Below are 57,671 nucleotides of genomic sequence, written 5' to 3'. Positions count from 1 at the left end.
GGATTGCTTACTATGATAAACAAAGGATCGTTGTTAAATTTTTTAATATTTTTTGCACACTCAAGCATAATTTTAGAATTAATAACAAAAAGCTCATCTCTACTCTGACCTTCTTTTCTAGCTACACCTGCACTAAAAATAACCACTTGAGAATCTTTTGAGTATGTATAATCATCCGTACAAGTTATTTTAATATCAAAATTAAAAGCGGCTATGCTTTGACTTAGTTCTAATTCTCTAGCAAAAAGCAAGTCTTTATTAATATCAATCAATATAATCTCATCTATTAATTCTCTTAAAATTAAAGCATAAGCAATGCTTGCACCGACATTTCCTGCTCCTATGATGGTAATTTTCATCTTAGCTCCTTTGTGGTATTATTTAACTAAATTTGTCGGTAATTCAAAAATATTTTTTATCAAATGATAAGGAAGTTGCAAACTTTGTGCGATAAGTTGAGTTTTAAACTCGGGATTATCAATTGTTCCACCTAGTTTAATTTGTGTGCTAATTTGCCTGTCTTTGCCTAATATAATTTGATTGATAATTGGAACTTTAGAAATAACCGAACTAGCTGATTTTAGCGTTCTAAGCTCTAATAAACCATCCACTTGACTACTTCTTAAATTGATTTTAGCTTGACCTAAAATATCTGCACTATCACCATTAAAATTTAGCGCATCTATTTCAAAAAGATCTTTTTTGCGATTAAAACTTATACCAGCATTTTCTACACTAAAACCTTTTTCATTAAAAGTTGGGGCTTTAAATAAAATCAAACTAGGTATTGTATCAATAAAACTTAAGAGTTGCTGATGAAATTTTAAATCTTTTAAATAAGTATCTTTAAATAAAAATTTGCCTTTAAAAAAATCAGTACTATTACCATCTACATAAAGATTAAACTCGCCTTTTTCAAAAACATTTTGACGCATAAAAGTATTCAGAAAATCATCATCCATTTTTAAAGCTCTAATTTGCATTTGATTTTCTTTAAGCAAAAGCTCAAATTTAGACTCATTTCTATTAGCCCAAGCTTTTATATAGTCTTTTTTGATTTTAGCATTAAATTGATCAAAATCTAAAGTTTTGTTAAAATCTTTTAAGATCAAATCTATATTTTTAGCACTGATATTGTAATTTGAATTTTCAAGATTATCTAGTGTATTTTCTGTATCTTGTTCTGAAAATAATAAATTAACATTATTTAAAGTAATGTTAATATCATCATTGTCTTTTTGTGCAAAAACACTACCACTTGCGCTAGTTAAATTAAAATCTTCTCCCTTTATTTTTATACTAAAACTATCATACTCATAAGGATTATTATCCTTATAGAGTAAAAATGATTCAAAAGTGGTATTATTTATATCTACATCAAAATCTTTAAAATTTAAAGTGTCTAATGACAACTCTCCATCATGCACATTATTTTTTTGCATTAATTTAGAATAAGTCTTATACTTTGCAAGCTTAGCAACATAAACAGACATACCTTGATCAAAATTTAGAGTCGTAGTAAGCTCTTTATTATATAAACTGATATTTTTATCATAGTTAAGATCTAAATCAAGAAATTTATTTTCCATTTTTAAGCTATCTTGTGGTAATTTTAAATTTGTTATAAAGGTCTTAAAATCACCTTTTTTTTGCTTTAAATCAATACTTGCATTAAAATCACCGCTGATTAATTCACTTTGTACGCTTGCATTTTTAATCTCTAATTTATCTTTTTGTAAATCAATATTTGCTTGTATGATTTTAAAGTCACTTATATTTATATTAGAATTTACAATATCAAAATTTCCTTTATATGAAATTCTTTCAGGATGTTCAAAAGGAATTTTCAAAACTAAATCAGTCTTTGTAATACCATTGTTTTGTAAAAATGGTAATTTTATATCATACAAACGCAAAATTTTATTCACTCTATAATCAGCTCTAGCATTGTCACTTTTTATGCGTATATAAATTCCTGCTTTTTCATTTAGCATATTGTCTATATAAATTTGACTTTGATTGAGATTGTAATTGTTAAAATATAATTTATCATAGATAAATTCTAGTTTTTGTTTATTAAATTCAAGCCTTACAAAAGGACTAATGATAGGATCTATACCTTTATCTAAAACCACCTTCAAGTTATTTACATAACCTTTAGCACTAATATCATTCAAATAATATCTATGTTTTCCAAAATCTGCAAAGCCATTTAATTTCTCTATAAAATAAAAATCAGCCTTTACCTTACCGCCCACCCAAAGAGCAAGATTAGAAGGCAAATGCACTCCATTTTCCACTAAAATATCAAAAATTTTTGAAATATTATTTGAGCTTGTATTTTCTAATTCATAAGCAATTTCTTCTCTTTTAAGTGAGAATTTGACATCACTTTTTAAAAAATCACTATCAATTTCTCCTTTAAAAGTATAAAATTTTGTCTTAGGATTGATAACTAAAGAGCCAACTACACTAAGGTTATGATCTTTTAAAAGAAAATTATCAATATTAGCTTGTATATTTTTATCACTAATTTTTAAATTGACTTTTACTAAAAGATTTTTACTGTTTACAAAAAATAGATTATTTTTATAAATTAATTCCACGGGATAGTTATTAACAAAAATTTCATCTATATTGATTTCTTGAAAAAACCAATAAATATATTTTACATCTTTGATAAGTTGTACAGCTTTACTCGCACTAGTTTCATTTTGAGTGTTTTGATTTTGAGAATTTACTATAACTTTTTTTGCATTTAAAATGAGTTTTTTATCTAATTTAATATATAATTTCTCCAAATTAATAGAAGAAATTTCTAATTTTTCTATGTAAATTCCATTTTTGAGGTAAACAAACAAAACAATGAAAAGTATCATAGGTAATGCTAAAAATTTAAGAATTTTTTTAATATGTTGTGATTTGATTTTAATTTTTCTTTTATCCATTTTTTATTATCTACTTTTACCTATAAAAACAAACTCTGTAGTTTTTATACCACAAGGTTCTGTTAGTAAGATTATAACGCAATTAGATAAAAATAACTATAAAATGAGCAATATTGACAAATATACTTTATATTTTTTAGGCCATCCACAATCTGGCTGGATAAATATAGGCACAAAAGAACTAAATAGAGCTGAATTTTTACATAAGCTTACCGTCGCTAAAGCAGCACTTGAAACTATTACTTTAATTCCTGGGGAAACGACTGAAATTTTCTTTGAAGAATTAGCACCAAAGTTAAATTTAAATGCCAAAACCTTAATGCAAGAATTTTACAAACAAAGCCCTTTTAAAGAAGGTATGCTTTTCCCCGAAACTTATAAAATTCCAAAAGGCATTACAGAAGAGCTTTTAGTAAAATATCTTTTGGCTTACTCTGCAAGTGAATTTAAAAAACTTTCTTATAAAATTTTTAGAGAATACAATGAAAAAAAATGGCATGAATATATCATCATTGCTTCTATTATACAAAAAGAAGCAGCGAGTAATGAAGAAATGCCTATAGTTTCATCTGTGATTAGAAATCGCTTAAGAAAAGGCATGAAGCTTCAAATGGATGGGACATTAAATTATGGAAAATACTCTCATGAAAAAATCACTCCACAAAGAATAAGATCAGATAATAGTTCTTACAATACTTATAAATTTAATGGCATACCAAAAGAAGCTGTGTGTAATGTTTCATTTGAAGCTATTAAGGCAGCTATTTTTCCTGCTAAAACAGAATATTTATACTTTGTAAGAGATAAAAAAACCAATAAGCATATTTTTACCTCTACTTTAAAAGATCATAATAAGGCAATAAGAAATTGATTATAAAATTTCTCTTTGACCTTTTGCATCAGGTTCGCTTAAAACACCTGTTTGTGAAAGTTGTTCTATGATATTTGCTGCGCGGTTGTAGCCTATTTTTAAGCGTCTTTGCAAATAAGAAATACTAGTTTTTCTATCTTCTAAGATTACAGCCTTTGCTTCTTCATAAAGTTCATCTAAATCTCCATCATCAAATTCACTTCTTTTATAGGCTCCATCTTGACTATCATCTTTTAAAAAGCTCTCATCATATTCTACTACTTGTTGAGCTTTTAAAAACTCTACAATATTTTCGATTTCATTTTCACTTGCAAAAGGTGCGTGCAAACGCACTAAACCACTCATACCAGGAGGGGTAAATAAACAATCTCCACGCCCTAACAAACTTTCAGCACCCATAGAATCTAAAATAACCTTAGAGTCTATCTTTTGCCCTACTTTATAAGAAATTCTACTTGGTAAATTTGCTTTTACAACACCGGTAACAACATCTACTGAAGGGCGTTGTGTGGCTACGATTAAGTGAATTCCGCTTGCTCTTGCCATTTGTGCTAAACGACCTATATAAAACTCTACATCCTTACCTGCTGTCATCATTAAATCAGCCAACTCATCGATAATCACTACAATAAATGGTAAAATTTCTCCACCTTGTTCTTTGATCTTTTCATTGTAATTTTCTATATTTTTAGTTTTTGCTTCAGCCATCAAGCGATATCTGCGTTCCATTTCAGCCACCATATTTGATAAAGCATTTACCGCCTTTTTAGGATCAGTAATTACCGGTGTAAGTAAATGTGGAATATCATTATAAATACTAAATTCAAGCATTTTAGGATCTATCATCATAAGTCTTAAGGTTTTTGGCGAATTTCTATAAAGCAAAGATAAAAGCATAGAATTTATACCCACACTTTTACCACTTCCTGTAGTTCCTGCTATTAAAAGATGAGGAAGCTTTTTAAGATCTGTGATGAAAGGATCGCCTACTATATCTTTACCTAAAGCTATAGTTAAAGGTGAGCTAGAATTTTTAAATACCTCACTTTCTAAAATTTCTCTTAAGTAAATCGTATCGATTTTTTCATTTGGAACTTCAATTCCCACTACATCTTTACCTGGGATTGGAGCTTGAATTCTTATAGTTTGAGCTTTTAAAGCCATAGCCAAATCATCTTGTAATGATAAAATTTTACTTACTTTAACATCTGCTGCTGGGCGAAATTCAAAAGTAGTTACAACAGGACCCGTGTAAGTTCTAACTACATCGCCACCTATTTTAAAGCGTCTTAATTTTTCCAATAAATCATAAATTTTTCTATCTATTTCTTCTTCATTTATCTCGCTTTTACCTTCTTTTGGCATAGTTAAAAAATCTAAGGGTGGTAAAGAAAAATCTTTTGGTTTTTCAAAATTTCCAAAATCAAGATCTTTCAACAAGGCTTTGTTTTCACTCACTTCATTAGTGATAGAATGGTGTGTTTTATTTTCTATTACTTCTATTATAGGCTCTTGGGTAATCTCAAATGGAATTTTTTCTTCTTTAACTTCATTTTGTGCTTCTTCTACTACAAAAGGATTTTCATAGTTTCTTTTACTTCTTAGCTCTTCTATACTAATAGGCTTGGCAAAATCATCTTCACTAAAATCAAGTTCTTTTACTTCATTTTGTGGAATAAAATCTTCATCTTTAAATTCTTTTACCCCTAAAAAGCTAGTTTTATCTTGAATTTTTTTAAACTCAGCTTCTTTTTGTGCTTCTATAGCATTTAATTCTTCAATTTTTTTAAAATCCTCATTAAGCTCTTCTAAGATTTTTTCTTTTTGTAAGGCTTTATATTCTTCTAGCAATTTAGCTTTTTGTAGCATTTGCTCACGCTCTTTAAGCTCTTTGGCAAACAAAGAATTTTCTTCTATCACCTCTTCTTTGTTTTCGTTTAAATCCATATTGCGTCTTTTATAGCTTGGTTCATCTAAATTTTTACTTTTTAAAGTTTGAGTATAAATATCTTCACTTTTATTTTTGTATTTTAATAAATACTCTTCAGGGGTCATTTCATCTTCCTTTATATTTATTTGACTAGCTTTTTGAGCAAAACTTGCAATAGGCTCTGAAAGCTCATGAATATAACTTGAACCTAGCTTTTTATCCTCTTCACTAATCACAACCTCTTCTAATTCTTGATTTTTTAAATCTTCAAGATTAAATTTTTTATTCTCTTGGATTTCTTTTTTTGGTAGCTCTTTTTCCTTGATAAGTTCTTCTGTTTTATCTTTAATTAAAAGCTCTTGTTTGAGCTTTTCTTGCTCTTCTTTAGTTTCATTTTCATACTTATCGCCACCAAAAAAGCCAAAAATTTTATTTTTAATTAAAGTTTCAAGTTTTAAATAAAAATCAAAATCAAGCTCTATTTTAAATACCTCTTTGATAATTTGCGGAAAAGAAATACTAAAAGCAAAAGCTAAAAGCAAAATCACCAAGATTAAACTTCCTATTTTTCCAAAAAGTCCATCTAAGATTACAAACATAGCAGAGGCTATATAGCCTTTATCTTGCAAGAACGCTGAAGCAAAAATAAGTGAGGCAAAAATACAAGCAAAAACAGCCACACTAAATCTACGCTCTATAAGTTCAAAATTATAGTTATTTTTATACAAAAGATAATTAAACCAAAAAAAGACAAAAGGGTAAAATTTAGTCAATGATCCAAATAAAAAATAACTAAGTTTTGCCAAGGAATACCCTATAATACTTACTAAAGCTTGATCGGGTATCAAAGCACTTAAGCAAAAATAAAAAATAAAAATATTAGAAATAACAAAAATAGCTTCTTTTTTTATAATATATCCTTTATAAAGAAAAAAGCTATTATATCAAAAAATTATAAGTAGTTTAATAAACTAATTTGAGAAATTTTAGAAGTAGCCGAAAGCATAGCTTGATAAGATACCATAGTTTGCATAAACTGCATATAAGTTTGCCCATAATCAGCATCAGTTACACCGCTTTTAATAGAAGCTACATTGATATTTAAAAAAGTCATTCTTTTATTTGTCTCTTCTATATTATTAGTGTAAGCTCCTATGGTTGTTTGCATTTTTCTAACATGATCTTGCAAATGATCTATTCTTTCTAAAGCCCCTTGTAAACCTGTATTTCTAGGATCACTTCCTTCTGAATCAGCCCTCATACTGCCATTTAAAACAGCATCTATCATCTCATCTAAGTCTTTAATCAAATCAACATTTGGATCATCAATAGTTAAAGAATTGTTTGCACTAAATACAAAACCTGATCCATTTACAGAAGTACCTGCTGGAGGAAAACCGCTATTTGAATTTGAATCTTTAATAGTAAGACCTATATTAGTGTTACTTGAAAATTTATCAGTAATACTTATACGACCTTTATAGTCCATACTAACTTCAACAAAACCTTTAGAATCAGCTATATCTTGTTGGATAGTTTGAAAATCATTATTATTAATAGTTCCGTTTGCATTTGGAGTAATAGTTGCTGTGGGAACATTATCACTTGCAAACATACCGATAATATCATTTAACTGGCCATAAGTAATATCTTCAGGTCTTGTTTGCATACCCACTGCATTACCTGTATTTTCATTATATTGAGAGTGAGTAATAGGAAAACTTATGGTTTGACCCGGATTATTTGGATCAGGATAACTTACAGTAGAATTTTCTAAATCAATAGTTACATTATATTTTTGACCACTTCTAGAAGTGATTTCCATTTGGAGTTGTTGACCTTGCATGCTTCCATTGGCATTTGCTACAACTTCACTTAACTTTGTACTATCAGTAGCATATTCACTTGTACCTTTAATCACTTGAGAAACATTGCCAAAAACAGTATTTCCATCTTTTTCAAAAGGCACATCATAACTAGCCCCATTAGTTTTATCACCATTGATGTTACTTTTAATAAAATCTGTTTTGTGCAAGTCTACAGTAAATTGTTTACCATCTAATTCAATCGTAACGGGACTTTTAGTATCATTCAGATTTCCACCATGCGCTGCTTGCATAATACGATTGGTTACTTCTGCCATAGAAATACCTTCAGCATCCGCAGCCTGTTTTAAATCTTTAATAAGTTGCTCATCTTGAAGCTGTGGAGTTAAAGCAACAGCATGAAAATCTAAAGAGCTACTTCCTTCTTTTAAGCTCTTTATTTCTATCTGCCCGCTATCATTTAATGCTACCTTAACAACCTCATTTCCCTCTGTATTTCCATATAATCTTCCAATATTTTTTAATACATCTTCAATTTTTGCATCAGGATCTATATCTAAAGTAGCTTTAAAACTTGTTCCATCAGGTCTAACACCTTGAATATACATAGCTGAATGCGGGAAAGGAAGTTTATCATCATAGCTATCTTGAAAATTTTTATCTGGATCAAGTTTTCCATTTTGAACATAGTTTTGGCCTATTAAATGTGAAAATTTAGATTCTCCGGTTAAAAATTCTTTTTTGTCCGGATAACGAGCATCAGTAAAAGAAACATTTGTTGAAATAATTTTATTGATATTTGAATCAGGCTTAAAAAATAAATCCCATCCAGGTATATTATAAGGAATTTGGGTGCCAGCGCCACTTACTACAAAAATATTATCTTTATTCCCAGTATAATTTCCATAATTATCAAAAGGTTTATTTGCACTATTTGATCCTGCAAAGAGATATTGCCCATTGATACTAGTATTAGCAATATTTACAATAGAATCTCTTACAAGTTTGAGTTCTTTTGCTATAGCCTCTCTTGATTCTTGAGAATTACCATCACTTGCAGCTTTTGTGAGTAATGTTTTAAATTTTTCTAAAAGTTCTGTGATATTTTTCAAGGCAGTATCTGTGTTTTTTGCTAGCTCCATAGCAGATTGAGTTCCTTGAACTATTTGACCTATGTTTGCCATCTCATATTCTAATCTTGAGCCATTAATATAAACATTTGCATTTTCCCAAGAATGCTGAATAAGCTGACCTGTTTGTAGCTGCAAATTATATTTATTAAGCAAAGACTGACCATCTGTGTAGTTTTGTATAGAAGTGTAGTAATTATACTGATTGCTAATTCTCATTATTTTGCTCCGCAAATAAATTTTTTAATTATTTACAAGCAAAAAAAGTTCCAAATTTTAATAATATTTAAATTTTTTTATATAAAATATTTTATATTGTTTTAATTTTTTTTTAGTATAATCCCATATTCTATTTAATTATTTTAAAACTTTCAAAAAGCCCGAGTGGTGAAACTGGTAGACGCGCTAGACTCAAAATCTGGTAAGGGCAACCTTGTGTCGGTTCGAGTCCGACCTCGGGCACCATTTGCTTTAGTTTTAAACTTATACTAGCTAAAATATACCATTTACAAAAAAACTTCTATAAAAGGTTTATGTTGAATTACACATTGACAAAAAAAGATAAAATATTTTATTATGAATTAAATTTGAAAAATCAAAACTTTTTTGATACTTTTTTAAAAATAATGGAAAATAGTATTTTTAAAGTAGAAAAAATTCAAGAAAATAATTTTATCGTAAGTGGAGGTAAATTTACTTGGATTTATGAAAATGGTAAAAATATCATAATAACAGAATCTGCCTTTGAGATAATTGCAAATTTTATTCTAGATGATTTTTTTAATCTTTACCGCCAAACTCAAACAGATAATGAAACAACAAATGAAACCAAAGACGTAACCGAAGAAAACTATACACCTAAAATGCAAGATTTCATGGATCAATTTAGTTGTTTTATATTCCTCAAACTTTAGATGCAAAATCTTTAAAAATCAATACACAAGATATGTTTGAATTTGCAAAACAAATGAATGCTATGAGAGATTATTATGAAGATGAATTTGAACAAAGTGGCAAAATGGATTCAGAGCAAAAAGCTTTAAAAAATTATCAAGAAAAAATTATACAAAAAGCCTTAAGAGATGTCTTAGATATCACTCAAGAAGAATTTGAAAAACTCTCTTTAAGTGATACAAAAAAAGCACAAGATTTTATCGATGATGCTTTGGAGATTGAACTTTTAAAATATACTGATATATTTATCAATCATAAATTAGATGATGATATTTTCACATGTATAATTAAACCTTTACTTGAAGAAGAAACAAAAAATCAAATAGGTTTTATACAATCTAAATCTTTTAATAACATCAATTCTAAAGAATATTTTTTCAATTTAATAAAAGCTGGTGCAAAAGTGACATTCAAGCAAGCTCAAAAAAGTATGATAATGCAAAATTTTTATTATTCTTTACAAGCACAGCTTTGCGAAATTTATAATCAAAATAATCAAAATTACAAATTAGAAGACGAAGAAATAAATAAATTTATAGAATCTTTACCTAACTATATAATTTTTAACAAAATAAACATAGCTTTGCAAATATCTCAAGTAACACAAGGAAAAGAGCGTATTAACCAACTTGATGATATTGAATGTTTATATGATGAGTGGCAAAAAGAAGAATGTATAGAACTTTTTATGTTAAATTATACCTATAGTCCTCCAAAACTTTTAGCTTATGAAAGAATTGATGCAAACTTAAATGATGAAGAGATAAAAAATAAAGAACAAGAACTCATAAGAGCGAAAAAATTTAATTTTAATGCCATAAAAGCTTACAAAATTAAAAAAAGAAATGATTTTTCTAAACAGATCTTAGAAGAGTTAGCTCCTTCACAAAAACACGAATATACTATAAATTTAAATTCTATTGAAGAAAAATACATAAAAGAAATTTTAAATTTAGATGAAAATGTAAATATTACAAATTTTCACATAAATACTATCAATTCTTTATTTAATAAAATTATCCGAAAACTTTGTGGTAATTTTTTAGCATTAGATGATGTTTTAGAACAAAGCAAAATACACGATTTAATTCACAATGATTTTATCGAAATTTTAATGCAAAAAAGTGTTAGTAAAAAAACTTTGAAAAATATAAATATTTGTGTTTTTGAACCTATTTTTAGTACTAAAGAATACGATTTTTATTGTAATTTAGAAGATGAACAAAAACAAAATTTTGCCTTAAAAATAGATCAAAATTTTTTCAAGACTTTATTAAAATGTGGAGTAAGTATCACTCAAAAACACCTAAAAAAACTACAAACCTTGAAAGAATTTTATACCTTAATGCATAAATTAAATCTTGAAAATTTTAATCAAAATTTAAATTATTACGAAAATCAAATATACTACACAAAAGACCATATCAAAATTCAATTAAAAAATTTAAATAAAATCACAAATTTTCAAGAATTTTTAAATAAAAATACAAATTTTATAGCTTTAAATCAAATTTTAGATATTTTAAGTCAAATAAAAGATTTATCTTCGTATGAAAAAGAAGAATTTTTACAAAATTATGATTTTAAAGATTGGCAGCATACTGATGGTGAAATTTTTGTATATGATAGACAATACATTAATGAAAACTCCATAGGTTTTTTAAAAGCAAATAAAGAATTTCAAGAACCAAAAATACGCTTACTAGGTTTTACACAAATTAAACCAAACAATAGCATAGAAAGTCAAGCAGAAGAAATATTTGATTATTTAATGCTAGGAGAATCTCTTTTTGATTTAGATAATATATTAAATTTCTTAAATATCATTAAACACAAAGAATATTGCTATGCCTTAAAAGCTAATATAACCTATGGATTAACATACAGACGAATGATAAATTTAAAAGAATTAGCAAATTATCTAAAAACAGAAGAAATTAAAAATATTATATTTATCCAAAATGACGATGAGTGCTTTAACTCCTTAAGTAAAGCTTTGAAAATATTAAATTTAAAAGCAAATTTTGATTTTAAATTAGATTTAGATAATAATTTGCAAATTTTCATACTAGAAAATGAAGAGAATAAAAATTTAAAATCAGCTATTATGTTTGGAGATACCACAGAGGAAGAATATATTTTAGATTTTATAGAAAAAGAGCAGTTTAACCAAAACTCTCTTCCTTTACTTTTTGATTTAAATTTTAGACAAAATGGCAATGGAGGAATAGCTTTAAATTCTATTTTTTATCAAGGTTGTTGCTATTTGGAAGACAACTATACTAAAGTTGATAAATACATAGGTAGTTTTGATTTTTTTCAATGTAATTGTTTTTTAAAATATTTTAAAAATGATTTAAAAAAGATCATTATATCCTATATAGATAGAAGCGAAGAAGAGGATTTTAACATTGACGAAAATATAGAATTTAAATCTAATTTTGATAAAAAATTCTTTGACTATGTTTATTCTTATAAAAATTCTTACAATAATCTTTTTATATGTGAAAAAAATAATATACTTTATATTATGTTTTGTATAGATATGTATCAATCAAATTTAGAAGATAATTTTACATGCATGAGCTCTTTTATAAATAAACATTTTCCACTAAGTGTAAAGGAAGTTAAATTTTACTCACGAAGTCCTTATGAAAAATTTGGACTAGAAACATTTTATATACAAGAACAAATACAACTAGAAAAATTACAAAACATTAAACAAACAAATGAAAATTTTATTTCATTGCAAAGCATCAAAATGGCTAAAGAATTTTATGATACATTAAAACCTTTTGATGGTTTAAATGCTCTAAAAATTTATAATGAATTTAAAAAAATTTGCCTAACACCAGTGAATTTTTTAGAAAATACAGATAAAGATTGTGTAGATTTTTTTATAGATATTGATATTTCACACAATAGACCATTTATAGATGAATATTATATTTGTTTCAAATTTGAGAAAGATTTTTACACTTTTTTTAAAGATGAAAATCTAAGTAGATGGGTTTTAACGATAACTTTTAGTCTATCATATGATGAGTATCTTGAGCAAAACAAATCTTACTCAAGCAATGATAACAATGGAGAATTTATTAAATATGCAAATTTGAAAGAAGTAGATGATATGGAAAATCTAGAAATCAACTATGAAGAGCAACAAATAAGATGTGAAAAAATCTTTGACTTTATAGAAACAAATCCACTCTTTAAGAAATTTTTCAATAAAAACAATCCTAGGAATTTTAAATTACGATTTGCTACTTATGCTGAACAAATTGATGAAATAGTTTGGATTAATAACACTTGGATTAAATAAAGAAAGGAAAAAATAAAAACACTAAAAAATTGAAAACCAACAACATAGGAAAAATTATGGATTTTAATACCGATATTTTAGAAAGCTTAGATGATTTCAAAGCATTTTTAGACACAAAACCTAGTAAAGAACTCCTAGAAGCAGTAAAAAATCATATAGATGATTTTATGGAAGGTGCATATAATAATTTAGATCCAGAAAACTACGAAGTTGCTTTTGAAGAAGATACTGGCATACCTTATGATGAAGTAAGTGAAGATGAATTTATGGATTGGTTTATTAAAAATGTACTTTATCATGATGATTTAAGTGAGATTTATAAAATACTAAAATCACTTGTTAAAGATTAAAACCCAATTTACAAAGAAAGGAAAAACAATGAAAACATTAGAAGAAATATTATCTTTAGAAGAAGATGTAGATAAATATGTAAAAAACTTATGTTTAGAATTTTATGATCTTGTAGAGGCTAACAAACTTGAAGAAGTTAAAGAATTTTTAAAAGATTATCCTGTGCCTGAAATATTTTTTGAAAAATGCTATACACCTTATTGGGATAGTGAAAACAAAAGAGCTATTATCGATCCTGTTATCGCTTTAGCTTGTGCAGGAATTGCTTATGATAAAAGTAAAAGTTTTGAAATGATGGAGTATTTTGAAAATTTAGGACTTAAAGCCAATGAAGTGTGCTTTGGATACAATGCACTTAGTAGGTATATTGATAGAGATGGAAAAAATAAAGAAGTAATAGAGTATTTTTTTAAAAAAGGATGCACATTTGAAACTTATAATGAAGAAAGTGGCAGCACTCCTTTACATGAATGGATATTATGCGGCGAAGAAGTGAAGTATTTAGAAGAAGCTTTAAAACTAGGAGCAAATCCTAATATGAGAGCTATTAAAACAGAAAGTGAATTTAGCTTTACTAATACAGGAGAAACCCTTTTGCATAGAGCTGCAGAATCTGATGAGAAACCTATAGGAGCTTGTGTGGAAGTGCTAATCAAATATGGAGCTGATGTAAATGCGGCTAATTGTTGTATAAGTGATATTGAAGATGGGAAAATTGAATATTATGATCCTGCTACTCCATTAGATAGAGCTAACACCTATGATATAAGCAAAAACATAAAAATCTTAAAAAAAGCAGGAGCTAAGACTTGGGAGGAATTGGTTGAAGAATACAATATCGATACAAGCTTAGAAGAACCAGAACAAATTAAAATGTATGAAGAAAGAAGAAAGGATAAAAAATAAGATTAATAAGGTAAAGAACAAAAAAGGATTTTTCATTGAAATTTAATGATGTGAAATTTAAAATCAAAGAATTTGAAAGTGTGGATATCATCAGTGGTTATTCTCTTGCCTTTTATTTGCCTAAAGAAGAGCATATGATAGGAGAAGAAAACAAGAATAAAAACCAAAAAACAAAAAAAGATGAATATCGCATCAATAAAAGTAATTCTTTAGAATATATACAAAAAATCAATGAAGAAAAAGAAATTGAAAAACTTAAACTTCAAAGCAATGAAAAAATCAATGAAGAATTTGATAAATTAAAAGATGATGCTTTACCTGCTAAAGAATATAAAAGAAAAAATTATGAATACGATGTATTTTATGATGTTTATACAAGTAAGGATAATATAAACAAGTGCATAAAAAAAATCCCGATAGAAAATGGTGTGGCAATAGTAACAAAAGATTTTTTAGAGGAATTTTATGAAAATTCTGTTAAGGGTCGGTATAATTGTAAATGGTGTCTTATACCCAGACTAATCCGCAATGAAGGAGAATCTAGTTTTGATCCTGTGCCTATTTTAAATAGTAGCTTTGTCATTTCAGAATTAAGCAATATCAAACAAAAAACCCTTACTTTTCAAAGAAAAATAGCCAATGTGGAACATCCAAGTCATTTTGCTTTACAAAGCCCTAAGGAATTTAAAAGTATGCTTGAAAATGAGCAAAGCTTTGCTTCTTATGGTGGTAAAGAAAAACAAATAGAAGAGCTTTTAAAAAGCGCACAACATAAGCTTGAAACCATTAAAAAAGCAGATGGAATTTCTAAAAAAACTAAGGAAGATTTAGAGAAAAAGCAAAGAAAAGAAGTTGAAAAATGCAAAAAATTAAAAAATAGCAAGAAAAAAATTTCACCCAAACTCATAGGAGATACGGGAGAATATGTCACTTCTTTACTTTTTGGGAAAAGATCCACACGCTATTTAAGCAATCAAAGAAAACTAGATACTAATTTTAATACTAAAGGTTTCAATCACACCATACCTGATTTTTTAGTAACGCTAAATGATTACCCTACTTTAGTAGAGGTTAAAAATGTTCAAGATCAAGCTTTAACAGAACAAATAAGCTTTGAGTTAAAACTTGCTAGAGAATATGAGCTTGATTATTTATTTTTATGCAATCATTACACAAAATTAATAGATAATATAACTAATCTAGAGATATTTAATAAAGACAATAAAAACCATAAAGGATCAAGAAGTGGTTTTATCTACCACAGACATGCTCACAGAAGCATAAAGACAATATTTAAAGAAATATATCTACACCATATCAAAGGAGTAGCACCTAATAAAATAGTAATAAAAAGATTAAATTTAAATGACCCTGTTCATATAGAAGAAGAATTAAACAAAAACAAACAAATACAAAAAAACTAAAGGAAAAACAATGAAAACATTAGAAGATATCATAGCTATGAGTTTTGAAGAAAAAATGCAAATTCAAAAACAGTTATTTGATTTTATTAGTAATAATGACTTGGAAAATGTTAAAAATCTTTTAAAAGATTATCCCATAAAAGAAAGCTTTTATGAGGCACATTTTACATACCATCATAATAATGAAGATTATGAGCTATCTTTATTTGATCCAGCAGCAAGCTTATTAAGGGCCGCATTTGCTTGTGAAGAAAATAATAATGATTTTTCTATTTTAGATTATTTATTTGATGAGTATGGTTTAAGTTTAAAAGATCCTAAATATAATTTTGCTTTTCCCGACATGAAACATATCAAAGAAGCTAATGAAAAATACATCTTAATGAAAGAAGTAGAAGGCGAGCCTAATATTTATAAAAACGCTCTAATCTACGCATATATACTAGGCACTAAAAACCCAAATTCTCAAATCATACAATATCTAGTCAATCGTGGAGCTAAATTTGAAGTGCATAATGAAGGATTTTCCGGTAGAACTCCTATGCATTTTTGGGTTATGCAAAATAATTATGAATTATTAGAACTAGCTATTAAAGGAGGGGCTAATGTAGATATGCAAACCCGACTTATTCAAGAGAGTGAATACAATGAAACTCTTTTATTTGAAGCTGTAAGCGAACCTGAAACTTATAAGGTTACAAAGCTTTTAATTGAACTAGGAGCTAATGTGAATTTTGTCACCCCAAGAACTCCTTTAGATAATGCAAGAGGATCTAGAAATAAAAAGCTTTTAAAAGATGCGGGAGCAATGACTTCAGAGCAAATTAGAAAAAAATATAATTTACCAGCATATGATTCTTCTCATTGTGAAATTAATGGAAAAACTGACTTTGATTTATTGGGTAAATATCGTGATGAATGCTCCAAACTTTTAAACGATGCCATAAAAAAAGCCAAGGAGAATGGAGAAAAAAAAGATGTAAATAAAGTTTCAACACAAGAAACTACAATAATTTTAGGAAAAACTCCTAAAGAGCTTATAGATGCTGTGCAAAATTTTAAAGTTTTAAAAGCTTTAAATTTATTACAAAATGACGCTATTAAAAGCATCAACAAAGACATTTTAAAAATATGTGATGATGCTATAAATGAGTTAATCGATAAAGTTGTAGTAGATTCTAACAAAGGTAAAAATATAGGAGATGGTATTTATATAGAATTTAGTGAATTTATTTGCATTGATTATAATGATGATGGTTATAAAGATTATAGCGGGTGTGTAAGGAAAGAACTCAAAAAAAGTAGTCTTTATGAGCTAAAAAAGATTTTAGAAGATATTATAAAGGGTAAAAGCATAGAATCTGCTTTGCACAGTTGTGCTTTTTATGATAAAAAAGGTAAATTTAAACCAAAACATCCAAATCTTTGCTATATTCCATTTAATCTTTTTGAATTAAAAATATTAGTAGAGATGGAATTTATATCTTTAGGGCAAATTGATTTAAGTTACATAAAAGACCTAAATCAACTTTTTGCTAGTTATTCTATGGAAATCATTCATTTGCATACAAATAGGAAAGATTTTAGCGGGATAGAGTCTTGGGATGTGAGCCAAATCAAATACATGAATGGACTTTTTAAAGGATTAAAAGATTTTAATGCAAACTTAAGCAAGTGGAAAGTTACAAATGTAAAAGATTTTGAAGATATGTTTTGTGATTGTGAGTCTTTTAAAAGTGATTTATCTAAATGGAAACCAAAAAAAGCTGAAAATATCAATTCTATGTTTCATGGAGCAAAATCTTTTGACTGCGATTTAAGCGAATGGAATCTACCAAGCGAATTAGTAGAACAATCAAACAATATATTTAGCGACTGCCCTTTGCAAAACAATCCACCTTCATGGTATAAAGCAGTATTTGATATGGATAATCCAAGCTATGAATTATTATGCAAACTTGTTAAGGCGCGTGATTATAAACAAGCTAAAATTATTTTAGAAAAGATACTTCCTTTACAAAATGAACAGTATCAACATATCACTCAGCTTTGTTTTTATGTACCGAAAGGGACAGTAAGCAATGCAATGCCAGATGAGGATTTTTTTAGTACTCTTGTAAAAAATGCAAAATCTCAAGGCTTTCATATTCCTATTAGTGATAAAGTGATGCATACTTGTTTGCGTTTTGATAAACTAGAATATGCTAAATTTCTTAGAACATTAGGCTATAAAGTAGTAATTACTGAAGAAAATAATTTTGGTTTATTTGTTGCATTAAAACATAAATTGAGCACAGAAAACAAAAATATTTTAGAATTTATCTTGGATAATCTTGATAGCAAAATCGATACTGCATTTTTTGAAAATATTAGACTTGACAAAACGCCTAATAGAAGATTTTGCGATGCAGATGATGAAACACTTGATTTTTTCTTTCAAGAATTAATAAAGCGTTACCCTAAAGAGATGCTTGATGAAAAACTACTAGTTATGTTTGTGCATAGCGATCTTATTTATTTACTTTTTAAACATGGATTAAAAATAGATTTAAAAAATATACCATATGATCTAAATATAGTAGGAAGGTATTACTTAGCGCCGATTCAGAAAATGCTCGCTTATGAAGCAAAGGGAAGAGTATCAAGATTTTTACAGCTTTTAAGACATAATTTATTGCGTGCAGATTCTATTATAGAATATCATACTGGAGTAAAAGCCCCTGCGTTGCTTATTTTTTTAGATAATTTTAAGGATAGATTAGACCTTGATGGTAAAGAATACCCAATAAAAGACATTTTAATAGAATTTGCAAGTCATAATGTAGATATACAAAAGCTTGGAACTTTTTATGATAAAGATTTTTATGAAATTTTAAAATTAAGCGAATATAAACAAGAAATATTGAAAATTTTTAAAAAATAAATATATATTATATTTGACAAACAAAAATGGTTTTTTATATATATTTTAGTTATCTTAAAAATTCTGTCTTACTAAAAAAATAATTAAATTTTTAACTAAAAAATATATAAAAACCTTTTTTGAGACATTTTATAGGATAACCTTGTGATTTTTTAAAATGGCATTGAATTTTATCAACTTAAATTTGCATATATAAAATCTCATATAAAATTCAAACCTATTTTTATTTAAATACTTAAGTTTTACATTTTTGAGCTATCACATCCATAGCTTCTTGCGAGAGAACAAAATTTGTATGATAAAGCAAGCAGCTACCCATATCAAGTACTTTTAACACAAGCTTTTTGTTATTAGCATCTTTTGGATTATGTCTTGTATTAGCTAGATCATAAATTTCATACACCATATCTTTACTAAGCTTATTAATGTCAAGTTCTATGATATTTTCTTCAAATTTCATAGGATCTTGTGTAAATTCTTCTTTGTTTTCTTTTTTTACAAAGCTTTTTTTCTTACTAAAAGATTTTAGCTCATTTTCTTTTGCTTCTTCTAGTGTATAAATTTCATTTAAACTAAAGCTTAAGTCATTGTCATTGTTTTTATATCTTAGCAAAAAGGCAAAGGCTTCATCTTTGCTTTCTTTAAAAAGTGTTTCAACTTTTTCTACTTGAGTTTCAAAAATAATCATATCAAAAGAAGAATAAAAGTCTAAAACCACAGCCTTAGCATATCTTTTACCACTTTTACTCATCATTGATTTAAAATCTTCAATCTTTCCTACAACCAAAAGTTCACCCTCGCCTTTGAGTGTTTCAAAATCCATACTTTTAAAATATTCTATACCTTCTATTTGACTTGCAAATTTATCTAAAGGATGACCTGATACATAAATTCCTAAGATTTCTTTTTCATAGCCTAGTTTTTCTATTAACTCAAATTCTACTTTGCTATCGTGAAGCCCTACTTTGATATCTGCTGCTATTTCTTCTTCTCCAAAAAGAGAAGCAGTAGAATTTCTTTTAACTTCAGCTATTTTTCTACTTGTTTCTGAAATAAGCTCAAGATTATCCACCAAGCATTTTCTAGTATAGCCAAACTCATCAAATGCACCTGATTTAGCTAAATTTTCTATAGTTTTTTTATTAATCTTAGTAGGATCAATAGAGCTTATAAAATCATCAAAATCACTAAAGCCCTCTTCCTTGCGAATAGTCATGATATTTTCTATCGCAGGAATTCCCACACTCTTAATCGCTCCAAGCCCATAAATAATAGCTTCAGAACCATCTTCAAGCTTAGTTGCACTAAATTCTCTTTGAGCTTTATTGATATTTGGCGGCAAAAGCTTGATATTCATTCTTTTCATCTCTTCAATGTATTTTGCGACCTTATCCACATTGCTTTCTTCACTTGTTAAAAGCGCAGCCATAAATTCACTTGGATAATAAGTTTTTAAATACGCTGTTTGAAAGGTTATAAGTGCATAGGCAGCCGAGTGAGATTTATTAAAACCATATTCAGCAAATTTCAAAATAAGCTCAAACAAATCATCAGCCTTTTTCTCATCATAGCCTTGTTTTTTAGCTCCTTCTAAATACTCTGCTTTAAGATTGTCCAAAATTTCTCTTTTTTTCTTACCCATAGCACGACGCACATTATCAGCTCCACCCAAAGAAAAACCACCAATTTTTTGCACTATTTGCATAACCTGCTCTTGATAAACTATAACCCCATAAGTATTTTCAAGTATAGGCTTTAAATCATCAAATGCATAAGTAGCAGCCTTTCTACCATGTTTAATATCGATAAAATCATCCACCATCCCACTATCAAGTGGTCCTGGTCTATATAAAGCTAAAACCGCGATTAAATCTTCAAATCTTTCAGGCTTTAACCTAGCATTCAAACTTTGCATACCGCCTGATTCTATTTGGAAAATACCCAAGGTATTACCACTTTGTATGGTTTTATAAACCTTAGGATCATTCATATCAATCTTTTCCCAAATTACATCTTTACCATAACGCTTTTTCACTAGCTTAATTGCATTATCAATTACTGTAAGGGTTTTTAAACCCAAAAAGTCAAATTTAATTAAATCCACATCTTCAAGATATTCTTTAGAATACTGGGTTACCAAATGGCGCTCATCGTTTTTGCTTTGTCTAAAAAGCGGAGCTTTATTCCACAAAGCTTCATTAGATATCACAACTCCGGCCGCGTGCATACCTGCATTTCTATTTAAACCCTCTAGTGCCTTAGCAAAATCCCAAACTTGGCGCCCCTTTGGATGAGAATTTACAAATTCAGCTATTTTTGGTTCTTGCTCATAGGCTTTTTCTAAAGTAATTTTTAGCTCTTCAGGAACTAATTTTGCCAAAGCATCTGCATCAGGTATGCTCATATCACAAACCCTAGCTACATCACGGATTACCCCCTTTGCTAAAAGCTTACCAAAGGTAATGACTTGTGCAACCTTTTCAGCTCCATATTTATCGATCACATAATCAATCACTTCCCCTCTTCTATCTTGACAAAAATCCACATCAATATCGGGCATTGATACACGCTCAGGATTTAAAAATCTCTCAAAAAGAAGATTATAAGGTATAGGATCTAAATCTGTAATTTTCAAACAATACGAAACTAAACTCCCCGCTGCACTCCCACGCCCTGGGCCAACTGGTATATCTTTTTCCTTAGCTGCGGCGATAAAATCATGAACGATTAACATATAACCTGAAAATTTCATATTTTTAATAATACTAATTTCTAAATCAAGCCTATCTTTATACTCTTGGTGCTTACTCTCATCGATAAATTGAAGTCTTTCTTCCAAGCCTTTTTTACAAAGATACTCAAAAACTATATCATCATTATCAAAGCTAAATTCTTGATCTTCTTGTGCTAGATTTAAACTATATTTTTTTGCATATTCACGGGTAAATTTAAAATTTGGTGGGGTTGGATCGCCTAGTTTTAATTCTAAATTGCATTTATTAGCTATTTCTTGAGTATTTTCAATGGCTTCAGGAATATCAGCAAAAAGCTCGCTCATTTGCTCTGGCGTTTTTACATAAAACTCATGCACCTCATGTCTTAAACGCCCTGGATCATCAAGCTTAACCCCCATGGCTATACACATAAATACTTCATGAGCAGCCGCTCTTTCTTTAAAAGTGTAATGCGTATCATTAGTTGCAATAATTTTTATATCAAGCTCTTTAGCAAGTTTGATGATAGAATCATCAATAAATTTTTGATCATCAATACCATGACGCATAATTTCAAGGTAAAAATCATCTCCAAAAACCTTTTTATACCATAAAGCTGCTTCTTTTGCACCCTCATAACCCTTTGCGCCAAATTTTATATTTCTTTCATTCTTGGTATTTAAATGCCAATTAACCTCACCTTGCAAACACGCAGAAGAGCAAATCAAACCCTCACTATGAGTCTCTAAAAGCTTTTTATTAATCCTTGGGTAATAATACAAGCCATGTATATAACTTTGCGAGCTCAAATACATCAAATTTTTATAACCAATTTCATTTTTAGCAAATAAACAAAGATGAAAACGCTGTCTTGAACTTTTATCACTTAAATCATCGTGATTATGTAAATATGCTTCAAGCCCTATAATAGGCTTAATTCCTTCAGCTCTCATTGTTTTATAAAAATCAATAGCACCAAACATATTTCCATGATCAGTCATAGCAACACTTGTTGCACCTTGTGCTTTTAGCGTTTTAGCTAGCTCTTTGAGTTTATTTGCTCCATCAAGTAAAGAATATTCTGTATGTAAATGCAAATGTGTAAATTGGCTCATATTTTTCCTTGTATTTTTTTATTATTATAAAAAAAAACCTTAAATTTAAAACTTACAAGCATAAAAAATGTATAATAGCTTACTTTCAAAAAAGGAGTAAAAAATGGAAGTAAAAATTTATTATTGTAATCTTTGAAATTACAAACCACAAGCTGCAAGGGTTGCAGAAGAAATACAAAATGAATTCAAAGATGCACAAATTTCTACCATAGAAAAAGGTGGCGGTCATTTTATAGTAGAAGTAGATGGTAAAATCATTTACTCTAAAAAAGACTTGTTTAATTGTGAAGTAGATAGATTTCCTCATGAGGGTGAAATTACCAAGCTTATGAAACAAATGTAAGCTAAACCCTCATCAGCGAGGGTTTATTTTGTTAAAGGAACAAGCATACCTTCATAAAGTTTTTGATAAATTTCTTCTGAGCATAAATGTTTAGCAAGCTCTAAACCAAATAAAATAGCCGTAGCAGGCCCAGCTGCTGTGATGACATTTTCATTTACTACAACTGCTTTATTTACTCTTATACCTTCAATACCCACTTCACAACCAGGATAGCAAGAAAACTCACCATTAATCACCCCTGCTTTTGCCAATACCATAGGTGAAGCACAAATAGCAGCTACGATTTTTTTCTTAGCATGTAAATCTTGTATGATTTTTATGATAAGTGAATTGTTTTTTAAATTCATCATACCTTCAAATCCACCTGCCAAAGCGATTGCATCTAAATTTTCTTGATCAACACTAGCCAAACTCACATCAGCCCTTATGCAAATTCCATTAGCTCCTTGTACTAAAAGCTCATCATCTAGTGAAGCAATAATAACTTCTAAATTTCCACTAGCCTCCCCTGCTCTTTTTAAAACATCAGCTATACCTATAAATTCAGCCTCTTCAAAACCTTTTGCCAAAGGCACTAAAACTTTTTTCATTTTTCCTCCTTTTAGTCGATAAATCTTTTATTTAATTCATGAAAATATTCTATGCGTCTATCGCGTAGAAATGGCCACCATCTACGCACATTTTCACATCTTTGCATATCAATTTCAACGATTTTACAAAGCTCTTGTTTATCATCAGCCCTAAAAAGCTCTTCACCTTGAGCCCCAAAAACAAAAGAATTCCCCCAAAATCTTATACCTTCTTCCACACCGCTTTCATCTTTTTCAAAACCCACTCTATTAATAGCTACTACAGGTAAGCCATTAGCTATAGCATGACCTCTTTGAACGCCTATCCAAGCTTCAAGCTGTCTTTGTTTTTCTTCTTTTTCATCCTTATCAAACCAACCTATAGCAGTAGGATAAATTAAAATTTGAGCTCCCTTTAAAGCCATTAACCTAGCAGCTTCAGGATACCATTGATCCCAGCATATTAAAACACCAAGCTTTCCAACACTTGTTTGTATAGGCTCAAAACCCAAATCACCTGGAGTAAAATAAAATTTTTCATAAAAACAAGGATCATCAGGAATATGCATTTTACGGTATTTGCCTGCTATGGAACCATCTTTTTCAAATACCACACTAGTATTATGATAAAGCCCTGCACTTCTTTTTTCAAATAAAGAAGTTACCAAAACAACTTTATTTTCCCTAGCTACATTAGACCAAAATTTAACATCCTCTTCATAGTCATTTGCCAAATCAAAAAAGTTTGTATTTTCACTTTGACAAAAATACTGCGTTTGATGAAGCTCTTGCAAACACACAAGCTCAGCCTTTTCTTTTGCTGCTTGTTTAATAAGTTCGCATGTTTTTTCTATAGTTTTTTCTTTATTTTGTTTAAATTCTTGCTGAATGAGCGCTAATTTCATTTTTACTCCTTTCTTCTTCTGAATCATCATAAGGATCTAAATGTATATGGATATTCCAAAAATCATCTTTAAAATGTTCTCTTATGCTATCTTCAATCTCATCACCAATCTCATGAGCTTTTAAAAGTGATATTGTAGGTTCAAAAACTAAATGCACACTAACATAAAGCATATCAGGACTTTTTCTAGTTTTTAAATGATGAAAACTTTTGACTTCTTTATTTGCACTTATGATTTGTTTAATCACTTCAACTTGTTCTTTATCAATAGCTACATCTAATAAAATTTTAGAACTTTCCTTAATGATTTTAAAAGCTGAAAAAATCGTATATAAACTTATAGCTATGCCAAATAATCCATCAATAAAATGATAATTTGTAAAAGCTATAATCACAAGTGCTAAAAGCGTTAAAGCATTAGTCAAAAAGTCTATTTTATAGTGTAAGCTATCAGCTTTTATAATCAAGCTTTTTGTTTTCTTAGCAACATAATTTAAAAAAACCACCAAACACAAAGTCACAGCCATAGCAAAAGCCATGACAAAAATTCCAAGATCAAGTTTTTCTACACTTTCTTGATTGTGAATTTTCAAAACACTCTCATAAAAAATATAAACCCCAATCCCACTAATAACAAGACCTTCAAAAAGCCCCATTAAAGCTTCAATTTTACTAAGGCCAAAATTATATTCCTTGCTAGAGCCTTGAGAGCTTTTTTTCAAAGCTAAAAAATTTAAACCCGAAATCACACAATCAAGCAAAGAATCAATCGCGCTAGAAAGTACTGCAACAGAACCTGAAGCTAATCCTACTGCAAATTTTATAATAGCTAAAAAAATAGCACATACACTTGCAATGATAGTTGCGCTTTTTTGTAAATTCATCTTTGACCTTCATAGCGGTTTTGACAAGAGCAATGCAAAGAACCATTTTGTCTTAAAAACACCCTTGCATCAACCCCTACTACTTTTCTATCTTTGCATGCTTTTTGTAAATTTTCTAATACCAAAGCATCATTTTCATCATTATAAGTTGGCACTATCAAACCACCATTAACAAAAACAAAATTTGCATAAGTAGCACCAAGCCTTTTACCTTCAAAATACAAAGGCTTAGGTAAAGGAAGCTCTAATAAATCAAATCCTGTTTTTTTCAGCTCATCTTCCATAGCCTTTAAAGGTGCGTAATGCTCATCATTTTCATCTTTACACACACAATAAGCAATGGTTTTTTCATTGATAAATCTTGCTAGAGTATCTATATGATGATCAGTATCATCGCCTTTTATATAACCATGATTTAACCATATAATTTGATTTAAGCCAAAAATTTCTTTTAACTTAGCTTCAATTTGCTCTTTATTTAAATGTGAATTTCTATTTTCATTTAACAAACAAGCACTCGTTGTAAGCATTACTCCTTGCCCGTTAAAATCAATACTCCCACCTTCTAAAATAAAATCAATTTTTTCTAATTTTCCAGATAATTTTTGTGCAAAAAGCTTTGAATTTACCGCATTATCTAAAGTGCTTTGAAATTTATCACCCCAAGCATTAAAAATAAAATCAAGCCCTATAATTTTATCATCTTCACGCACATCAATTGCACCAAAATCTCTAATCCAAGTATCATTAGTATCACATTTAAAAAAATCTACATTTTTTATATGTTTAAATCTTTGAAAATCTTTTTCACTTGGAACAATAAGTAAAACTTTTTGAAAATTTGCCACAGCTTTAATAAATTCCTCATAGCTTTGCATAATTTCTTCTAAATAAGGACTCCAATCGCTATTTTTATGGGGTAATGAAAGTAAAAGTAGTTCCTGTTTTTCCCATTCTGCTATGCTTTTTCTCATTGATAATTTCCTTTGATAAAATGTATAAAAAGGTAACATTAATTACATATTCTAAAAAATATTAATAATATCATTTTTATCTTTAAAAACGGCATAGTAGTATTTAAAGATACTTTTACATTAAAAATATTTAATATTTTTTTAAATTTCAAGTTATAAGATGAAAATAAGACAAGTTCAAGGAGGTAAAATGAAAAAAATTGTATATTCTGTCTTATCTTTATCTTTTTTAATGAGTTCTGCTTTTGCCATTGATCAAGCAAAACTTCAAGCGAAAAAGCAAACAGGTATCCATTTACAAAGTGCACAATGGAAAGTCCCAAATACTATAGAAAATGGTATTATCATTGAAGATAAGCTTCCAAATTCACCTTATACTCAAGCAGTCATTTTGGGTAATAAAATTTTAAATTACACCACAAGCTATATAGGACCTCAAGCAAAAAATCCTAAAAATCGTTATGCAGGTAACAATCTTTCTTGCTCAAGCTGTCATGCTAATGCTGGAACTATAAAAAATCAATCAGGTTTTGTAGGAATTTATGCACGCTTTCCACAATATAATGCAAGAGCGGATAAAATAATCACTCTAGAAGATAGAATTAATGGCTGTATGGAAAGATCCATGAATGGCAAAAGGCTTCCAAACAACTCTCCTCAAATGAAAGCCATACTTGCTTATATGCATTATATTTCTCAAGGTATAGAAGTAGGAGCAAAAACACAAGGACAAGGATTACCTAAAATATCCTTTTTAAAAAGAGCAGCAGATCCTAAAAAAGGTAAAGAAATTTATCAAAATAAGTGCGTAGCCTGCCATGGAGAAAATGGAGAGGGGATAAAAAGTAATGATCCTAGTATGAGTTATTACATATATCCTGCTTTATGGGGAAATGATAGTTACAACACAGGTGCTGGCATGTATAGACTTATCAAAGCTGCAAGTTATATCAAAGCAAATATGCCAAAAGATGATGCAACCTTAACTCTAGAACAAGCTTATGATGTGGCAGCTTATATTAATTCTCAACCAAGACCTATTAAAAAGAATAAAAATAAAGACTTTCCAGATCGTGATGTAAAACCTGCAGATATGGATGTAAAACCTTATGCTAAACATGATAAATTTAGTATAGAGCAACATCGTTATGGTCCTTTTGAACCTTTATATATTAATACAAAATAATTTTTAAGAATAGCTAATTCTAGCTATTCTTTTTTTAAAACCCAAGCAAAATACCATATCGCAAAAGATAAAAGCAAAATCATAAAAAGCTTTTTATCATACACTCCAAAACCAATATAAAGCACAGAATACATAAAACCAAAACTTCCTGCATAAATGCAAATTCTACTCATTAAACCATTTTCTACTGCTCTAAAACATGGACATTTGTGAAAAAATTTCTTTTTTGTTTCTTTGGGTTTAAAAAAACTCAAAATCGCACTTAAAATCAGTAAAAAACTTAAAAAATATAAAACCTTATCCATTAATGAAAATACCTTAACCAAGCAGGAATTGCACTTTGCTCTTCTCTTAAAGAACTTTCTTCTCCATGCCCTGGAAAAAGCTTAAAATCTTTTTCATAAGCTAAAATTTTAAGCAAACTCTCTTTCATCTTAGTTGCATCTGAGTAAGGAAAATCCCACCTACCAATACTACGATAAAATAAAAAATCCCCACTAAAAAGCACATCTTTGCCCACAAGTTCTATCATACAACACCCTGGAGTATGCCCTGGGAAATGATGAAATTTAAACTTAAACTCATCTATACTAAATTCATTTTCATTTTCTATCAATACATCAGCACTTGAATACTCAAAACCATAATTAAAAGGATCTTTTAGCATAAAAGCATCATCTTTATGGATAAAAATTGGAATTTCATAAGCCATTTTAACTTTAGCATTATCATAAACATGATCATAATGACCATGGGTATTTAAAATAGCTAAAGGTTTGCTTGTATTTTCTTTGATAAACTTATAAGCATTTTCTCCCGGATCGATGATAATTTGCTTGTTATTATGATCTATAATATAACAATTTGTTTCATACATTCCACATGGTTGTTTCAAAATACGCATATAAACTTCCTTTTAACTAAATCAAATATAATTTTAAAAAATTAATATTTAAAGATTTTTTATGAATTATACAAAATTACAAGAATTATTGATCAATTTTATAAAAGAACAAGCAAGAGATAAAAATCTCATCTTAGGTTTAAGCGGTGGGATAGATTCGGCTTTAGTAGCTCATCTTTGCAAAAAAGCAGTAGGTGAAAAACTTTTTGTGCTTTTAATGCCTACAAAACATTCTAAAAAAGAAAATTTAGATGATGCGTTAATGCTATGTGATCATTTGCAAATTCATCACAAGATCATTTATATTGATGAAGTACTTTGTGCTTATGAAAAAATTTGTCAAGACTTAAACCCTTTACGCTTTGGAAATTTAGCTGCAAGAGTGCGTATGAGCTTGCTTTATGATTATTCAGCCTTGCATAATGCTTTAGTGGTAGGCACTTCTAATAAAAGTGAACTTATGCTTGGTTATGGAACTATTTATGGGGATTTAGCTTGCGCTTTTAATCCTTTAGCTACACTTTATAAAAGTGAAGTTTTTGAGCTTGCTAAATTTATAGGTGTACATGAAAATTTCATACAAAAAGCCCCTAGTGCTGATCTTTGGCCAAATCAAAGCGATGAAAAAGATCTTGGCTATAAATATGAAGTTTTAGATGAAGTTTTAAAAGCTTTAGAAAATAATCAAAGTTTGGAAAATTTTGATGAAAATTTAAAAAATTTAATCTTAGAGCGTATGCAAAATAATGCCTTTAAAAGAAAACTTCCAACAACATTAAAGAATACATATGACTTGGCTTGATCGGTATTTTTTTAAACCTAATTTTTTGCAAAAAATTCTAGCCTTTTTGCTTTTACCTTTTAGCTTTTTATATATGATTATAGCTATTTTAAATACTAAATTTAAAAAAGAACTTGATTTTAATTTACCCATTATAAGCATAGGTAATCTAACCCTAGGAGGCAATGGAAAAACTCCCATTTGTAAAGCCATAGCTGCTGAATTTGAAAATTGTTTTATCATCTTAAGAGGCTATAAAAGACAAAGCAAAGGCTTAATCATCGTTAAACACAAAGATAAAATTTTATGCAGCATTAAAGAAAGTGGCGATGAAGCTATGGAGTATGCACTTACAAAGCACATTAGTGGAGTGATAGTAAGTGAAGATAGAGTTAAAGGCATACAAAAAGCTATCGAGCTTGGAGCAAAAATCATACTTTTAGATGATGCTTTTTCTAAATTTCATATTAAAAAACTTAGTATTTTATTACAAAGCAAAGATGAGCCTTTTTTTGATTTTACCCTACCTAGCGGGGCTTATCGTTTGCCAAAATCTTTTGCTAAAAGGGCTGATTTTATAGCTAAAGAAAATGAAGATTTTGTGCGTTATTCTCATGTAAAAGAAAATCAAAAAGCTATTTTAATAAGCTCTATTGCAAAGCCTTTTAGATTATATGAGCATTTTATCAAAGCTAGGGCTTGTTATTTTTTTGCTGATCATTACACTTTTCAAAAAGAAGAATTAGAAAAACTTTTAAAAAAACACAATTGTGATACCTTAATGCTAACCTTTAAAGACTATGTGAAAGTAAAAGATTTTGGCTTTAAAACAGAATTAATTCATCTTGATATTGTTTTAAAAGACGGCTTTAAGCAAATTTTGCAAGATTATATTGATAAATTTAACAATAAGGAAAAAAATGTTACTACACTCAACCCAAGATAAAAATCACCAAGTAAGCTTTTCAAAGGCCTTACTTAGCCCTAGTGCACCTAATAATGCTTTATATGCACCACTTAATCTACCAAAGCTTGATAATGAAGCTTTAAAAAATTTAAACTACAAAGAATTAGCCTTAAAAATCATCGCAGCTTTTGATTTTGATTTAGAGCCTGAAGTTTTTGAAAAAGCTTTGAAAACTTATGAGAGTTTTGATGATAAAACCTGCCCTATTAATTTAAGAAAAATTAATGATAAGCTTTATATTAATGAATTATTTCATGGGCCAACAAGAGCTTTTAAAGACATGGCATTGCAGCCTTTTGGCGTGCTTTTAGAATACTTAAAAAAAGATGATGATTTTTTAATCATGTGTGCTACAAGTGGCGATACAGGGCCTGCTACGCTAAAAAGCTTTGAAAATAAAAAAGGCATAAAAGTAGTTTGCATTTACCCAAATGAAGGCACAAGCAAAACTCAAGCTTTACAAATGACACACTCAAATGCAAGCAATTTAAAATCCATAGCCATTGAAGGTAATTTTGATGATGCGCAAAATGCTCTAAAAACACTTTTAAATGATGAAGATTTTAAAAATACTTTAAAAGAAGAAAAGTTAAGTCTAAGTGCTGCAAATTCAGTTAATTTTGGAAGAATACTTTTTCAAATCATCTATCATTATTATGCTAGTTTGAAAATTGATAAAACAATTGATATCATCATTCCAAGTGGAAATTTTGGCGATGCTTTGGGAGCTTATTATGCTAAAAAAATGGGAGCAAATATAGGTAAAATTAAAATTGCTTCCAATTCAAACAATATCTTAAGTGAGTTTTTTAATACAGGCAAATATGATTTAAGAAATAAAAGCTTACAAAAGACTATTTCTCCTGCTATGGATATACTCATATCATCAAATATAGAAAGATTGCTTTTTGATAAATTTAAAGATGAACGCACCAAAGAACTTATGCAAGCTTTAAAGAATGAAAAATATTATGAGCTTAGCCAAAAAGAACTAAAGCTTTTACAAGAAGACTTTGAAGCTGATTTTTGCAATGATGATGAGTGTATGCAATATATCAAACAATACAGCCACTTAGGACTTTTAGATCCTCACACTTGCACTTGCTTTAAAATGCTTGATTCTAACACCACGACACTCATCACTTCCACAGCACAATGGAGTAAATTTACCCCAAGTATGTATCAAGCAATTTATAACAAAGAATGTCAAGATGAACAAGCTTGTATGCAAGAACTTGCAAAAGAATTTAAGCAAGAAATTCATCCAAATATTGCAAGCTTATTTACAAGCACTCAAAAACAAAATCAAGTTTACAAACTCAAAAATCTAAAACAAACTATTATAGAATGGATAAAACAATGATAATCATACCAGCAAGATTAAAATCAAGTCGTTTTAAAAATAAAATTTTATGTGAGATTGATAATTTACCTATGTTTATTTATACAGCTAAAAAAATGCAAGAAGTTGATGAAGTGTATGTGGCACTTGATGATGAAGAGGTTTTAAAAATAGCACAAAAACACAATATAAAAGCAGTTTTAACAAGCAAAAATCATGAAAGTGGCACTGATAGGATCAACGAAGCTTGTCAAATTTTAAAACTAAATGAAAATGAGCTAATTATTAATGTCCAAGCTGATGAGCCTTTTATAGAAACACAAAATATTAAAGATTTTAAAGAATTTAGCCAAAAAGCTTTTGAAGATGAGCTTTGTTTTATGAGTAGTTGCTACAAAGAAGTAGATGCGAAAGCTTGTGATGATCCAAATTTGGTTAAAGTAGTTACTGATAGTAATGATTATGCTTTATATTTTTCAAGATCTAAAATTCCTTATGAAAGGGCAAATTATAAACAAAATTTTAAAGCCCACCTTGGAATTTATGCATATAGGGTTAAAAATTTACAAGAATTTTGTACTTTGAAAAACTCAGCTTTGGAAGAATGTGAAAAATTAGAACAATTAAGAGCCTTAGAAAATGGCAAAAAAATCAAAATGTTAAAAATACAAAGTCAAAGCATAGGTATAGATACAAAAGAAGATTATGAGAAAGCTTTGGCTAAATTTGGAGTTAAAAAATGAAAAAAATACTTTTTTTACTAAGCTTGTTTTTTACACTTCATGCAAAAGAATTAATCGTAGGTATGGAACTGGCCTACCCTCCTTTTGAAATGAGTGATACTAAAGGCAATCCAAGTGGTATTAGTGTAGAGTTTTTACAAGCCTTTGCCAAAGAAAAAAACTATGATTTAAAAATTCAAAACATAGCTTGGGATGGACTTATACCTGCTTTAAGAACTCAAAAAATAGATCTAATCATGTCTTCTATGAGTATAAGCGAGCAAAGAAAAAAAGTAATAGATTTTACCTTGCCTTATGCTAAGGCAAATTTAGCGATATTAAGCGCTAAAAAATCAAATATTAATTCCATAGAAGATTTAAATCAAAAAGGAAAAATCCTTGCTTTAAAAAGAGGTTCAAGTGCGCATTTATATGCTCAAAAAAATCTTAAAAATGCAAAAATCCTAGTATTTGATAAAGAAAATGCAGCTATTTTAGAAGTCATTCAAGCAAAAGCTGATGCTTTTATTTATGATCAAATGAGTATTTATAAAGCATGGAAAAAACATCCTGAGCAAACAAAAGCTATTTTTACCCCTTTTGAAAAAACACCTGAGCAATGGGCCATAGCTTTAAATAAAAACAATACCAAATTAAAAGAAGAGCTCAATGAGTTTATTTTAAAATCTAAAAAAAATGGTCTTTTTGATAAACTAAGTCAAAAATATCTCAAAGATATGCAAGAAGTTTTCAAAGAACAAAAGCTTGAGTTTTTCTTTTAAGAAAAACTCTTTTCAAGCTTTCTTGAAAACATAGAAATAGGTAAAGTTAAAACCAAATAACAAAGCGCTAAGGGAATATAAATTTCTAAAGTAGAAAAGGTAAAAGCATTAATTTCTTGAGCATTTTGAGTTAATTCTGAAATAGCTATAACGCTTAAAAGAGAGCTATCTTTGATCAAATTACTAAGTTGTCCACTTAGTGGTGCTAAGATATTTTTTAAAGCTTGAGGAAAAATCACACTTTTATAAATTTCAAACTCACTCAAACCCAAAGCCTTAGCACTTTCATATTGCATTTTATCAACACTTAAAATCCCTGCTCTAAATATTTCACAAATATAAGCACTAGCAAATAAAGCTAAAATCAAAACTCCACAAACATAGCGATTATCAAGCCCCAAGTTATCTGCAAAAATATAATAAATCAATAAAATTTGCACTAGCAAAGGTGTGCCTCTAATAAGCTCTATAAAAACTCTTGCAAACATATTAAAAAGCACGATTTTACAAAGAATCATATAACACAAAATCAAAGCAAAAATCACACCTACAATCAAAGACAAAACACTAATAAAAAAACTCGTAAAAAAACCTTGTATCATTTTGTTTTTATACTCATAAATTGCCATAAAATCAAAATTATAACTAGCACTTAAAAAAGATAAATAAAAAAATAAAAACAATAAAAATGCTAGCAAAAAGGCATTAATAGCAAACACCTTTGGACTGATTTTTTTATGCTCATTAAATTTATTACGCACTATAAAAAGATGATTCAATTCTAGCCTTTATTTTTTATCAAATTTTTTAAGTTTTTCATCATTTAAACTAAGTTCCATCTTACGAATTTCTTCCTCACCGCTACGGACTAATTTTTTATCATATTTAAAATACTTATTTTTAATTTTATTTGGATATTCTAAAGAATTAAGTAGATATTTAAATAAATTTATCCTTGCTTTCTTTTTACTATCTGAATTAATGATCACCCAAGGACATTTTGGTGTATTAGAAGCTAAAAGCATAGAATATTTTGCTAGAGTGTATTTATCCCATAATTCTTGTGATTTTTCATCAACAACAGAAAGTTTGTATTGTTTTAGCGGATCTGTTCTCCTTTGCTCAAAACGCCTTTTTTGCTCTTGTTTGGAAACTGAAAAATAAAATTTAAAAAACAAAATTCCACTATCAAGTAGCATTTCTTCAAAAGAAGACACCTCACGCAAGAATTTTTTATGCTCATTTGGAGTACAAAAGCCCATCACAGGTTCCACCCCTGCTCTATTATACCAAGATCTATCAAAAATTACTATCTCTCCTGCTGCAGGCAAATGTGTCACATAACGCTGAAAATACCACTGAGTTCTTTCCACATCACTTGGTTTTTCAAGTGCTACCACACGACAACCTCTAGGATTTAAATGTTCAATTAATCTTTTAATAGCACCACCTTTTCCTGCTGCATCACGCCCTTCAATTAAAATCAAAACTTTTAATCCTTTATCTTTGACATGATTTTGAAATTTTAAAAGCTCAATTTGTAATCTTCTAAGCTCGCTTTCATACTCAAGTGTTGATTTTTTCACTTTAATAAGAGTAAATTTATCCTTATCCATAACAAACTCCTTAATTTAGGATAATTATTAACTTAAATTTACCACAAATAAGTAAAATAAAACAAATTTAATTTTCAATTTCAAGGAGAAAAATGCGTTTTTTAGCGGTATTTTTTATTTTTTTAAATTTAGCTTTTGCTAATAATGGAGTATTATCACTCAATGAAGCCTTTAAACTCAATACTCACAGCAATAATCAAGGAATTTTTTTAAAAATCAATCTTGCAGATAGAATTTATCTTTATAAAGATCAAATCAAAGTAGAATTAGACTCTAATGATATTACTTCTTTATTAAATTTCCCACAAACTCAAACTAGAGAAAACAAAGAAGTAATTTTTAGCCAACTTGAACTTTTCATACCTCAATTATTATTAGATGATTTTATTAAAAACAACAAAGCAAAACTTTCCCTAGCTTATCAAGGTTGTTCAGAAGAAGGTTTATGCTATCGTCCTGTATATGTAAATTATGAGCTTAATAAACAAAATGGAATTTATACTATAAAATCAACTAAAGATCAATTTAAAAAGCAAAACGAAGATGAGCAAATTGCTAATGATTTAAGCACACAAAATATATTTATCACACTTTTGACTTTCTTTGGTTATGGCTTATTACTAGCATTTACTCCTTGCATTTTACCAATGATACCTATTCTTTCTTCATTAATTGCAATGAAGCTCAAAGACAAACCATCTAAAAAACATAGCTTTTATTTATCTTTTATCTATGTCTTTTTTATGTCTTTAGCTTATGCTATAGCAGGTGCTTTAGTAGGCCTTGCAGGGGCTAATGTACAAGGTTTATTACAACAACCTTGGATTATCATTACTTTTGCAGGCATTTTTGTATTACTTTCACTTTCTATGTTTGGACTTTATGAATTACAATTACCGCTTAAATTTCAAAATTTTATCAATAAAAAAATAGAAGGTAAAAATGGAGTTTTTGGTATAGCTATCATGGGCTTTTTATCAGCTCTTATTGTAGGACCTTGCGTGGCTGCACCTTTAGCAGGAGCTTTGCTTTATATTACTAATAGTGGTGATGTATTTTTGGGAGGACTTTCTTTATTTGTGATGAGTTTTGGTATGGGCATGCCTTTACTCTTAATAGGTCTTGGAGGAAATCTTTTAAAAAGTGGGGCTTGGATGCTTAAAATAAAGATTTTCTTTGGTTTTATCATGCTCATTATGGCAGTTTGGATGCTAGAAAGAATACTTAGTGCAAATATCATTTTAATACTTTATGGGGTTATAGGGGTATTTTTTGCTAGTTTTATGGGTTTATTTGATGAAGCTAAAACTAATTTTGATAAATTTAAAAAAGCGAGTATGATTTTAGTTTTAACTTACAGTTTAAGCCTAATTTTAGGCGGCTCAATAGGTTCAAAAAGCTTGCTAAAACCTCTTGAGTTTAACCTTACTTCAAAAGAAAATAGCCCTAGTTTAAGTTTTAAAACCATCAAAAATTTAAAAGAGCTTGAGCAAGAATTACAAAATTCTACCAAACCAGTCATGCTTGAATTTACAGCCGCTTGGTGTGAAAACTGCAAACTCTTAGAAGAATATACTTTTACAGATACAAAAGTACAAAATTTACTTGCTAACTACACACTTTTAAAAGCAGATGTAACACATAATAGCCAAGAAGATTTAGCTCTTATGAAAGAATTTGGAGTTTTTGGGCCTCCTGTGATGATATTTTTTAACAAAGGCGAGGAAAAAGGACGCGTTATAGGCTATGTAGATGCAAATGAATTTTTAAATAGAGTTCCTTAAAAGACTCTATTTAAAATTAATTTTATTTCAAAAAACCTTTCAATCCTTCAAGCTGATATTGCCATAGTTTTTCTATAAAAATTTTAAGTTTTATTGCTAAAAAACCACTAATTGGTTTATGTAAAACCGTGCCAACTGCATAATCTTTTCCGATTGAACAAACGGTATTTCCACTCACAAAAGAAAATTCTTGTTTAAATTCTTTCTCATCAATCATAGCCATTAAAGCTTTAGCTACATAAGCTCCTTCTCTTAATGCAAGCTGGGCTGTTGGAGGATAAGGAGTGTTAGTTTTAGGATTTTTAAATAAACTATTATCGCCTATAAAAAAGTATCTTGATGAATTTTCAACATTTAATGGATGCATAAAAGCATCTACTTCTATACGCGATCTTGCACTTGGAAAATCTGAGCTATTTTCTATAACACTATTACCTCTAACTCCTGCAGTCCAAATGATAGTATTAGCTTTAACAAATTCTCCCCCATCAAGTCTTATACCATTTTTTTCACATTCTGTGATTTTAGATTTTTCATATACTTTCACACCAAGTGTCTCTAGCCTTTGCCTTGCTTTTAAAGCCAAACTTTTATCAAACATAGGTAAAATTTGATCCATAGCTTCAATAATAGAAAGTTCTAATTTCTCATAAGAAATTTGCTCTTTTTGACAAAATATTTTAAGCTCTTTAGCTAAAGAAGCTACAAATTCAACCCCGCTTAAGCCCCCGCCACAAACTGCGATTTTTAAATCATCTTCATTTTGGGTGGCTTTATAATTTTTTATTTTCTCATATATTATTTCATTAATTTTTAAAGCATTTTCATAATTATCTATACTCAAAGCATATTCTTGCATGCCTTTAATACCAAAAGTTTCTTTGGCAAAACCAAGCCCACATACTAAAATATCAAAGTCAAATTCATTATTTTTAGTAAAAACTTTGTCTTTAGAAATTTTTAAAACTTCATCTTGGATAAAGTTGATTTTTGGATTTAATAAAGGCAAAAGATCATATTTTGAACTATAAATATCTTCATTGGAAGCTACTTTGTGTAGTAAAATAGTATGATAATGATAAGAATTATTATTAATCAAACTCACTTGTGCTTTTTCAAAAAACTCATCAGGTAAGGCTTTTATAGCCGATAAAGTAGCATATCCTGCACCTAAAAACAAAATTTTCTTTTTTTGCATGGATTTTCCTTTAATTTGATAAAAAAATAAATAAAAATTTGGCATAATGGTATTATTTTTTATCTTAAAATATTTTTTATTTAAATTTAGCAAGGAAAAAGCATGCAAAGACAAACTTGGAGTAATACGCTAACTTATATCCTTACAGTAGCAGGAGCGACTATTGGTTTTGGAGCCACTTGGCGTTTTCCATATTTAGTGGGTGAAAATGGAGGCGGTGCTTATGTTTTGGCCTTTTGTATAGCTATGATTTTTATAGGAATTCCTGTGATTTTGGTCGAAAATGTCATAGGAAGACGCAGAATGCTAAATTCAGTCGATGCTTTTGGCGGAAAAACAAACGATGGAGTTAAAATATCTAATTCTTGGCAAGGTGTTGGCTATATGGGACTTTTGGGAAGTTTTGGAATCATGGCTTATTATATGGTAATAGGCGGATGGGTTTTAGCTTATATTTTTAAAATCATCATAGGTGATTTTAATCTTTCAAGTCCCATTAACGCTCAATATACAAGCGAATTTTATAGCTCTACCATAGAAAATAATCCTTTATTAATAGGAATTTTTACTACTATATTTGTGATAATTAACTGGATTATCCTAAAAAAAGGTGTGATTGATGGCATAGAAAAGTCAGTAAAATACCTTATGCCATTTTTATTTATCTGTCTTTTGGTTGTTGTTGCGCGCAATTTAACTCTTGAAGGAGCAAGCGAAGGTGTGAAATTTTACCTTACTCCTGATCTTTCTAAAATCACTCCTAAATTGTTTATAGATGTTTTAGGACAAGTATTTTTTGCCTTATCTTTGGGTTTTGGTGTAATGATAACCTTATCATCTCACCTTAAGAAAAATGAGAATTTAATCAAAACTTCTGTTTATACAGGAATTTTAAACACCCTCATAGCAGTGCTTGCTGGATTTATGATTTTCCCTGCTTTATTTAGCGTAGGTTTAACCCCTGATAGTGGGCCATCTTTGGTTTTTAAAACCTTGCCCGTTGCATTTTCACATATACCTTTTGGAAGTATAATTTGCGTGTTTTTCTTTTTGCTTTTAATCATCGCTGCACTTACTACAAGCTTACCAATTTATCAAGTAATCATTAGTGTTTTAGAGGAAAAATTTAAACTAGCTAAAAATACCGCTATTAATCTAACACTTGGAAGTATTTTTGTTTTAGGGAATTTACCATGTATACTTACCTATGGTCCTTTAAGAGATATTACTATCATCAAAGGAAAAAATATTTTTGATAGCTTTGATTTTATTAGTGGAAATATATTCTTTGTTTTAACCGCATTTTTTTGTTGTATTTATGTAGGTTGGGTGCTTAAAAAAGATGCTATTTATGAACTTTCCAATCAAAATACCCTAAAAGGAAGTATTTTTAAACTATGGTATTATTATGTTAAATTTATTATACCTTTGATTATCTTAGTGATTTTTTATTTTGGAATTTTTTAATTTATACTCACAACGCTTTAGCATGCTTATATTTCCTTCAAGACCTCCTTGATGGATATATAAGATTTTTCCACCAAATTGCTCTTTATGAGCTAATAAAGTTTTAAAACCCACCATATCATAAAGCAAATCAAACTCCACTCCACATTCTTTTTTTAAATCCTTATAAAGCTCATAAAATTCTAAATAAGGCTTAGCAAAATGATATTTTTTAGGTGAATTTAATATGGTTAAATTACCAAAATCATAATTTGGCTCTAAGCTTAAAATTTGCTCTTTTAAATATGCACTATCGCCCACACAAGCACATGTAAAAACTTTAAATTTACTATGTTTAGCCAAAAAAGCCGCAGAAGTTCCTGTACCTGAAGGTAAAAAAATACTTACAGTTTCACTTAACTGCTCACTAAGCTCTAAGGCTAGTTGCTGGTATCCAAATTCAGCTTCTTTTATAGCCACACCCTCTTCTATAAAAATATCATCATCTTTTTTCAAGGCTAAAGCTTGCAGTCTTCTTGTGGGATAATTTATATTTTCTATCAACTTCACATTGTGTTTTAATGCAAATTCTAAATTTCCATGGGGATTTTCTTTTAAAAAAGAACTCATTTTTTCACAAACAAAAATGAGCAAAAAATCATTTTCGTAACAAAACTTAGCTAAAGCAACTAAAGCATTACTTTGAGAGGAGCCAAAAGAAATAAATCTTTGTCCTTTTTTAAATAAATGTTTATTTTTTTCAAAAAAGGTTAGTTTTCTAGCCTTATTTCCATTAATATAACCTAGTAAATCATCTCTTTTGAGTAAAAATTCAAAATCCTTGTATTTTAAAACATCAATTCTACTTGCTATCAAGGTATTTTTCAACCTTTTCTAAAGCATTATTTGTATTGATATTAAACTTAATCTCTATTCTACGACTTGCCTCTTTGTCTTCTTTACCATCTTTCATAATCACATCAGAATAAGATCTACCACTTGCCATTAAAAGTTTTTGCAATCTTGGATCTTTGTAAAATGAGTGTATAAAACTCATCACAGCATAAGCTCTTTTTTGTGATAAATCAAGATTATATATATAAGAGCCTGCACTATCTGTGTGACCTTCTATGACTATATTTTCTATACTATTTAAGATATTTTCATCTTTTAAGATATTGTCAAAATACTGTGTTAAAATTGCCTTTAAATTCTCTTTTGCTTGAGCTTTTAGAGTAAAAGAATTTGTATCAAAAAGCACTTCAGAAGGTAAAACTATCGCACCTGTATTAGAATCTAAGGTAATATTAGTATCAAATTTTGCTTGAAGATTTTTGATGGTATTTTCTTTGATTAATCCTAGTTCTTTGATTTTGCTTTTCGCCTCATCAAAATTACGCTCTAATTCTTTGATTTCCTCATCTTTTTTATTTAATCTTTCAAGTAAAGCAAAAATTTGCTGATCTTTTTCATCTAAACTTGAATTTAAATCTTGATTAAGTTTAGTAATATTAGCTTCTAAAGCTTGTTTTTGTTTGCTGATATTATCAAGCGTACTTGAGGTATTACTTAATTTTTGGCTAAGACTTTTTAAAATATCTTCTTTTTGATTTAATTCTTCTTTATTCTCTCTTAAGCGTTCTTCTTGTTTTTGCAAATTTTCTTTTATGATTTGTAAATCACTTTGAGTTAAAACATACTTAACAACTATAGCTCCAATAAGCAAAATAAATATAAAAAGCAAGCCTGCCATTAAATCTGCATAAGCTATCCAAAAATTATTTTCTTCATTGCTAGAATTATTTTTTATCATCTATTTTTTCATCTTCTTTTTGATTTTCAAGCTTTGCAATAACTTGTGTGGTTTGCTCATCTAATTCTTTGCTTTCTTCTTTAAATTCTTGCATTAGTGAAATTTTTTCGTCAATATTTTTTTCATCTTCATAAGCTTCTTTAAAAGTATGCATGCCCTCTATAATACTTGCCCTAAAGCCTTCAAAAAGCTTAGTTTGATTATCAAGCATAAGATTTTGATATTTTTCAATATTATTTGAAAAATTATTTACCTTTTCATCTAAAGCACTCACACTTTTATCTAAATGCACAATCTTATCTGAACTCACATCTAAGAGTCTATTATATTGCTCTGAAATTCTTAAGGTTAAATCTTTTATGTTTGAATTTAACATATTTACCGCATTTGCAATCTCGCTATAAGTTTTAACTATATCTTTTTGCTCTCTTTGGGTTTTAGATAAATCACTCATAGTTTGTTTTACATGCTCACTGCTTAATCTTACAGCTTTTTCTTCAGCATTTACAAGTTCTTGAAAAACTTTGAATTTTCTATCTATTGTATTATCTAGTTCTTTAAAAAATTCCTCATTGCTTACATGTTCAAAAATCGTGCCTATTTTTTCAAAATGTTGCAAACTTTCTTGAAGGTATTTTCTATCAATTTCTTCTTTAGACCAAAAAAAATCGCTTGTTGCGTTTTTTTGACGATTTAGAAGTTTTTGGAATTTACTACTACCGTATTTTTCAAAAAATATCCACCAAAGTGCTAAGAAAATTCCATAAATTGATACATAAAAGGCTGTTCCTACTCCATTTAATAAAACTGAAATCTCTTGTTCTAAGCCTGCTGTGTCGCTTGAATTAAAATTTGGCATAGACATGGCTATACTTATAAAAGTTCCTAAAATACCAAGCATAGGAAAAATAGCTGCACCCACAGAAGCAAAATTTTCATTTCTCAAATCTTTCACATAAGCATATGCGAAATCATCAAAGCTAGCATTTGACTTTGTTTCTTTACCTATAACTAAAAAATGCTTCATAATATAGCGTTTTAATATCAGCTTAAACTCATCTTTTTGTTGCTCAAAAATACTTGAAGCATAATCAGCACTATGTCTAGCAAAGATCAAAGCCACTAAAAAGATAATCCCTATCATTACAACACTATGTAATTCTACTTTAAAATCAATCTTTCCAAAATACCCTAAAAGCACTAAAATATACAATATGGCAGGGATAAAAATAATCTTTAAATAAGCAACAATTCCTGTACTACCTTTTCCTTCAGGTAATACAAGATCAGAAAAATCATCAGTTGTTTTAACTTCCATTTTATAAACCTTTGTTAATTTTACTCTAAAAATTTAAAATCTTCACAGGAAAATCAACTAAGAGTTATAAAACTCTTAGTTTCTATCGATACAATTTAAATCGCTAAAAGCGCACTCTAAGCGTTTGATCATACTCTCTTCGCCCGCTCTAAGCCATACTCTTGGATCATAATATTTTTTATTTGGCTTATCTTCTCCATCTGGATTACCAATTTGGCCTTGCAAATAAGCTTTATTTTTAAGCTCATACTCTCTAACACCATCCCAAAAAGCCCATTGTGTATCTGTATCAATATTCATTTTAATTACACCATAGCTAAGTGCTGCTTTGATATCCTCTATATCGCTACCACTACCACCATGGAAAACAAAATTGATTGGTTTATCTTCACCAAGATTGAATTTTTCTTTTACATAATTTTGAGAGTTTTTAAGAATTTCAGGTCTTAAAATCACATTTCCTGGTTTATATACTCCATGTACATTACCAAAACTAGCTGCAATTGAAAATCTATCACTAATTTTAGAAAGTCTCTCATAAGCTAATGCTACATCTTCAGGCTGAGTGTATAATTTTGCATTATCAATATTAGTATTATCCACTCCATCTTCTTCACCACCCGTACATCCTAGCTCAAGCTCTAAAGAAATTCCAAGCTCAGACATTTGTTTTAAATAATTCTCACAAGTGCCTAGATTACTTTCTAAATCCTCTTCACTTAAATCAATCATATGAGAGCTAAACAAAGGCTTACCTGTTTCTTTTTTAAACTCAATATTTGCTTCAATCAAAGCATCAATCCAAGGAAGTAATTTTCTAGCAGCATGATCTGTGTGTAAAATTACTGGAACTCCATAAGCTTTTGCCATTAAATGCACATGTCTTGCACCACTTATAGCACCAAGCACATCAGCTTTTGGACAAGCTTTTCCTGCTACAAATTTAGCTCCACCATTTGAAAATTGAATAATCACAGGTGAATTAACTTTTTTAGCACTTTCTAAAACCGCATTAATAGAATTTGTCCCCACGACATTTACCGCAGGGATAGCAAATCCTTCTTTTTTTGCATAATTATATACGGTATTTAGATCATCGCCACTTAAAACACCTGGTTTGACAAGATCTAATACACCCATTATTTATATTCCACTTTTGCTTTTTGACGAAGCTCTTGAGCTTTTTTATTCATAAGTTCTTTAAATTCTTCCATTTTGATATTGCTTTCAATACCTGCTTTTACTTCATTATAACTCATAGTACTTTTCGCTCTAGCATCTTCTTTTAAAATAATATGATATCCAAAATCACTTTTTACTGGTGTTTTAGAAATAGTACCTTTTTTCATAGAAAAAGCTGCATCAGCAAATGGTTTTACCATAGTTGATTCAGCAAACCATCCAAGATCACCGCCTTGAGCCGAAGAACCTTTGTCGATTGATTTTTCTTTTGCAAGTTGAGCAAATTTATCATTTAAAGCTTTTCCACTTAACTTACTAAGCTCGGCAATAATATCTTTAGCTTCTTTTTCACTAGTTACCAAAATATGCTTAGCTTTTACTTGAGCTGGTTTAGTAAATTTATCTTTATTTGCTTCATAGTATTTTTTAGCCTTAGCATCATCATTTTTGATAGAATCAAAAATTTTCTTTTGATAGATATTTACCATGATAGCTTCTTTAGCACGCTCTAATTCTTCTTTATATGAAGGATCATTTTCTATTTTTTGAGCTTTAGCGTCTTTTAATACAAGTTGTTGGATGATATATTGATCAATGATTGCTTTTTTTTGTTCAGCTGGTAAGTCAGTGATTTTAGCACCTCTTAACATAGGAGCAAAAAACTCATTTACTTCTGTATCGCTAATATTGTTTCCATCAAGGGTGGCAACCACCGCAGCATTTAAACTCAAACCTGTTAATAAAGCCGCAGCAACTAAAGAAATTTTTTTCATTGTTTTTCCTTTGAAATAGTTTTGTTGATTTTATTATATCTAAACTTTATTTAAAGCCGATTAACATACAATAAGTTTATGAAAAGAAATTTAGAAATTAAAGAATTATTTTTAAAACATTTTGGACAAGCAAAAACAGAATTAGTTTTTAGTAATGCTTATGAACTTATAGTTTGTGTTATGCTTTCAGCTCAATGTACTGATAAAAGGGTTAATCTCATCACACCTGCTTTATTTAAAGCTTACCCTAGTGTGCAAGATTTAGCTAAGGCAAATTTATCTTCTTTAAAACTTTTGATTAATTCTTGCTCATTTTATAATAATAAAGCACAAAATTTAATCAAAATGGCTCAAGCAGTTTGCGAGCAATTTAATGGTGAAATTCCAATGGACGAGCAAGATTTGAAAACTCTAGCAGGTGTAGGACAAAAAACTGCACATGTAGTGATGATAGAATGGTGCGGGGCTAATTGCATGGCTGTAGATACCCATGTATTTAGAGTTTCGCATAGACTTAATCTTAGCAAAGCCAAAACTCCTGAAGAAACCGAAAAAGACTTAACTAAAATTTTTAAAGATAATCTAAACTATCTTCATCAAGCTATGGTGCTTTTTGGGCGTTATACATGTAAAGCTAAAAATCCTTTATGCAAAGAGTGCTTTTTAAATCATTTATGCAAAAGTAAAGATAAGAAAATTTAATCTAGCACCAATTTAGTGCTAGATGATTTTAATGAAAGAATGGTAGATACAAAAAAGCATTGATCACTAAAGCATTTACTATATCTATGAAAAACGCACCCACTAAAGGTACAATAATAAATGCCATATGGCTCATACCATAGTGATTTGTTACAGTTTGCATATTTACCATAGCTGTTGGAGTAGCGCCCAAACCAAAACCACAATGTCCTGCTGCTAAAACTGCTGCGTCATAATCTTTTCCACATACCCTAAAAGTGATAAATATAGCATAAGCAGCCATCATAGCAACCTGAACAGCTAAAATTACCAACATCGGTAGTGCAAGAGTTACTAAATCCCAAAGATTAATAGTCATTAGAGCTAAAGCTAAAAATAAAGATAAGCTTACATTACCCAAAACTGATACTTCTCTATCAAATACATGATGAATTTTTGTAGCTGATAAAACATTTCTTAAAACCACACCTACAAAAAGACAATACACAAAAGTTGGTAAAGTAAAACCTGTATTTGTTTTAATATAAGTAGACAAAGCACTACCTATTAATAAACATAAAGCAATTAATGCCAAAGATTCTATAAAAGAAGAAGGTGTGATTAGTCTTTCTTTTTCTGGAGACTGGAAATTTAAAATCGCATCTTTATCATCATTTTGCTTTGGAACTACTAACTTATATTTATTGACTAAATATCTTGCAACAGGCCCACCTATGATACCACCTGAAATAAGCCCAAAAGTAGCACAAGCAATAGCAACAGTAGTTGCACTAGAGTAAAAATAAGGTTCTTTAATAAATTCAGCTGCCCATGCTGCACCTGTTCCATGACCGCCACTCATTGTAACAGAACCTGCTATAAGTCCCATTAGTGGATTTTGCCCCATAGCACTTGCCACACCTATGCCAACTATATTTTGTGCAAAAAGCAAGCCAACAACAACAACTAAAAAAATTGCTAATTTTCTTCCACCCTTTTTTAAAGAAGCAAAATCAGCTAACAAACCAATACTTGAAAAAAATGCAAGCATTAAAGGATCTTTCATAGATTCATCAAATTTAATATCCAATGAGAAGAAACTATGTAAGATCAAAAGAATAATCGCAGCAATCCCACCACCAACAACTGGCTCAGGGATATTATAATCACGAAGAAATTTTACCCTTTTAATGACAAATACGCCTAAAAGCAATACTATAACCATAGTAACTAGCGTTGCATAAAAATCAAATTTCATAATTCTCCTTTGTTTGATTTATTTATCAATTGTATTCTAAATGACTTTAAAACAACGCAAATAAACAACACTCTTTTCTTATAATATTACAAAATGAAACACTTTTAGTCTTTTTTACTCTGAAATTAAAACAATATTGTGATATAAATTAATATTTTTAAGCAAAGATAGCTTTGCTCTGCTAAGCTCTTGGAGTGAATTTATAAGCAAAGCGTCCGCATCAAGATAATCTTTTAGTTCACTGCGACCTAATTCATATTTTTCTAAATATAGCTGTGTAATTTTTTCTTGATTAATATTGATATTTTTTACTAATTTTAACAAATCATTATAATACTTGTCATTTTCATAACAAAAATTAAATTCATGGATAGTTCTTTGTAATACATCTTTATATTCAACCAAACGAGCTTGGTATGTTAATTCAGAAATTTTTACATTTTGTTTTACTCTATAAAAGTCCAAAAATGGTAAGTCAATGGCGACATTGCCTCCTAAAATTAAAAATTTAAAACTCTCATCAATATTCTTATTATTCCCATCTAAATTTCCCAATATTTTTATGCTAGGTAAAATACTTTTTTGCACACTTGTATAATCCTTGTAAGAAGCCATAAGTTGATTTAGTTTTGCTTGAACTTGTGGTCTATAAGCAAGCATTTTTAATTCTATATCAAAATTAATTTTTTGCAAAGAAAAATCTTCAAGAGTATAATTTAGCATTTTATTAATCAAATGCTCATCATCTTTACCCAGTAAGTCTTTTATATTTTTAAGAGTTAAGTCTTTATTTTGTAAATTTGTAATGATATTTTGTTTAGTGTTTAATAAAGATTTTTTAATATTTAAAAGATCTATATATTCAACTTTTCCATAATTAAGTTTAGTAGTATAAATTTCTAGCATTTGCTCTAGATTTTTTAAATGTTTGTTTAATAAATGATCTACATCATTGAAATAAATAAATTCAAAAATACTATTTATCGCTAAATTAATCGTATCAAGCTCTAAAGAGCGTAACTCATACTCACTTGCTTTTGCTAAAAATTCAGAACTAGCAACTTGATCTGAAATTTTGCCATATATATCAAGCTCATAATTTAACATAATGCCATTTGAAAAACTATGCGTTTTTGTGCCATTGTTTAAATTTTTTCTTATATTTGCACCAAAATTTCCACTCAAAGTAGGATAAAGATCTAAATTTAAAAGCTTATATCTAGCTAAAGTACTTAAAAAATTAACCCTTGCTATATTTAAGTCTTTATTATTATCAATAATAGCTTTTAAGATATTATTTAAGTCTTGATTGTTATATTTTTCCCACCAAGCCTTGCTTGCGTTAAAATCTTCAAAATATTCTTTTTTTATTTGTTCTTGAGATACTTGTTCTAATTTTACTCCTACGCAGGCATTTAAAAAAAAGGCTATAAAAAATAATAAAAATATTCTCATCTCATTCCTTTGATAAAGCACTAATAGGATTTAAATTTGCTGCATTTTTTGCTGGGAAAAATCCAAAAACCACTCCGATTAAAACCGAACTTAAAAGCCCTAAAAATACCGAATTTAATGAAAGTATCATCGTAAAACCAAAATTTAAAGAATTAAATACTTCAATGATGATAAAAGAAAGTATTACTCCAAAAATAGCCCCTAAAGAACAAATCAACACAGCTTCGATTAAAAACTGCATTAAAATATCTTCTTTTCTAGCTCCAATAGCCATTCTAACTCCAATTTCTCTTGTGCGCTCACTTACTGAAACAAGCATGATATTCATCACACCAATACCACCTACTATCAAAGATACCACTGCAATAGAAGAAATAAGTAAAGTCAAAGTAGCAGTATTTTCCTCAATGGCATTTTTAATCGCGTCAGAATTTATAGTAAAAAAATCTTTTTTTCCGCGTTTAATCTCTAAAATTTTTACCATAGCTTCTTCAGCCAAAGCAGGATTTACCTCATCTTTTACCTTAGTTACTATAGCTCTTATTTGTTTATCTCCTGTGATTTTATTCATCAAAGTAGAATAAGGAGTATAAATTTTAATGGTATTTTCATCAGCTCTAAAGCCTTTATTATCTCTTTCTTTTTTTAAAACACCAACTATAGTTAAAGGTTGCTTGTTAAAAATCACGCTTTTACCTAAAACATCTTTAACGCTGATATTATCAAATAAAATTCTCAAAGCATTTTCATCTATAATGCAAATATTAGTATTATCTTTTATATCTTCATTATTAATAAACCTACCATCTACCATCACAAAACCTCTAAGTCTTAGATGATTTGGTCCTACTCCATAAATTCTAGCTTGTAAAGAATTATTCTTATAAGTTACCACCCCTATTTTACCCACATCTGCTTCTACTGCTTCTAAATAAGGCAAAGAACTTAAGGTTTTTAAATCACTTAAATTAAGCCTTGTTCTACCTGATCGAATATCTCCCAAGCCACGCCCTGAAACAACTTCTATAGTATTAGTCCCAATAGAGCTAATAGAAGCAAGTATGTTTTGTTGGGCTCCAAGCCCTAAAGCAACCACGCAAACTACTGAAGCTATGCCTATGATAATACCAAGCATAGTAAGCAAAGAGCGTAGTTTGTGTGCTACAATGGAAGCTATGGACATTTTTAAACTTTCAAAAAGCTGATTTTTAAGCAAATTAAAGCTTTTTTTCTCTTTTGGCATTAACTTAGTTTTTATTTCATCTGTTTTTTTTGCACCATTATCACTTATAATCTTACCATCTTTAATTTCTATAACTCTTTTTGCTCTAGCAGCTATTTCTCTATCATGAGTGACTAAAACTACGGTGTGTCCTTGCTCATTTAGTTTATTTAAAATTTCTAAAACTATCTTACCGCTTTTAGAATCAAGCGCACCCGTTGGCTCATCTGCTAAAATAAGCTCACCACCATTCATCAAAGCTCTTGCTATGGAAACTCTTTGCTGTTGCCCACCACTTAGTTCATTTGGCTTTGATAATTCTTTATGATCAAGCTCTAAAAAAGAAAGTAATTCTTTAGCCTTTTGCGATCTTTCTTGTTTATTTTTTCCTGCATAAACAGCAGGTAAGGCTACATTATCTTTAGCATTTAAAAGACTAAGCAAATTATATCTTTGGAAAATAAAACCAATTTTTTCGCGTCTAATTCTTGCTTTTTCATCTTTGCTTAAATTAGTTACTTCATATGCATCTAAAAAGTATTTTCCACTACTTGGCTCATCAAGTGTGCCTATAATATTTAAAAGAGAGGTTTTACCACTTCCTGATTGTCCTATAATGGCTACAAATTCTCCCTTTTGAATATAAAGATTAATATTTTCTAAAATAGTTGTATTATTAATCTTTTTTTGTATATTTTCTAAGCGTATCATTTTTTATTTTTACCTATGATAACTAAATCACCCTCATTAATACCATCTAAAATTTGAGTATTTAAACTATCTTTGATACCTAATTTAACAGGTGTTTTTACACTTATATTATTGGCTTTTAAAATTTCTACATAATAACCACTTGTATCGCTTTTTATAGCCAAAGTTGGTATAACTAAAGTATTATTTTCTGTTTTAATAGCAATTTCATTTTCTGTACTCATACCTATGCGTAAAAAATTATTATCATTTTTTACAAAAACCCTTGCATAATAATATACAGCGCTAGTGCTAGTACTTGAGTTTGAGTTTAAATTTGTATTGCTTGTTGCATCACTTATGGTAGTATTTGCTGGATCTATACTTGAAATAGTTGCTTCATATTTTTTATCAGGCTCATTTAAAATGCTAAATTTTACCTTTTTTCCAACACTGATTTTATTAATATCAGCTTCAGCTATTTGCATACGAATTTCCATTTCACTTAAATCGGCCAAGCGCACTATACTTGGTGTATTTTGGTTTGCATTTACAGTTTGCCCCTCTTCAACTGCTACATTGATAATCTCACCCTTACTAGGTGCAGTTATAGTAGTATAAGCTAAATCTTTTTGAGCATTTTTTAAAGAAATTTCAAGTTGAGTAGTTTGAGCTTTTAAATCAGCCACATTTGCTCTTAAGGCATAAAAAGTATTTTTAAGATTTTCAAGATTTTCTAAAGAGGTAGCCTTTTTAGCATAAAGCTTTTGCTCTCTTTGGTATTGTTTAGTAGCTATATCAAGAGCAATTTTTTTACTTTCTAAATTTGCCTTTGTGCTTTCAAGTCTAGCTTTGGTAATATCTAAATCATTTTGTTGTTTATCTTTATCAATTTGCGCGATTAAATCACCCTCATTAATACGATCGCCCAATTTTACATATAGTTTAGTAATTTGCCCACTAACTTGTGCACCAACATCAACTTGGGTTTTTGCATAAACTTCACCTATTGCTTCTATGCTTTGAGTAATGTCTTGTTTTTTAACCTCATAAGTTAGATAATTATATTCTTCCTTATTTGCAAAAAAGTAAAAATACACCCCTATAATAAGTATAATCAAAAATATGCTTAAATAAATTATTTTTTTCATTTTAATCCTTTAAAAACCGCATAATAAAACATTTGTGTGAAGTAAAAATAAAATTGTAGCAATAAAATATAATTTTAACAATTTTAAAGCTTATAAGATATAAGATAAATTAAACTAAAAATAAGGAAATTATATGCAAGATTATTTAAATTTAATGCAAAATCGCTCTTCCATTAGAGCATATACTCAAGAAAAAATTTCTAGAGAGAACTTAGAATATATCTTAGAATGTGCTAGATTATCTCCTAGTTCTTTAGGGCTTGAACCTTGGAAATTCTTAGTTTTTCAAAAAGATGAACATAAAAAAGAAATTGCCAAAATAGCTAACAATCAAAACCATGTAGCAAATTGTGCTGCTATTATTGTTGTGATCTCAAGAGCTGATTTTAAAGATTATTTTGAAGAAAAACTAAAAAAGCGTGGTTTAAGCCAAGAAGAATTAAATAAACGCTTGCAAACCTATAAGCCATTTTTAGACGCAATGGATTTAGAACAAAGTTTTATTTATGCAAAAGAGCAAAGTCATCTTGCCATTGCAAATATTATCAATGCTGCTTATAGTTTAAATTTAGGTTCGTGTATTATCGGTGGCTTTGATAAAGATAAAATCAATCAATATTTAAATTTAGACACTACCAAACAAAGAGTATCTATGCTCATTGCTCTAGGACATGCCCAAAAAAATTCTAGTACAGAAAAAGCTCGTTTTGCATTTAATGAAGTGGTAGAATTTAAAGATTAATCAAATATCAAAACTCCATTTAAATTTTATATAATAAAATAATATTTTTAAAATAAAATGGAGTTTTAAATGCAAGGAAATTTTTTAAAGATTTTTGGCGTATTGCCATTTTTAGCAGTAGCTTTTATTAACGCTTTTGTGGATTTAGGACACAAAATCATCATACAAAATACCATTTATAAATTTTATGAAGATAGCACCCAACTTTTTCTAACTGCTATTGTCAATGCTTTAATGCTTTTGCCTTTTATTCTTATGCTTTCACCATCTGGATTTTTAGCGGATAAATTTCCTAAAAATAAAATCATGAAAATATCTGCATTATTTTCAGTAATATTAACTTGTATTATTTGTTTGTGTTATTATCTTGGAGCATTTTGGCTTGCATTTACAATGACTTTTATCATGGGAGTGCAATCTGCCTTATACTCTCCTGCAAAATATGGCTTTATAAAAGAATTAGTAGGAAAAGAGCTTTTAGCTATGGGAAATGGAGCTGTCAATGCAGTAAGTATTGTGGCTATTTTAGCCGGTATGGCAGTATTTTCTCTAAGCTTTGAAATGCTTTTTGAGTCAAATTTTAACACTCCTTCGGATATTTTAACACAAATTGCACCTTTGGGTTTTGTATTAATAGCTTTTGCTTTATTAGAACTTTTTTTAGCTTATAAACTTCCTAGCTTAAAAGAAGAAGATAAAAATTTAAGTTTTGATAAAAAACAATATTTACAAGGAAAGCTTTTAACCTCTAATTTAAAAACAATATTTTCTCATAAAATTATTTGGCTTTGTATTATAGGAATTTCACTTTTTTGGGCCATATCACAACTTTATTTAGTGAGTTTTCCTGTATATGCAAAAAATGATCTTTTCATAGAAAATACCTTTTATGTACAATGCTCTTTAGCTTTTTCTGGTATAGGAGTGATTATAGGATCACTTATTAGTGGTAAGTTTTCTAAAAATTACATCGAATTAGGTCTTATACCACTAGGTGCTTTAGGGATTTTTCTAATGAGCATTTTAATGCCATTTTTAGAAAACTTACTAAGTTATAGTGTAGTATTTTTTATTTTTGGTTTAAGCGGAGCATTTTTTATCATACCTTTAAACTCTCTAATACAATTTCATGCAAAAGAAAATGAACTAGGAAAAGTCTTAGCAGGAAATAATTTCATACAAAATATTTTTATGTTAGGCTTTTTAGCACTAGCTACTTTTGCTGCTTATGCTAAAATTGAAGTGATAAATTTGTTTTATTTTATCATCGCTGTGGCATTTTTTGGAAGCATTTATGTGCTAAGTAAATTGCCTTTTTCTTTAGTGCGTTTATTAATGAGTATAGCGTTTTTTCAACGCTACCGTTTATTGGTAGAAGGTTTTGAGAATATTCCTGAAAAAGGTGGAGCGTTATTACTTGGCAATCATATATCTTTTATAGATTGGGCTATTGTGCAAATGGCTATACCAAGAAAAATTTATTTTGTTATGGAAAAAAGCATTTATTCTAAGTGGTATATTAGAATTTTTCTTGATAAATTTGGAGTTATTCCTGTTTCAAGTGCTTCTAGCAAATCAAGCTTAGAGCTTATTGCTATGCATATTAAAAATGGAAATTTAGTTTGCCTTTTCCCAGAAGGAGTGCTTTCACGCCATGGACAGCTTAATGAATTTAAAGGTGGATTTGAGTTAGTTTGCTCAAAATTAGAAGAGCAAGATGGAGTGATTTTACCTTTTTATATTAGAGGACTTTGGGGAAGTGCTTTTTCAAGAAGTGATGAAGAATTTTCAGCAAGAAACCGCAAAATAAGCAAAAGAAAAATCGCTATTGCTTTTGGAAAAAGCTTGCCAATACACACTAAAAAAGAAGTGGTTAAAGCAAAGGTTTTTGAACTTTCATTTATTGCTTGGAAATCTCAATGTGAAAGTATGCATACTATAGCTAGAGCTTGGATAGATAGCGCTAAAAGAAATTTAAGTCAAATAGCTATTGTTGATCCTTTAATAGGTGGTATTACTTATAGAAAAATGCTTGCTTTAAGTTTAGTTTTTAGCTCTTTTATAAAAAATAGATCGCATGAGTTAAATATACAACCTACCCAAGGAAGCTATGCTCCAAAAGAAGAATGTATAGGAATTTTGCTCCCTGCTTCTATGGCTAGCTCTCTTTGTAATCTAGCTGTATTACTTGCAAATAAAATCGTGGTAAATTTAAATTTCACAGCAGGTGTAAAAGCAATAAATCAAGCCATTCAAAGCTCTCAAATTCAACAAATTTATACTTCTAGAAAATTTATGGAAAAATTAGAAAATAAAGGTATAAAACTAGAATTTGAAGAGCATGTTAGAATCATTTTTATGGAAGATATTATCGCAAACTTTAAAAGACAAAAACTCAAAATCTTTTCTATGCTTGCTTTAGTAAGTATCTTACCTACTTGTTTAATAAAAGCATTATTTGCATCTAATAAACAAAACCTTGCCATAGCTGCTATATTATTTAGTAGTGGTAGCGAGGGAACACCTAAGGGGGTAATGCTAAATAATCGCAATATTTTAAGCAATATAGCTCAAATTTCAGATGTATTATGTGCAAAAAATGAAGATGTTGTCTTATCTTCTTTGCCACCTTTTCATGCTTTTGGATTAACTGTAACTACTTTTATGCCTTTATTAGAAGGGATTAAAAGCATAACACATGCTGATCCAACAGATGCGCTAGGTGTAGCAAAAGCTATAGTAAAAAACAATGTTAGCATTATGTGTGCTACTTCAACTTTTTTAGGTATTTATGCAAGAAATAAAAAACTTGATGCGATTATGTTTGAAAGCTTAAGGATTATCGTTTCAGGTGCTGAAAAACTCAAAAGCGAAGTAAGAACTGCCTTTGAAATGAAATTTAAAAAACCTATTTTTGAAGGCTATGGAGCTACTGAAACCACTCCGGTTGCAAGTGTAAATTTACCGAATAAATTTGATCCTGACTATTGGATTTTACATCGTGCAAATAAAGAAGGTAGCGTAGGTATGCCTTTACCAGGAAGTGCTATACGCATAGTAGATCCATCTACTTATGAAAGTTTAAATCATGGAGAAGATGGATTAATACTCATTGGTGGCCATCAGGTTATGGTGGGTTATTTAAACAATAAAGAAAAAACCGATGAAGTTATCAAAGAAATCGATGGCATACGCTGGTATAATACCGGCGATAAAGGCCATGTAGATGAGGATGGCTTTTTATATATAGTAGATCGTTATTCTCGTTTTGCAAAAATTGGTGGTGAGATGATATCTTTAGGAGCTTTAGAAGAAGAAATTGCTAAATTTATCAATACAGATGTAGTAAAATTTTGCGCAGTTGCACTAGATGATGATAAAAAAGGTGAAATGGTATGCTTATTAGTAGAATGCCAAGAGCAAGATTTTGAAGGAATTTGTGAAGCAATTAAAAACTCTACTATGCCTGCTATTTTTAAACCAAGTAGATATTTTAAGGTAGAACAAATCCCACTTTTAGGCTCTGGCAAAGTGGATTTAAAAGGTGCTAAAGATTTAGCTAAAATCTTGCAAGAAAATTAATTCCCAAAGTAAATTTTACTTTGGGAAATTTTATAAACTATTTCTTTTAGTTTTACAATCATATTTTTTATCAAAAACAAGCTTATTATTTTCCTTAACTACTAATTTTCCCTTAATATAAAAATACTCCAAATCGCTAGTTTGTGTTAAGATTATATCCGCCTCCATCATACAACCCTCGCGTCCTATTTGCATTGTTTGAGTAATGGTATATTCTGCACTTAATGGGTTTTCATTTTGAAGTTTTAATTCTCTTTTTAAATTGTGCTTTACTAAAACATCAACCTCATCAAATCTATAAACACCTTCTCCAAAAACTCCACCAACACCATCTGTAATACAAGTCCAAGTATCGTTTAAAATATCATAAGAAATGCTTCTGTCCACCCTACCTTCTTCTAAAAGTGTTATTGGAGTTAAAGGAGCACTTTGTGGTTGCATATTGATTTTATCGCTATCTTGACCATTAAAACATGGTAAATTAAATTCACACTCATTTAAATCTAAAGTTAATGTTGAAATTTTTGGCATAGGCCAAAACATAGGCCAAAAAGAATTTGCTAATGATAATCTTATCTTAGAACCCTTGGCAAATCTATATCCACAAGCATCAAGTTTGATTTGCTTTTGGATAAATTCATCTTTTTTTAAAGGTATAAATTGCTCTTTATTATCACTTAATGCAAGATTGATTACTCCATAACTTACTCTTTTTACAAAACCATCAGCTCTAACTTCACTAAGTTGAGCAAAAAGCATAGCTTTTTCTTGATCGCTTGCAATTTTTACATTTAACATAGGAAAGCCTAAGACATCTAAATCCTGTTCTAAAAAATCACTTTCAAAAACAACTGCCATCCCATCATCCAACCTTTGATCGCTAGGACTTTCTCCTAAAACACCAGCTCCCATCCACTCTCCTGATAAAAGCCCATGATTTAATGGAGTGTTAATTTTGATAAATTCACTTGATTTTTTACATGTTAATTTATGCGGATTTAAATAGTATCTTTTATAGCTAATATCATTTTTAAAATCATTTAAAGCAACAAAACGACCTTCTACTTTCTCTGTTTTTGAATTTGGCTTAGAGCTATTTTCAATATATGCTTGTATCATAGGAGCTTCAAATACATCGTTTTCTTCATTTTTAAGCCATTTATCCCACCATTTAAGTGCTTCTTGTAAAAAACCCATTGCAGGCAAAGGTAAGCCATCATGAGGATAAACATGAGCCCAAGGACCAACGATAGCTTTTTTTGGAACTTTCAAACCATTCATTAGAGTAAAAACAGGATTAGTGTAAGAATCAGCCCATCCATCTAATGCAAAAACAGGAACTTGTATATCATCATAATTTTCCCCAACAGACCCATGCTTCCAATAATCATCTTTTAAAGTATGCCCAAGCCATAATGTGGGCCATAAAGGCATATTCTCAAGCCTATTGAGCCATTTTTTTCTACCATTTGGATCAATTTTTGGATCAACAAAGCGTGATTGATATGCAAGCATGATATTACCCCACCAAAAATTATCATTAAGCAAACATCCGCCTTTATAATGAATATCCTCATTAAACCTATCATCAGTAAAACCTACTACTATAATTGCTTTTAAATTTTTAGGTCTTCTTGCTGCAACTTGTAAAGAATTAAAGCCACCCCAAGATTTACCCATCATACCAATATTCCCATCACACCATTCTTGCTTTGCAATCCACTCAATGACTTCTAAGGCATCATCTTGTTCTTGTTTTAAATATTCATCTTCTAATAAACCATCAGATTCCCCACTTCCTCTAATATCAACCCTAACAACCGCATAGCCATTACCACTAAAATATCCGTGCATAGGCTCATCTCTACCCCTTGTTCCATCATTTTTTCTATAAGGAATGTATTCTAATATAGCAGGAACTTTTTCTTTTACTTGAGGAAGCCAAATTCGTGATGAAAGCTTAGTGCCATCTTTTAAAACTATCCATTCATTTTCTATTACTCTAACCTTGTTTTTAAAGTTAAAAACAATTTCCTTCATTTCATCTCCTTTTTATTGTATTTTTTAATCCAAATCAAACAAAACATTACGCCCAAAATAGCCATAACTATCATGATGGTAAAATATATATGAAAACCTTTTACACCTGGGTATCTATCCAATAAATCTCCAGCAAGTAATGGTGCAAAAACTTCAGGCAAATACCCAAAAGTAGATACAATACCTATAGCCATACCCGCTAAATGTATAGGAATTTTTCCCTCACTAAGTAAAGAATAATAAATTCCAAAATTAGAATACATAGCTATATAAATTATGACACAAGCAGAAGTTAAAACACTCATTTGTAAAAATCCATTTAATTTTGAACTAAGCATTAAAAAAATAACACCAATTCCCATTAAAATAAAGCCTATCATCATTATTTTAGCTTTTCCATATCCATCTGCTATAAATCCACCCACTACAGAAGAAACCGGACGAATATATTGAGCCAATACCGTTAAAATAGCTGCAAAAACAGCAGAAGTTCCTATAACATTGCTTGCATAAGGAGTAAAATAATAAAAACTCATGTTAAAAAAATATGTACAAAAAGTAATAGCAACCACAAGCCAAAGAGCAGAATTTTTCAAAAGAAAAACCAAGTCTTTGATTTTAATCTTCTCACTTTGCTCATTAATATCATCTTTCAAAAGAAAAAACAATAAAATAGCACTTACAATAGGAGCTATAGAATAAAACACAATAACCATTTCTATACCTTGTGCGGCTAAGGCTTTTGTTTGAAAATATCCAAAAATACTCGTAGCTATAGCCAAATGTGCAGCACCAACAACTCCTCTACCGCCTTCAAAAATTCCATAAGCCCTTGCTTGTTCTTTAGAATTTGCTAAACTCCTTACTATTTTCATCAAAGAAGGCCAAAAAGTTAATAATGAAGTAATCCCCCAAATTCCATAAATAATCAAAAGTGCATTTAAAGAA

44 protein-coding genes and 1 tRNA gene (2 of these 45 running past the window's edge) are annotated in these 57,671 nt (G+C 29.3%); 20 read left to right on the top strand and 25 right to left on the bottom strand.

Annotated features, from left to right (window positions below; genetic code table 11):
* Positions 1-359, bottom strand: the beginning of a protein-coding gene (locus tag E2O22_RS01145) for a lactate/malate family dehydrogenase (protein ID WP_133318852.1). The gene continues 538 nt to the left of window position 1, outside the view; 359 of the gene's 897 nt are visible here — the first part of the coding sequence; it begins with the start codon at positions 357-359; its stop codon lies off the left edge, out of view.
* An 18-nt stretch (positions 360-377) separates the two neighbouring features.
* Entirely contained in the window at positions 378-2,879 is a 2,502-nt protein-coding gene (locus E2O22_RS01140) for a YhdP family protein (RefSeq protein ID WP_133318851.1), read from the bottom strand.
* Here E2O22_RS01140 and mltG point away from each other — a divergent pair.
* The gene (gene mltG, locus E2O22_RS01135; protein ID WP_133318850.1) at positions 2,866-3,819 is read left to right on the top strand and encodes an endolytic transglycosylase MltG; all 954 of its coding nucleotides are present in this window, start codon (positions 2,866-2,868) and stop codon (positions 3,817-3,819) included. The two genes, E2O22_RS01140 and mltG, sit on opposite strands and share 14 nt — an antisense overlap.
* Here the strand turns inward: mltG and E2O22_RS01130 are convergent, their stop codons facing one another.
* Positions 3,820-6,348, bottom strand: a complete 2,529-nt coding sequence (locus E2O22_RS01130) for a DNA translocase FtsK (RefSeq protein WP_412175107.1) — start codon at positions 6,346-6,348, stop codon at positions 3,820-3,822.
* A 353-nt stretch (positions 6,349-6,701) separates the two neighbouring features.
* Positions 6,702-8,924 carry a flagellar hook-associated protein FlgL gene (flgL, locus tag E2O22_RS01125; RefSeq protein ID WP_133318848.1) on the bottom strand — a complete coding sequence of 741 codons (2,223 nt, stop codon included), beginning with the start codon at positions 8,922-8,924 and terminating at the stop codon, positions 6,702-6,704.
* 159 nt (positions 8,925-9,083) lie between these two features.
* Here flgL and E2O22_RS01120 point away from each other — a divergent pair.
* The 7 genes from E2O22_RS01120 to E2O22_RS08135 all read left to right on the top strand — a co-directional run bounded on the left by E2O22_RS01120 (position 9,084) and on the right by E2O22_RS08135 (position 18,585).
* A tRNA-Leu gene (locus tag E2O22_RS01120) sits at positions 9,084-9,170 on the top strand.
* 71 nt (positions 9,171-9,241) lie between these two features.
* On the top strand, positions 9,242-9,619 hold the full coding sequence (locus tag E2O22_RS01115) for a hypothetical protein (RefSeq protein WP_133318847.1): 378 nt from the start codon (positions 9,242-9,244) through the stop codon (positions 9,617-9,619).
* Complete coding sequence (locus tag E2O22_RS01110) at positions 9,595-12,981, top strand: hypothetical protein (RefSeq protein WP_133318846.1); 3,387 nt, start codon at positions 9,595-9,597, stop codon at positions 12,979-12,981. The genes E2O22_RS01115 and E2O22_RS01110 overlap by 25 nt, the downstream gene beginning before the upstream one ends.
* Before the next feature lie 56 nt (positions 12,982-13,037).
* The gene (locus tag E2O22_RS01105) at positions 13,038-13,331 is read left to right on the top strand and encodes a hypothetical protein (RefSeq protein WP_133318845.1); all 294 of its coding nucleotides are present in this window, start codon (positions 13,038-13,040) and stop codon (positions 13,329-13,331) included.
* A gap of 28 nt (positions 13,332-13,359) precedes the next feature.
* Positions 13,360-14,238, top strand: coding sequence for an ankyrin repeat domain-containing protein (locus tag E2O22_RS01100; protein ID WP_133318844.1), 879 nt, complete (start codon positions 13,360-13,362; stop codon positions 14,236-14,238).
* 35 nt (positions 14,239-14,273) lie between these two features.
* Positions 14,274-15,662 carry a putative toxin gene (locus E2O22_RS01095; protein WP_243705618.1) on the top strand — a complete coding sequence of 463 codons (1,389 nt, stop codon included), beginning with the start codon at positions 14,274-14,276 and terminating at the stop codon, positions 15,660-15,662.
* 10 nt (positions 15,663-15,672) lie between these two features.
* Positions 15,673-18,585 (top strand): BspA family leucine-rich repeat surface protein, encoded by a 2,913-nt coding sequence (locus tag E2O22_RS08135; protein ID WP_133318843.1) that lies wholly within the window; start codon positions 15,673-15,675, stop codon positions 18,583-18,585.
* Between the two features lie 235 nt (positions 18,586-18,820).
* On the opposite strand, the gene dnaE is transcribed toward E2O22_RS08135, so the two are convergent.
* The gene (gene dnaE, locus E2O22_RS01085) at positions 18,821-22,414 is read right to left on the bottom strand and encodes a DNA polymerase III subunit alpha (protein WP_133318842.1); all 3,594 of its coding nucleotides are present in this window, start codon (positions 22,412-22,414) and stop codon (positions 18,821-18,823) included.
* A gap of 103 nt (positions 22,415-22,517) precedes the next feature.
* Here dnaE and E2O22_RS08105 point away from each other — a divergent pair, with 103 nt between their 5' ends.
* Positions 22,518-22,757 (top strand): SelT/SelW/SelH family (seleno)protein, encoded by a 240-nt coding sequence (locus E2O22_RS08105; protein ID WP_257396702.1) that lies wholly within the window; start codon positions 22,518-22,520, stop codon positions 22,755-22,757.
* A 23-nt stretch (positions 22,758-22,780) separates the two neighbouring features.
* Here E2O22_RS08105 and E2O22_RS01075 read toward each other — a convergent pair whose 3' ends face one another.
* The 4 genes from E2O22_RS01075 to E2O22_RS01060 are packed head-to-tail and all read right to left on the bottom strand — an operon-like array spanning position 22,781 to position 26,088.
* Positions 22,781-23,347 (bottom strand): DJ-1 family glyoxalase III, encoded by a 567-nt coding sequence (locus E2O22_RS01075; RefSeq protein WP_133318841.1) that lies wholly within the window; start codon positions 23,345-23,347, stop codon positions 22,781-22,783.
* Between the two features lie 11 nt (positions 23,348-23,358).
* Entirely contained in the window at positions 23,359-24,231 is an 873-nt protein-coding gene (locus E2O22_RS01070) for an N-carbamoylputrescine amidohydrolase (protein ID WP_087699946.1), read from the bottom strand.
* Positions 24,200-25,114 (bottom strand): cation diffusion facilitator family transporter, encoded by a 915-nt coding sequence (locus E2O22_RS01065; protein WP_012661604.1) that lies wholly within the window; start codon positions 25,112-25,114, stop codon positions 24,200-24,202. The genes E2O22_RS01070 and E2O22_RS01065 overlap by 32 nt, the downstream gene beginning before the upstream one ends.
* Complete coding sequence (locus E2O22_RS01060; protein WP_133318840.1) at positions 25,111-26,088, bottom strand: agmatine deiminase family protein; 978 nt, start codon at positions 26,086-26,088, stop codon at positions 25,111-25,113. The genes E2O22_RS01065 and E2O22_RS01060 overlap by 4 nt, the downstream gene beginning before the upstream one ends.
* A 190-nt stretch (positions 26,089-26,278) precedes the next feature.
* On the opposite strand from E2O22_RS01060, the gene E2O22_RS01055 reads away from it, so the two are divergent.
* Positions 26,279-27,274, top strand: coding sequence for a c-type cytochrome (locus E2O22_RS01055; protein ID WP_133318839.1), 996 nt, complete (start codon positions 26,279-26,281; stop codon positions 27,272-27,274).
* A 23-nt stretch (positions 27,275-27,297) separates the two neighbouring features.
* Here E2O22_RS01055 and E2O22_RS01050 read toward each other — a convergent pair whose 3' ends face one another.
* Both E2O22_RS01050 and E2O22_RS01045 read right to left on the bottom strand, forming a co-directional pair.
* Positions 27,298-27,579, bottom strand: coding sequence for a hypothetical protein (locus tag E2O22_RS01050; protein ID WP_133318838.1), 282 nt, complete (start codon positions 27,577-27,579; stop codon positions 27,298-27,300).
* The gene (locus E2O22_RS01045) at positions 27,579-28,178 is read right to left on the bottom strand and encodes an MBL fold metallo-hydrolase (RefSeq protein WP_133318837.1); all 600 of its coding nucleotides are present in this window, start codon (positions 28,176-28,178) and stop codon (positions 27,579-27,581) included. The genes E2O22_RS01050 and E2O22_RS01045 overlap by 1 nt, the downstream gene beginning before the upstream one ends.
* A gap of 61 nt (positions 28,179-28,239) precedes the next feature.
* Here E2O22_RS01045 and E2O22_RS01040 point away from each other — a divergent pair, with 61 nt between their 5' ends.
* From E2O22_RS01040 to E2O22_RS01020, 5 genes are read left to right on the top strand one after another with little or no spacing between them, the layout of a single operon-like run.
* Entirely contained in the window at positions 28,240-28,980 is a 741-nt protein-coding gene (locus E2O22_RS01040) for an NAD+ synthase (protein ID WP_133318836.1), read from the top strand.
* Positions 28,967-29,905, top strand: a complete 939-nt coding sequence (locus tag E2O22_RS01035) for a tetraacyldisaccharide 4'-kinase (RefSeq protein ID WP_133318835.1) — start codon at positions 28,967-28,969, stop codon at positions 29,903-29,905. Before E2O22_RS01040 ends, E2O22_RS01035 begins: the two co-directional genes overlap by 14 nt.
* Positions 29,880-31,289 (top strand): threonine synthase, encoded by a 1,410-nt coding sequence (gene thrC / locus E2O22_RS01030; RefSeq protein ID WP_133318834.1) that lies wholly within the window; start codon positions 29,880-29,882, stop codon positions 31,287-31,289. The genes E2O22_RS01035 and thrC overlap by 26 nt, the downstream gene beginning before the upstream one ends.
* Positions 31,286-32,011 carry a 3-deoxy-manno-octulosonate cytidylyltransferase gene (kdsB, locus tag E2O22_RS01025; protein ID WP_133318833.1) on the top strand — a complete coding sequence of 242 codons (726 nt, stop codon included), beginning with the start codon at positions 31,286-31,288 and terminating at the stop codon, positions 32,009-32,011. The genes thrC and kdsB overlap by 4 nt, the downstream gene beginning before the upstream one ends.
* The gene (locus E2O22_RS01020) at positions 32,008-32,772 is read left to right on the top strand and encodes a transporter substrate-binding domain-containing protein (protein ID WP_133318832.1); all 765 of its coding nucleotides are present in this window, start codon (positions 32,008-32,010) and stop codon (positions 32,770-32,772) included. Before kdsB ends, E2O22_RS01020 begins: the two co-directional genes overlap by 4 nt.
* Here E2O22_RS01020 and E2O22_RS01015 read toward each other — a convergent pair.
* Positions 32,769-33,551 carry an amino acid ABC transporter permease gene (locus tag E2O22_RS01015; RefSeq protein ID WP_133318831.1) on the bottom strand — a complete coding sequence of 261 codons (783 nt, stop codon included), beginning with the start codon at positions 33,549-33,551 and terminating at the stop codon, positions 32,769-32,771. The two genes, E2O22_RS01020 and E2O22_RS01015, sit on opposite strands and share 4 nt — an antisense overlap.
* A gap of 9 nt (positions 33,552-33,560) precedes the next feature.
* On the bottom strand, positions 33,561-34,388 hold the full coding sequence (gene ppk2, locus E2O22_RS01010) for a polyphosphate kinase 2 (RefSeq protein ID WP_133318830.1): 828 nt from the start codon (positions 34,386-34,388) through the stop codon (positions 33,561-33,563).
* A 92-nt stretch (positions 34,389-34,480) separates the two neighbouring features.
* On the opposite strand from ppk2, the gene dsbD reads away from it, so the two are divergent.
* Entirely contained in the window at positions 34,481-36,172 is a 1,692-nt protein-coding gene (gene dsbD, locus E2O22_RS01005; RefSeq protein WP_133318829.1) for a protein-disulfide reductase DsbD, read from the top strand.
* A gap of 22 nt (positions 36,173-36,194) precedes the next feature.
* Here dsbD and E2O22_RS01000 read toward each other — a convergent pair whose 3' ends face one another.
* The gene (locus E2O22_RS01000; protein WP_165955256.1) at positions 36,195-37,370 is read right to left on the bottom strand and encodes an NAD(P)/FAD-dependent oxidoreductase; all 1,176 of its coding nucleotides are present in this window, start codon (positions 37,368-37,370) and stop codon (positions 36,195-36,197) included.
* 102 nt (positions 37,371-37,472) lie between these two features.
* On the opposite strand from E2O22_RS01000, the gene E2O22_RS00995 reads away from it, so the two are divergent.
* Positions 37,473-38,837, top strand: coding sequence for a sodium-dependent transporter (locus E2O22_RS00995; protein ID WP_133318827.1), 1,365 nt, complete (start codon positions 37,473-37,475; stop codon positions 38,835-38,837).
* Here E2O22_RS00995 and E2O22_RS00990 read toward each other — a convergent pair.
* From E2O22_RS00990 to E2O22_RS00970, 5 genes are all read right to left on the bottom strand, one after another.
* Positions 38,808-39,692 (bottom strand): 1-aminocyclopropane-1-carboxylate deaminase/D-cysteine desulfhydrase, encoded by an 885-nt coding sequence (locus E2O22_RS00990; protein ID WP_133318826.1) that lies wholly within the window; start codon positions 39,690-39,692, stop codon positions 38,808-38,810. The two genes, E2O22_RS00995 and E2O22_RS00990, sit on opposite strands and share 30 nt — an antisense overlap.
* Positions 39,679-40,629, bottom strand: coding sequence for an OmpA family protein (locus tag E2O22_RS00985; RefSeq protein ID WP_133318825.1), 951 nt, complete (start codon positions 40,627-40,629; stop codon positions 39,679-39,681). The genes E2O22_RS00990 and E2O22_RS00985 overlap by 14 nt, the downstream gene beginning before the upstream one ends.
* Complete coding sequence (locus tag E2O22_RS00980) at positions 40,616-41,947, bottom strand: MotA/TolQ/ExbB proton channel family protein (RefSeq protein WP_039626332.1); 1,332 nt, start codon at positions 41,945-41,947, stop codon at positions 40,616-40,618. Before E2O22_RS00980 ends, E2O22_RS00985 begins: the two co-directional genes overlap by 14 nt.
* 75 nt (positions 41,948-42,022) lie before the next feature.
* Positions 42,023-43,087: a class II fructose-bisphosphate aldolase gene (gene fbaA / locus E2O22_RS00975; RefSeq protein WP_133318824.1), complete on the bottom strand. Its 1,065-nt coding sequence runs from the start codon at positions 43,085-43,087 to the stop codon at positions 42,023-42,025.
* On the bottom strand, positions 43,087-43,902 hold the full coding sequence (locus E2O22_RS00970; protein WP_133318823.1) for a peptidylprolyl isomerase: 816 nt from the start codon (positions 43,900-43,902) through the stop codon (positions 43,087-43,089). Before E2O22_RS00970 ends, fbaA begins: the two co-directional genes overlap by 1 nt.
* 78 nt (positions 43,903-43,980) lie before the next feature.
* Here E2O22_RS00970 and nth point away from each other — a divergent pair, with 78 nt between their 5' ends.
* Positions 43,981-44,604 (top strand): endonuclease III, encoded by a 624-nt coding sequence (gene nth / locus E2O22_RS00965; protein ID WP_133318822.1) that lies wholly within the window; start codon positions 43,981-43,983, stop codon positions 44,602-44,604.
* A 28-nt stretch (positions 44,605-44,632) separates the two neighbouring features.
* On the opposite strand, the gene gltS is transcribed toward nth, so the two are convergent.
* The 4 genes from gltS to E2O22_RS00945 all read right to left on the bottom strand — a co-directional run bounded on the left by gltS (position 44,633) and on the right by E2O22_RS00945 (position 50,359).
* A complete protein-coding gene (gltS, locus tag E2O22_RS00960) occupies positions 44,633-45,841 on the bottom strand; it encodes a sodium/glutamate symporter (RefSeq protein ID WP_133318821.1) in 1,209 nt (402 codons plus the stop codon).
* Between the two features lie 114 nt (positions 45,842-45,955).
* Positions 45,956-47,296: a TolC family protein gene (locus tag E2O22_RS00955; RefSeq protein ID WP_133318820.1), complete on the bottom strand. Its 1,341-nt coding sequence runs from the start codon at positions 47,294-47,296 to the stop codon at positions 45,956-45,958.
* A 1-nt stretch (position 47,297) separates the two neighbouring features.
* A complete protein-coding gene (locus tag E2O22_RS00950; protein WP_133318819.1) occupies positions 47,298-49,229 on the bottom strand; it encodes an ABC transporter permease in 1,932 nt (643 codons plus the stop codon).
* Positions 49,226-50,359: an efflux RND transporter periplasmic adaptor subunit gene (locus tag E2O22_RS00945; RefSeq protein WP_133318818.1), complete on the bottom strand. Its 1,134-nt coding sequence runs from the start codon at positions 50,357-50,359 to the stop codon at positions 49,226-49,228. The genes E2O22_RS00950 and E2O22_RS00945 overlap by 4 nt, the downstream gene beginning before the upstream one ends.
* 133 nt (positions 50,360-50,492) lie before the next feature.
* Here E2O22_RS00945 and E2O22_RS00940 point away from each other — a divergent pair, with 133 nt between their 5' ends.
* Positions 50,493-51,101 carry an NAD(P)H-dependent oxidoreductase gene (locus E2O22_RS00940; protein ID WP_133318817.1) on the top strand — a complete coding sequence of 203 codons (609 nt, stop codon included), beginning with the start codon at positions 50,493-50,495 and terminating at the stop codon, positions 51,099-51,101.
* A gap of 69 nt (positions 51,102-51,170) precedes the next feature.
* A complete protein-coding gene (locus E2O22_RS00935) occupies positions 51,171-54,683 on the top strand; it encodes an acyl-[ACP]--phospholipid O-acyltransferase (protein ID WP_133318816.1) in 3,513 nt (1,170 codons plus the stop codon).
* 30 nt (positions 54,684-54,713) lie between these two features.
* Here the strand turns inward: E2O22_RS00935 and E2O22_RS00930 are convergent, their stop codons facing one another.
* On the bottom strand, positions 54,714-56,723 hold the full coding sequence (locus E2O22_RS00930) for a CocE/NonD family hydrolase (RefSeq protein ID WP_133318815.1): 2,010 nt from the start codon (positions 56,721-56,723) through the stop codon (positions 54,714-54,716).
* Positions 56,720-57,671: the 3' portion of an MFS transporter gene (locus tag E2O22_RS00925; protein WP_133318814.1), read on the bottom strand. 299 nt of this gene lie beyond the right edge of the window; 952 of the gene's 1,251 nt are visible here — the last part of the coding sequence; its start codon lies off the right edge, out of view — the gene reads right to left on this strand; it ends in the stop codon at positions 56,720-56,722. The genes E2O22_RS00930 and E2O22_RS00925 overlap by 4 nt, the downstream gene beginning before the upstream one ends.

The organism is Campylobacter lari (assembly GCF_004357905.1).
Classification (GTDB): Bacteria; Campylobacterota; Campylobacteria; order Campylobacterales; family Campylobacteraceae; genus Campylobacter_D; species Campylobacter_D lari_D.
The sequence above is the reverse complement of the archived record's forward strand: the minus strand, read 5'-3'. Positions and strand labels throughout refer to the sequence as shown.

Excerpts from the sequence above, each read along its gene's own strand:
- mltG (WP_133318850.1), top strand. The coding sequence starts at position 2,866 with ATGAAAAGTATCATAGGTAATGCTAAAAATTTAAGAATTTTTTTAATA.
- E2O22_RS01140 (WP_133318851.1), bottom strand. The coding sequence starts at position 2,879 with ATGATACTTTTCATTGTTTTGTTTGTTTACCTCAAAAATGGAATTTAC.
- E2O22_RS01130 (WP_412175107.1), bottom strand. The coding sequence starts at position 6,348 with ATGTTTGTAATCTTAGATGGACTTTTTGGAAAAATAGGAAGTTTAATC.
- flgL (WP_133318848.1), bottom strand. The coding sequence starts at position 8,924 with ATGAGAATTAGCAATCAGTATAATTACTACACTTCTATACAAAACTAC.
- E2O22_RS01105 (WP_133318845.1), top strand. The coding sequence starts at position 13,038 with ATGGATTTTAATACCGATATTTTAGAAAGCTTAGATGATTTCAAAGCA.
- E2O22_RS01100 (WP_133318844.1), top strand. The coding sequence starts at position 13,360 with ATGAAAACATTAGAAGAAATATTATCTTTAGAAGAAGATGTAGATAAA.
- E2O22_RS08135 (WP_133318843.1), top strand. The coding sequence starts at position 15,673 with ATGAAAACATTAGAAGATATCATAGCTATGAGTTTTGAAGAAAAAATG.
- dnaE (WP_133318842.1), bottom strand. The coding sequence starts at position 22,414 with ATGAGCCAATTTACACATTTGCATTTACATACAGAATATTCTTTACTT.
- E2O22_RS01075 (WP_133318841.1), bottom strand. The coding sequence starts at position 23,347 with ATGAAAAAAGTTTTAGTGCCTTTGGCAAAAGGTTTTGAAGAGGCTGAA.
- E2O22_RS01070 (WP_087699946.1), bottom strand. The coding sequence starts at position 24,231 with ATGAAATTAGCGCTCATTCAGCAAGAATTTAAACAAAATAAAGAAAAA.
- E2O22_RS01065 (WP_012661604.1), bottom strand. The coding sequence starts at position 25,114 with ATGAATTTACAAAAAAGCGCAACTATCATTGCAAGTGTATGTGCTATT.
- E2O22_RS01060 (WP_133318840.1), bottom strand. The coding sequence starts at position 26,088 with ATGAGAAAAAGCATAGCAGAATGGGAAAAACAGGAACTACTTTTACTT.
- E2O22_RS01055 (WP_133318839.1), top strand. The coding sequence starts at position 26,279 with ATGAAAAAAATTGTATATTCTGTCTTATCTTTATCTTTTTTAATGAGT.
- E2O22_RS01050 (WP_133318838.1), bottom strand. The coding sequence starts at position 27,579 with ATGGATAAGGTTTTATATTTTTTAAGTTTTTTACTGATTTTAAGTGCG.
- E2O22_RS01045 (WP_133318837.1), bottom strand. The coding sequence starts at position 28,178 with ATGCGTATTTTGAAACAACCATGTGGAATGTATGAAACAAATTGTTAT.
- E2O22_RS01040 (WP_133318836.1), top strand. The coding sequence starts at position 28,240 with ATGAATTATACAAAATTACAAGAATTATTGATCAATTTTATAAAAGAA.
- E2O22_RS01035 (WP_133318835.1), top strand. The coding sequence starts at position 28,967 with ATGACTTGGCTTGATCGGTATTTTTTTAAACCTAATTTTTTGCAAAAA.
- thrC (WP_133318834.1), top strand. The coding sequence starts at position 29,880 with ATGTTACTACACTCAACCCAAGATAAAAATCACCAAGTAAGCTTTTCA.
- kdsB (WP_133318833.1), top strand. The coding sequence starts at position 31,286 with ATGATAATCATACCAGCAAGATTAAAATCAAGTCGTTTTAAAAATAAA.
- E2O22_RS01020 (WP_133318832.1), top strand. The coding sequence starts at position 32,008 with ATGAAAAAAATACTTTTTTTACTAAGCTTGTTTTTTACACTTCATGCA.
- ppk2 (WP_133318830.1), bottom strand. The coding sequence starts at position 34,388 with ATGGATAAGGATAAATTTACTCTTATTAAAGTGAAAAAATCAACACTT.
- dsbD (WP_133318829.1), top strand. The coding sequence starts at position 34,481 with ATGCGTTTTTTAGCGGTATTTTTTATTTTTTTAAATTTAGCTTTTGCT.
- E2O22_RS01000 (WP_165955256.1), bottom strand. The coding sequence starts at position 37,370 with ATGCAAAAAAAGAAAATTTTGTTTTTAGGTGCAGGATATGCTACTTTA.
- E2O22_RS00995 (WP_133318827.1), top strand. The coding sequence starts at position 37,473 with ATGCAAAGACAAACTTGGAGTAATACGCTAACTTATATCCTTACAGTA.
- E2O22_RS00985 (WP_133318825.1), bottom strand. The coding sequence starts at position 40,629 with ATGATAAAAAATAATTCTAGCAATGAAGAAAATAATTTTTGGATAGCT.
- E2O22_RS00980 (WP_039626332.1), bottom strand. The coding sequence starts at position 41,947 with ATGGAAGTTAAAACAACTGATGATTTTTCTGATCTTGTATTACCTGAA.
- fbaA (WP_133318824.1), bottom strand. The coding sequence starts at position 43,087 with ATGGGTGTATTAGATCTTGTCAAACCAGGTGTTTTAAGTGGCGATGAT.
- E2O22_RS00970 (WP_133318823.1), bottom strand. The coding sequence starts at position 43,902 with ATGAAAAAAATTTCTTTAGTTGCTGCGGCTTTATTAACAGGTTTGAGT.
- nth (WP_133318822.1), top strand. The coding sequence starts at position 43,981 with ATGAAAAGAAATTTAGAAATTAAAGAATTATTTTTAAAACATTTTGGA.
- gltS (WP_133318821.1), bottom strand. The coding sequence starts at position 45,841 with ATGAAATTTGATTTTTATGCAACGCTAGTTACTATGGTTATAGTATTG.
- E2O22_RS00955 (WP_133318820.1), bottom strand. The coding sequence starts at position 47,296 with ATGAGAATATTTTTATTATTTTTTATAGCCTTTTTTTTAAATGCCTGC.
- E2O22_RS00950 (WP_133318819.1), bottom strand. The coding sequence starts at position 49,229 with ATGATACGCTTAGAAAATATACAAAAAAAGATTAATAATACAACTATT.
- E2O22_RS00945 (WP_133318818.1), bottom strand. The coding sequence starts at position 50,359 with ATGAAAAAAATAATTTATTTAAGCATATTTTTGATTATACTTATTATA.
- E2O22_RS00940 (WP_133318817.1), top strand. The coding sequence starts at position 50,493 with ATGCAAGATTATTTAAATTTAATGCAAAATCGCTCTTCCATTAGAGCA.
- E2O22_RS00935 (WP_133318816.1), top strand. The coding sequence starts at position 51,171 with ATGCAAGGAAATTTTTTAAAGATTTTTGGCGTATTGCCATTTTTAGCA.
- E2O22_RS00930 (WP_133318815.1), bottom strand. The coding sequence starts at position 56,723 with ATGAAGGAAATTGTTTTTAACTTTAAAAACAAGGTTAGAGTAATAGAA.